The sequence below is a fragment of the Cohnella sp. GbtcB17 genome, assembly GCF_019091135.1.
In the GTDB taxonomy this organism is placed as follows: domain Bacteria; phylum Bacillota; class Bacilli; order Paenibacillales; family Paenibacillaceae; genus Cohnella.
In genome coordinates, this window is record NZ_JAGXJW010000053.1 from 1 (window position 1) to 56,041 (window position 56,041).

58 protein-coding genes, 1 tRNA gene and 1 pseudogene (1 of these 60 cut by a window edge) are annotated in these 56,041 nt (G+C 57.9%); 44 read left to right on the forward strand and 16 right to left on the reverse strand.

What is annotated here, in order from left to right:
• Positions 1-215 precede the first annotated feature (215 nt).
• Complete coding sequence (locus KVT38_RS25050; RefSeq protein WP_217596485.1) at positions 216-1,028, forward strand: YheC/YheD family protein; 813 nt, start codon at positions 216-218, stop codon at positions 1,026-1,028.
• Positions 1,029-1,086: 58 nt separating this feature from the next.
• Here the strand turns inward: KVT38_RS25050 and gyrB are convergent, their stop codons facing one another.
• The 6 genes from gyrB to dnaA form a co-directional block, all read right to left on the reverse strand.
• Positions 1,087-2,997, reverse strand: a complete 1,911-nt coding sequence (gene gyrB, locus KVT38_RS25055; protein ID WP_217596538.1) for a DNA topoisomerase (ATP-hydrolyzing) subunit B — start codon at positions 2,995-2,997, stop codon at positions 1,087-1,089.
• A 42-nt stretch (positions 2,998-3,039) separates the two neighbouring features.
• Positions 3,040-3,288: an extracellular matrix regulator RemB gene (gene remB / locus KVT38_RS25060; RefSeq protein ID WP_090116868.1), complete on the reverse strand. Its 249-nt coding sequence runs from the start codon at positions 3,286-3,288 to the stop codon at positions 3,040-3,042.
• Between the two features lie 25 nt (positions 3,289-3,313).
• Positions 3,314-4,432: a DNA replication/repair protein RecF gene (gene recF, locus KVT38_RS25065; RefSeq protein WP_217596486.1), complete on the reverse strand. Its 1,119-nt coding sequence runs from the start codon at positions 4,430-4,432 to the stop codon at positions 3,314-3,316.
• Between the two features lie 64 nt (positions 4,433-4,496).
• Positions 4,497-4,715, reverse strand: coding sequence for a S4 domain-containing protein YaaA (gene yaaA, locus KVT38_RS25070; RefSeq protein WP_217596487.1), 219 nt, complete (start codon positions 4,713-4,715; stop codon positions 4,497-4,499).
• Between the two features lie 10 nt (positions 4,716-4,725).
• Positions 4,726-5,868 carry a DNA polymerase III subunit beta gene (gene dnaN / locus KVT38_RS25075; protein WP_217596488.1) on the reverse strand — a complete coding sequence of 381 codons (1,143 nt, stop codon included), beginning with the start codon at positions 5,866-5,868 and terminating at the stop codon, positions 4,726-4,728.
• Between the two features lie 200 nt (positions 5,869-6,068).
• Entirely contained in the window at positions 6,069-7,421 is a 1,353-nt protein-coding gene (dnaA, locus tag KVT38_RS25080) for a chromosomal replication initiator protein DnaA (RefSeq protein WP_217596489.1), read from the reverse strand.
• 477 nt (positions 7,422-7,898) lie between these two features.
• Between dnaA and rpmH the strand changes: the two genes are divergently transcribed.
• The 12 genes from rpmH to KVT38_RS25140 all read left to right on the forward strand — a co-directional run bounded on the left by rpmH (position 7,899) and on the right by KVT38_RS25140 (position 19,087).
• A complete protein-coding gene (gene rpmH / locus KVT38_RS25085; protein ID WP_090116863.1) occupies positions 7,899-8,033 on the forward strand; it encodes a 50S ribosomal protein L34 in 135 nt (44 codons plus the stop codon).
• Between the two features lie 92 nt (positions 8,034-8,125).
• A complete protein-coding gene (gene rnpA / locus KVT38_RS25090; RefSeq protein ID WP_217596490.1) occupies positions 8,126-8,569 on the forward strand; it encodes a ribonuclease P protein component in 444 nt (147 codons plus the stop codon).
• A 232-nt stretch (positions 8,570-8,801) separates the two neighbouring features.
• Complete coding sequence (locus tag KVT38_RS25095) at positions 8,802-9,632, forward strand: YidC/Oxa1 family membrane protein insertase (protein WP_217596539.1); 831 nt, start codon at positions 8,802-8,804, stop codon at positions 9,630-9,632.
• Positions 9,556-10,173, forward strand: coding sequence for an RNA-binding cell elongation regulator Jag/EloR (gene jag, locus KVT38_RS25100; protein ID WP_217596491.1), 618 nt, complete (start codon positions 9,556-9,558; stop codon positions 10,171-10,173). The genes KVT38_RS25095 and jag overlap by 77 nt, the downstream gene beginning before the upstream one ends.
• Positions 10,174-10,279: 106 nt before the next feature.
• A complete protein-coding gene (gene mnmE / locus KVT38_RS25105) occupies positions 10,280-11,656 on the forward strand; it encodes a tRNA uridine-5-carboxymethylaminomethyl(34) synthesis GTPase MnmE (RefSeq protein ID WP_217596492.1) in 1,377 nt (458 codons plus the stop codon).
• 34 nt (positions 11,657-11,690) lie between these two features.
• Positions 11,691-13,589, forward strand: a complete 1,899-nt coding sequence (mnmG, locus tag KVT38_RS25110; protein ID WP_217596493.1) for a tRNA uridine-5-carboxymethylaminomethyl(34) synthesis enzyme MnmG — start codon at positions 11,691-11,693, stop codon at positions 13,587-13,589.
• Positions 13,589-14,317, forward strand: coding sequence for a 16S rRNA (guanine(527)-N(7))-methyltransferase RsmG (gene rsmG, locus KVT38_RS25115; RefSeq protein ID WP_217596494.1), 729 nt, complete (start codon positions 13,589-13,591; stop codon positions 14,315-14,317). Before mnmG ends, rsmG begins: the two co-directional genes overlap by 1 nt.
• A 426-nt stretch (positions 14,318-14,743) precedes the next feature.
• Positions 14,744-15,577 carry a nucleoid occlusion protein gene (gene noc, locus KVT38_RS25120; protein ID WP_217596495.1) on the forward strand — a complete coding sequence of 278 codons (834 nt, stop codon included), beginning with the start codon at positions 14,744-14,746 and terminating at the stop codon, positions 15,575-15,577.
• 53 nt (positions 15,578-15,630) lie between these two features.
• The gene (locus KVT38_RS25125) at positions 15,631-16,404 is read left to right on the forward strand and encodes a ParA family protein (protein WP_090116856.1); all 774 of its coding nucleotides are present in this window, start codon (positions 15,631-15,633) and stop codon (positions 16,402-16,404) included.
• Positions 16,385-17,239: a ParB/RepB/Spo0J family partition protein gene (locus KVT38_RS25130; RefSeq protein ID WP_217596496.1), complete on the forward strand. Its 855-nt coding sequence runs from the start codon at positions 16,385-16,387 to the stop codon at positions 17,237-17,239. Before KVT38_RS25125 ends, KVT38_RS25130 begins: the two co-directional genes overlap by 20 nt.
• A gap of 118 nt (positions 17,240-17,357) precedes the next feature.
• Entirely contained in the window at positions 17,358-18,524 is a 1,167-nt protein-coding gene (locus KVT38_RS25135) for an aminotransferase class V-fold PLP-dependent enzyme (protein WP_217596497.1), read from the forward strand.
• A gap of 80 nt (positions 18,525-18,604) precedes the next feature.
• Positions 18,605-19,087: a DUF4446 family protein gene (locus KVT38_RS25140; protein WP_217596540.1), complete on the forward strand. Its 483-nt coding sequence runs from the start codon at positions 18,605-18,607 to the stop codon at positions 19,085-19,087.
• Here the strand turns inward: KVT38_RS25140 and yyaC are convergent.
• Positions 19,062-19,679: a spore protease YyaC gene (yyaC, locus tag KVT38_RS25145; RefSeq protein WP_217596498.1), complete on the reverse strand. Its 618-nt coding sequence runs from the start codon at positions 19,677-19,679 to the stop codon at positions 19,062-19,064. The two genes, KVT38_RS25140 and yyaC, sit on opposite strands and share 26 nt — an antisense overlap.
• A gap of 109 nt (positions 19,680-19,788) precedes the next feature.
• On the opposite strand from yyaC, the gene KVT38_RS25150 reads away from it, so the two are divergent.
• The 4 genes from KVT38_RS25150 (at position 19,789) to KVT38_RS25165 (ending at position 21,360) form a co-directional block, all read left to right on the forward strand.
• Positions 19,789-20,037, forward strand: coding sequence for a putative Se/S carrier protein (locus KVT38_RS25150; RefSeq protein WP_217596499.1), 249 nt, complete (start codon positions 19,789-19,791; stop codon positions 20,035-20,037).
• 12 nt (positions 20,038-20,049) lie between these two features.
• Positions 20,050-20,967 (forward strand): mechanosensitive ion channel family protein, encoded by a 918-nt coding sequence (locus tag KVT38_RS25155; protein ID WP_217596500.1) that lies wholly within the window; start codon positions 20,050-20,052, stop codon positions 20,965-20,967.
• Between the two features lie 3 nt (positions 20,968-20,970).
• Positions 20,971-21,201, forward strand: a complete 231-nt coding sequence (locus tag KVT38_RS25160) for a DUF951 domain-containing protein (RefSeq protein ID WP_217596501.1) — start codon at positions 20,971-20,973, stop codon at positions 21,199-21,201.
• Between the two features lie 68 nt (positions 21,202-21,269).
• Positions 21,270-21,360: transfer RNA gene (locus KVT38_RS25165), tRNA-Ser, on the forward strand.
• Positions 21,361-21,470: 110 nt separating this feature from the next.
• On the opposite strand, the gene KVT38_RS25170 is transcribed toward KVT38_RS25165, so the two are convergent.
• The 5 genes from KVT38_RS25170 to KVT38_RS25190 form a co-directional block, all read right to left on the reverse strand.
• On the reverse strand, positions 21,471-21,725 hold the full coding sequence (locus KVT38_RS25170) for a hypothetical protein (RefSeq protein ID WP_217596502.1): 255 nt from the start codon (positions 21,723-21,725) through the stop codon (positions 21,471-21,473).
• A 73-nt stretch (positions 21,726-21,798) separates the two neighbouring features.
• The gene (locus tag KVT38_RS25175) at positions 21,799-23,010 is read right to left on the reverse strand and encodes a cation:proton antiporter (RefSeq protein WP_217596503.1); all 1,212 of its coding nucleotides are present in this window, start codon (positions 23,008-23,010) and stop codon (positions 21,799-21,801) included.
• 1 nt (position 23,011) lies between these two features.
• Entirely contained in the window at positions 23,012-23,506 is a 495-nt protein-coding gene (locus tag KVT38_RS25180; RefSeq protein WP_217596504.1) for a cation:proton antiporter regulatory subunit, read from the reverse strand.
• Positions 23,507-23,696: 190 nt separating this feature from the next.
• On the reverse strand, positions 23,697-24,059 hold the full coding sequence (locus tag KVT38_RS25185) for a hypothetical protein (RefSeq protein WP_217596505.1): 363 nt from the start codon (positions 24,057-24,059) through the stop codon (positions 23,697-23,699).
• Between the two features lie 405 nt (positions 24,060-24,464).
• Complete coding sequence (locus KVT38_RS25190; protein WP_217596506.1) at positions 24,465-24,650, reverse strand: YjzC family protein; 186 nt, start codon at positions 24,648-24,650, stop codon at positions 24,465-24,467.
• A 168-nt stretch (positions 24,651-24,818) separates the two neighbouring features.
• Between KVT38_RS25190 and rpsF the strand changes: the two genes are divergently transcribed.
• The 3 genes from rpsF to rpsR all read left to right on the forward strand — a co-directional run bounded on the left by rpsF (position 24,819) and on the right by rpsR (position 26,089).
• On the forward strand, positions 24,819-25,103 hold the full coding sequence (gene rpsF / locus KVT38_RS25195; RefSeq protein WP_217596507.1) for a 30S ribosomal protein S6: 285 nt from the start codon (positions 24,819-24,821) through the stop codon (positions 25,101-25,103).
• 81 nt (positions 25,104-25,184) lie between these two features.
• A complete protein-coding gene (gene ssb, locus KVT38_RS25200; RefSeq protein ID WP_217596508.1) occupies positions 25,185-25,733 on the forward strand; it encodes a single-stranded DNA-binding protein in 549 nt (182 codons plus the stop codon).
• A gap of 23 nt (positions 25,734-25,756) precedes the next feature.
• Positions 25,757-26,089: a 30S ribosomal protein S18 gene (gene rpsR, locus KVT38_RS25205; RefSeq protein WP_217596509.1), complete on the forward strand. Its 333-nt coding sequence runs from the start codon at positions 25,757-25,759 to the stop codon at positions 26,087-26,089.
• Between the two features lie 332 nt (positions 26,090-26,421).
• On the opposite strand, the gene KVT38_RS25210 is transcribed toward rpsR, so the two are convergent.
• Positions 26,422-27,342 carry a tyrosine-type recombinase/integrase gene (locus KVT38_RS25210; protein WP_217596541.1) on the reverse strand — a complete coding sequence of 307 codons (921 nt, stop codon included), beginning with the start codon at positions 27,340-27,342 and terminating at the stop codon, positions 26,422-26,424.
• Between the two features lie 197 nt (positions 27,343-27,539).
• Here KVT38_RS25210 and KVT38_RS25215 point away from each other — a divergent pair, with 197 nt between their 5' ends.
• From KVT38_RS25215 to KVT38_RS25305, 19 genes are all read left to right on the forward strand, one after another.
• Positions 27,540-28,217 carry an HD-GYP domain-containing protein gene (locus KVT38_RS25215; RefSeq protein WP_217596510.1) on the forward strand — a complete coding sequence of 226 codons (678 nt, stop codon included), beginning with the start codon at positions 27,540-27,542 and terminating at the stop codon, positions 28,215-28,217.
• Between the two features lie 119 nt (positions 28,218-28,336).
• Entirely contained in the window at positions 28,337-28,777 is a 441-nt protein-coding gene (locus tag KVT38_RS25220; protein ID WP_217596511.1) for a CBS domain-containing protein, read from the forward strand.
• A gap of 63 nt (positions 28,778-28,840) precedes the next feature.
• Positions 28,841-30,877, forward strand: a complete 2,037-nt coding sequence (locus KVT38_RS25225; RefSeq protein WP_254639536.1) for an amidohydrolase family protein — start codon at positions 28,841-28,843, stop codon at positions 30,875-30,877.
• Between the two features lie 289 nt (positions 30,878-31,166).
• A complete protein-coding gene (locus tag KVT38_RS25230) occupies positions 31,167-31,478 on the forward strand; it encodes a MazG-like family protein (protein WP_217596513.1) in 312 nt (103 codons plus the stop codon).
• 7 nt (positions 31,479-31,485) lie between these two features.
• The gene (locus KVT38_RS25235; protein ID WP_217596514.1) at positions 31,486-32,391 is read left to right on the forward strand and encodes a DUF2232 domain-containing protein; all 906 of its coding nucleotides are present in this window, start codon (positions 31,486-31,488) and stop codon (positions 32,389-32,391) included.
• Between the two features lie 15 nt (positions 32,392-32,406).
• Positions 32,407-34,377 carry a DHH family phosphoesterase gene (locus KVT38_RS25240; RefSeq protein ID WP_217596515.1) on the forward strand — a complete coding sequence of 657 codons (1,971 nt, stop codon included), beginning with the start codon at positions 32,407-32,409 and terminating at the stop codon, positions 34,375-34,377.
• The gene (gene rplI, locus KVT38_RS25245) at positions 34,374-34,817 is read left to right on the forward strand and encodes a 50S ribosomal protein L9 (RefSeq protein WP_217596516.1); all 444 of its coding nucleotides are present in this window, start codon (positions 34,374-34,376) and stop codon (positions 34,815-34,817) included. Before KVT38_RS25240 ends, rplI begins: the two co-directional genes overlap by 4 nt.
• Before the next feature lie 4 nt (positions 34,818-34,821).
• On the forward strand, positions 34,822-36,198 hold the full coding sequence (gene dnaB / locus KVT38_RS25250; RefSeq protein WP_090116839.1) for a replicative DNA helicase: 1,377 nt from the start codon (positions 34,822-34,824) through the stop codon (positions 36,196-36,198).
• Between the two features lie 262 nt (positions 36,199-36,460).
• The gene (locus KVT38_RS25255; protein ID WP_217596517.1) at positions 36,461-37,747 is read left to right on the forward strand and encodes an adenylosuccinate synthase; all 1,287 of its coding nucleotides are present in this window, start codon (positions 36,461-36,463) and stop codon (positions 37,745-37,747) included.
• 173 nt (positions 37,748-37,920) lie between these two features.
• Positions 37,921-38,340, forward strand: coding sequence for a GntR family transcriptional regulator (locus KVT38_RS25260; RefSeq protein WP_217596518.1), 420 nt, complete (start codon positions 37,921-37,923; stop codon positions 38,338-38,340).
• The gene (locus KVT38_RS25265; RefSeq protein WP_217596519.1) at positions 38,306-39,190 is read left to right on the forward strand and encodes an ABC transporter ATP-binding protein; all 885 of its coding nucleotides are present in this window, start codon (positions 38,306-38,308) and stop codon (positions 39,188-39,190) included. The genes KVT38_RS25260 and KVT38_RS25265 overlap by 35 nt, the downstream gene beginning before the upstream one ends.
• Positions 39,180-40,241 carry an ABC transporter permease subunit gene (locus KVT38_RS25270; protein ID WP_217596520.1) on the forward strand — a complete coding sequence of 354 codons (1,062 nt, stop codon included), beginning with the start codon at positions 39,180-39,182 and terminating at the stop codon, positions 40,239-40,241. The genes KVT38_RS25265 and KVT38_RS25270 overlap by 11 nt, the downstream gene beginning before the upstream one ends.
• A 413-nt stretch (positions 40,242-40,654) precedes the next feature.
• A complete protein-coding gene (locus KVT38_RS25275; RefSeq protein WP_217596521.1) occupies positions 40,655-41,413 on the forward strand; it encodes a hypothetical protein in 759 nt (252 codons plus the stop codon).
• A gap of 126 nt (positions 41,414-41,539) precedes the next feature.
• Positions 41,540-43,051, forward strand: coding sequence for a M23 family metallopeptidase (locus tag KVT38_RS25280; protein WP_217596522.1), 1,512 nt, complete (start codon positions 41,540-41,542; stop codon positions 43,049-43,051).
• Positions 43,052-43,201: 150 nt separating this feature from the next.
• Positions 43,202-43,942, forward strand: a complete 741-nt coding sequence (gene yycF / locus KVT38_RS25285) for a response regulator YycF (RefSeq protein WP_217596523.1) — start codon at positions 43,202-43,204, stop codon at positions 43,940-43,942.
• Positions 43,939-45,771 (forward strand): ATP-binding protein, encoded by a 1,833-nt coding sequence (locus KVT38_RS25290; RefSeq protein ID WP_217596524.1) that lies wholly within the window; start codon positions 43,939-43,941, stop codon positions 45,769-45,771. Before yycF ends, KVT38_RS25290 begins: the two co-directional genes overlap by 4 nt.
• Complete coding sequence (locus tag KVT38_RS25295; RefSeq protein ID WP_217596525.1) at positions 45,768-47,063, forward strand: YycH family regulatory protein; 1,296 nt, start codon at positions 45,768-45,770, stop codon at positions 47,061-47,063. Before KVT38_RS25290 ends, KVT38_RS25295 begins: the two co-directional genes overlap by 4 nt.
• Positions 47,064-47,105: 42 nt before the next feature.
• Complete coding sequence (gene yycI / locus KVT38_RS25300) at positions 47,106-47,876, forward strand: two-component system regulatory protein YycI (protein WP_217596526.1); 771 nt, start codon at positions 47,106-47,108, stop codon at positions 47,874-47,876.
• A 146-nt stretch (positions 47,877-48,022) separates the two neighbouring features.
• Positions 48,023-48,829, forward strand: a complete 807-nt coding sequence (locus KVT38_RS25305) for an MBL fold metallo-hydrolase (RefSeq protein WP_217596527.1) — start codon at positions 48,023-48,025, stop codon at positions 48,827-48,829.
• 5 nt (positions 48,830-48,834) lie between these two features.
• On the opposite strand, the gene KVT38_RS25310 is transcribed toward KVT38_RS25305, so the two are convergent.
• Positions 48,835-49,032 carry a hypothetical protein gene (locus KVT38_RS25310; protein ID WP_217596528.1) on the reverse strand — a complete coding sequence of 66 codons (198 nt, stop codon included), beginning with the start codon at positions 49,030-49,032 and terminating at the stop codon, positions 48,835-48,837.
• Between the two features lie 142 nt (positions 49,033-49,174).
• Here KVT38_RS25310 and KVT38_RS25315 point away from each other — a divergent pair, with 142 nt between their 5' ends.
• The 4 genes and pseudogenes from KVT38_RS25315 (at position 49,175) to KVT38_RS25325 (ending at position 52,069) form a co-directional block, all read left to right on the forward strand.
• Positions 49,175-50,485 (forward strand): S1C family serine protease, encoded by a 1,311-nt coding sequence (locus KVT38_RS25315; protein ID WP_217596529.1) that lies wholly within the window; start codon positions 49,175-49,177, stop codon positions 50,483-50,485.
• 41 nt (positions 50,486-50,526) lie between these two features.
• Positions 50,527-50,694: a CxxH/CxxC protein gene (locus KVT38_RS25320; RefSeq protein WP_217596530.1), complete on the forward strand. Its 168-nt coding sequence runs from the start codon at positions 50,527-50,529 to the stop codon at positions 50,692-50,694.
• Between the two features lie 472 nt (positions 50,695-51,166).
• Positions 51,167-51,307: pseudogene (locus tag KVT38_RS35630) on the forward strand (transposase); the annotation flags it as partial.
• Between the two features lie 87 nt (positions 51,308-51,394).
• Positions 51,395-52,069: a hypothetical protein gene (locus KVT38_RS25325; RefSeq protein ID WP_254639537.1), complete on the forward strand. Its 675-nt coding sequence runs from the start codon at positions 51,395-51,397 to the stop codon at positions 52,067-52,069.
• 267 nt (positions 52,070-52,336) lie between these two features.
• On the opposite strand, the gene KVT38_RS25330 is transcribed toward KVT38_RS25325, so the two are convergent.
• Together KVT38_RS25330 and KVT38_RS25335 are read right to left on the reverse strand one after the other, a co-directional pair.
• Complete coding sequence (locus KVT38_RS25330; protein WP_217596532.1) at positions 52,337-53,806, reverse strand: magnesium transporter CorA family protein; 1,470 nt, start codon at positions 53,804-53,806, stop codon at positions 52,337-52,339.
• Positions 53,803-54,510 carry a TrkA C-terminal domain-containing protein gene (locus tag KVT38_RS25335; RefSeq protein ID WP_217596533.1) on the reverse strand — a complete coding sequence of 236 codons (708 nt, stop codon included), beginning with the start codon at positions 54,508-54,510 and terminating at the stop codon, positions 53,803-53,805. The genes KVT38_RS25330 and KVT38_RS25335 overlap by 4 nt, the downstream gene beginning before the upstream one ends.
• A 463-nt stretch (positions 54,511-54,973) precedes the next feature.
• Between KVT38_RS25335 and KVT38_RS25340 the strand changes: the two genes are divergently transcribed.
• Positions 54,974-56,041 carry the 5' portion of an ABC transporter ATP-binding protein gene (locus KVT38_RS25340; protein WP_217596534.1) on the forward strand. It continues 678 nt past the right edge of the window, so only the first 1,068 of its 1,746 coding nucleotides appear in the window; it begins with the start codon at positions 54,974-54,976; its stop codon lies off the right edge, out of view.

A 56,041-nucleotide genomic window follows, 5' to 3' on the forward strand; every position in this document is an offset into this window, starting at 1 on the left:
CATTGCGTAATCCATGAACGATTCCCGCAACTCCACCCCGATATCCCGGTCGCGAAGAGGGGAACGCTGTTCCTCGGCCATGCTGATCCTCCTTCAATATCCCTGCACTATTGTCAAATCGCCATGGTCACCCACGGCAGAAGCGTCATACTCTAAAAAAGGATGAATGAAAACATTATACCATATTGATGGCGCGAAAGGTGGCGTGAACGCCGATGCCGATCAGGCGGATCAGCAGTAAATGGGCGAAAACCGAAGCGCTGCTGGCATCTTCGGAGCTGCGCGGGCTCGTGCCCGACACCCGGCCGTTCGATCAGGATACCGTCCGCAGCATGCTCGAACAATATGGCATGATCTACGTGAAGCCGGTGAACGGCACCTTCGGCAAAGGCGTCATTCGCCTTGGCCAATCGACGGGATCCGATGACGGCTACACGCTCCAAGCTGGCGAAAAGCAAATGTCCTTTTCAACCTTCGACGGGATGTTCGACGCGCTGCTGAAGATCAAGCGGCCGCGGCCCTATTTGTCCCAACAGGGGATCGAGCTGCTGAAGCACGAAAACCGCCGGTTCGATTTTCGCGTCATGGTCCAGATGAATCCGGACGGACAGTGGGAGACGACCGGCATCATCGGGAGGCTCGCCCACCCGCGCAAAATCGTCACCAACTACCACGCCGGCGGCACGCCCCTGCCGATGGAGACGCTGATGAAGACGCATTTGGAAAAGGCGGAGCGCACGAGCCGCAGCTACCGACGGGAGCTCTCGAAGCTTGGCGTTGACGTCGCTTCGGCGCTTGGCAAGCGATTCCCGGGACTGAAGGAGATCGGCATCGACGTCGCGGTCGACACCGCGCTTAAGCCCTGGATTCTGGAGGTCAACACGTTGCCCGATCCTTATATCTTCCTGAGGCTGCCCGACCGAAGCGTATACCGCCGCATCCGCAAGTACGCGATAGCCTATGGACGCTTCCGCCGCAGCGCACGCGCTTCCGCGAAGTCCAGACGCCGCGGCGCCGGCAAAAAATAAATGCGCTATATAAAAGCACCCGCTGAACGCATCGCTGCGCCCGGCGGGTGCCGAAGCCTCACACGTCCAGATTCTTGACGTACCTGGCGTACTGGTGGATAAAATCCCGTCGCGGCTCGACGCTGTCTCCCATCAGCGTATCGAAGATCAAGTCGGCCCGGATCGCATCCTCGATCCGCACTTGAAGCATCGTACGGCTGTCCGGATCCATCGTCGTATCCCACAGCTGGTCGGCGTTCATCTCGCCGAGACCCTTGTACCGCTGCACGTTGACCTTGGCGCCTTCGCCGAACTCGGCGATGATCTCGTTGCGCTCGGCCTCGGACTGCGCGTAGCGGACGACCTTGTTGCGCTCGATCTTGAAGAGCGGCGGCTGCGCGATGTAGACGTAGCCCTCTTCAATCAGATTGCGCATGTAGCGATAGAAGAAGGTGAGCAGCAGCGTACGAATGTGCGCGCCGTCGACGTCGGCGTCGGTCATGATGATGATCTTGTGATAACGCGCCTTGGCGATATCGAAGTCGTCGCCGATGCCCGTGCCGAGCGCCGTGATGATCGCTCGAATCTCCGCGTTGGACAGAATCTTGTCCAGCCGCGCCTTCTCGACATTCAGAATCTTGCCCCGCAGCGGCAGGATCGCCTGGAAGTGACGATCGCGGCCCTGCTTGGCCGATCCGCCTGCGGAGTCGCCTTCGACGATGTACAGCTCGCTGATCGAGGCGTCCTTGGACGAGCAATCCGCCAGCTTGCCCGGCAGCGAGCTCACCTCGAGCGCGCCCTTGCGGCGGGTCAGCTCGCGCGCCTTGCGTGCGGCTTCGCGTGCCCGGGACGCCTGAAGGGACTTGTCCACGACCTTGCGCGCGACGGCCGGATTTTCGCCCATGAACTCGAGCAGCTTGTCGGCGAACAACGATTCGACAATGCCTCGCGCCTCGCTGTTGCCGAGCTTGGTCTTCGTCTGGCCTTCGAACTGCGGCTCCGGAATCTTGACCGAGATGATCGCGGTCAGTCCTTCGCGGCAGTCGTCGCCGGTGAGGTTCGACTCGCTCTCCTTGACGAATCCCATCTTGCGCGCATAGTCGTTGATGATCCGGGTGAGCGCGCTCTTGAAGCCCGATTCGTGCGTGCCGCCCTCGTGGGTATTGATATTGTTGGCGAACGAATAGATGTTCTCCGTATAGCCGTCGTTGTACTGCATGGCGATCTCGACCGCGATGGCGTCCTTGGTGCCCTCGACGTAGATCGGCTGCTCGTGCAGCGCCTCCCGCGTACGGTTCAGGTACTGGACGAACTCTTTGATGCCGCCGTCGTATTTGAACGAGTCATGCATGCCCGACCGCTCGTCGGTGAGCGTCAGGTGGATGCCTTTGTTCAGAAACGCAAGCTCTCGAATCCGTCCGACCAGCACATCGTACTCGAATACGGTCGTCTCGGTGAAAATCTCCGGATCCGGCTTGAAGCGCGTCTGCGTGCCGGTATCCTCGGTCTCGCCGATCACCTTGAGATCGTATTGCGGCGCGCCGCGGCGATACTCCTGCTGATGGATCTTGCCGTCGCGCTTGACGGTGACGCTGACCCACTCGGACAAGGCGTTCACGACTGAGATGCCGACGCCGTGCAGACCGCCGGACACCTTGTAGCCTTCGCCGCCGAACTTGCCGCCGGCGTGAAGGACGGTCATAACGACCTCGAGGGTCGACTTCTTCAGCTTGACGTTCTCGCCGTCCGGGATGCCCCGGCCGTTGACGATGACGGTCACGCTGTTGTCTTCATGTATAATGACGTCGACGCGGGTACAATAGCCTGCGAGCGCTTCGTCGATACTGTTGTCGACGACCTCCCAGACAAGGTGATGGAGACCCTTGCCGCTGGTCGACCCGATGTACATGCCGGGACGCTTGCGGACGGCCTCCAACCCTTCGAGCACCTGTATCTGACTCTCATCGTATGTGTTCTGCTGCGAATTCACGGACAACTCTTCCACCGCCTTCTTAACGTTGACGCGCTGCTCCTACAAATCGACCAGATGATGCGCCCGCTTCTTGAGGGTAGAAGACGATATGGGCGAATAATACACTCTCTCCTCGGTGACGACGATAGACTTGGGATCCTCCTCGCCGATCGTCTCCACGATACGGTTTTTCCGGGCCTGCGCCACGAACTGCCGCGACAGCTTCGAGGACTGCTCGATCGAGATATCGAAGATCGCGACGAGCTGCGAAGTCCGGACGATTTTCTCCCCGCCCAGATGAATGTACATATTGAGCCCCTCCACATTCCCTGCCTTAGGGCAGCACGGTACCGCCGCGTACATGATAGATAGCGGCATCCTTGAGCCGGCTCATATTGACGCTCTCCAGTCCCGTCGTCGTGATAAACGTCTGCACGCGGTTCTGAAACGTCTCGATGAGCTGGGTCTGCCGCTCCTGATCAAGTTCGGACAAGACGTCGTCGAGGAGAAGCAGCGGATACTCCCCGATCTCTTCGCGCATGAGCTCCAGCTCCGCCAGCTTGAGCGACAGCGCCGCCGTCCGCTGCTGGCCCTGCGAGCCGAAGGTCTGCACGTCCCTGCCGTTAATGGCAAACGCCAAATCGTCCCGATGCGGACCGATGAGCGTCGTGCCGCGGCGGAATTCCTGTTCCTTGCCTTGTGTTAACTTTAACATAAATTGTTGCAATAAAGAAGATTGATCTTGGGGCGAGGTCCCTTCCTCCGCGGCAAGAGAGGGCTTGTAGACGACGGTCAGCGATTCCTTGCCGCCCGTGATGCCGGCGTGGATCTTCTCCGCCCAGCCTTGCAGCTTATGAATAAAGTTTTGCCTTCTCTGCATCATTTTAACACCTGAGGCAGCTAATTGTTCGTTCCACACATCGAGCATCTCGGCGGAAGCCCTGGAGGCATCCGTGGACTTGAGGTAATTGTTGCGCTGCTGGAGAATTCGCTGATATTGCAGGGAATCGTGCAAGTAGGCCGGATGCACCTGGCCGATCTCCATATCCATGAAGCGGCGCCTGATGCCGGGAGCGCCCTTCACAATGTCGAGGTCCTCGGGGGCGAACAGCACGACGTTGACCGTGCCGACGAAGGCGCTGAGCTTGCGCTGCTCGAGGCCGTTGATCTTCGCTTTCTTGCCCTGCGCGGAGAGCTGAAGCTCCAGCGTGACCTTGCCGAGCTTGCGCTCGATCTCGGCTTCGATGCGCGCGGACGTCGCGTTCCAGCCGATCAGCTCGCGATCCTTGGACGTGCGGTGCGACTTGGTCAATGCGAGCACGTGGATGGTCTCCAGCAGGTTGGTCTTGCCCTGCGCGTTGGGCCCGATGATGATGTTGACGCCTGCGGCCGTCGCCAGCGACAGTTCGCCGTAGTTGCGGTAGCCATGCAGTGCGATCTTGTTCAGCTGCATGCGGGACTTCCTCTCTGGTCTGTCCGGCGGCGGCGCGTGCGAACGACGGCCGTCCCCGCGCAGACTACGGCTTGGCGCGGACGGCGAAGCTGCCGCAGCCGGCCACTTCGATGACGTCGCCCGGACGCAGCTTGCGTCCGCGGCGGTTTTCTTTTTCTCCGTTCACAATCACTTCGTTCTCTTGCAGGAAATGCTTCACTTCGCCGCCGGAGCCGATGCAATCGCCCAGCTTGAGCAGCTGCTGAAGCTGGATATATTCGGTCGAGATCTCGATTTCCTTCATGAGGCGCTCCTCAATTCGTCGTCCGGTAAGGGAGAATGAGATGCAAGCTGTTGTCGTGATCGCGCGGTTTGAAGATGATCGGGCTCATCGCGCCGTTAAAACCGATGTAAAGCTGCTCGCTCTCGATCACCTTCAGCACGTCAAGCATATATTTGGAGTTGAAGGCGATGCGCAGGGGCTCGCCGGTCAGATCCGTCACGTCCAGGTGCTCCTGTACGCGTCCAAGCTCGGAGGAGCTTGAATTGATCTCGATATTGCCGTCTTCCGTCGTCAGCAGGCGAACGATGTTCGTCTTTTCTTCGCGCGAGAGCAGGTAGGCGCGGTCGATCGCGTCGCTGAGCGATTTTGTGTTCAGGACGAGTTCTGTTTTGAACTGGCTCGGAATAATCTTGGAAGTGTCGGGATAAGCGCCGTCGAGCATCCGGGAAAAGAACAGCACTTCGCCGAGCTTGAACAGCACCTGATTGTCCGCTACGACGATGTCGACGAGGGTGTTCTGGTCGGGAATGATCTTCGACAGCTCGTTCAGCGTCTTGCCCGAGATGACCACGCCGCTGAACTTCAGCGCGGGATCGGTGTCGATGTTCGTCTTGCAGGTGGCCAGCCGGTGACGGTCGGTCGCGACGAACTTGAACACGCCCTCTTGGAGACTCCAGAGCACGCCGGTCAGAATCGGGGTCGATTCGTTGGTCGTCACGGCAAATACCGTCTGGCGAATCATGGACCGCAGCAAATCTCCGGGAATCGAAAATACACGGTCTTCTTCCAATATCGGCAGAACGGGGAACTCCTCCGGATCGAGCCCGACGAGCTGAATCTCGGTTGCGCCGGAATGAATGAGCGTCTGGAAGCGTTCGCCGACTTCAAGATTGACTTCTTCATGCGGCAGCTTCTTGACGATCTCGACGAAAAACTTGGCCGGAAGCACGACGCTCCCTGGACGTTCAACCTTTACGACTGTCTTGCTGGCGGATTCAAGCGGAATGAAGTGTTGAATGGAAATGTCGGTGTCGCTGGCGGTCAACGTGACGCCGCGGTCGCTCACATCTATTTTAATGCCGCTCAGAATCGGTATCGTACTCCGTGCGGATACCGCCTTGGATACGTTTTGAACCGCCTCGTTTAACTCCGTGCGCAATATCGTCAATTTCAACGGGATCACCTCGTCTATTCGCCTTAATGTTATGGTCTTAAAAAGATAGTCGTAGTAGTAGGGGCCCTGAATATGTGGATAAGCCCAAAATAGCCGAAAGCGACAACCTATCCACATGTGTATGAGTTGTGCATAGGTTTTTTTGTTATTCACGTTTTAAATGCCGCGTTTTTGTCCACAGGTGGATATCGAGGTTGCGTTTACGTCAGGTTTTTGATCTTCTCCGTCAGGTTGCCGACGATCTTGTACAGCTCGGCGTCGACCTTCAACTGCTGCGAGATCTTCTCGTGGGCATGGATGACCGTCGTGTGGTCTCTGCCGCCGAAGTTGTCCCCGATCTTGGGGAGCGAATAATCTGTCAGCTCGCGGGACAAATACATGGCGATCTGCCTCGGGAAGGCGACGGCCTTCGTACGCTTGCGCGCCTTGAAGTCCTCGAGCTTGAGTCCGTAGAATTCGCCTACGCGCTGCTGGATATCCTGTATGGTGATGAGCCGGTTGCGTCCGTTCGGCAAAATATCCTTGAGCGCCTCGGCGGCAAGGTGTGTGGACACGTCCTGGTTCGTGAGCGACGAATAAGCGACGATGCGAATAAGGGCGCCCTCGAGCTCCCGGATGTTCGAATCGATCATATTCGCGATGTAGACCATCGCTTCGTTCGGAATATCCAGGTTCTCCGCCTTCGCCTTCTTGCGGAGGATCGCGATGCGCGTCTCGAGGTCCGGCGGCTGGATGTCCGTGATCAGTCCCCACTCGAAGCGCGAGCGCAGGCGCTCCTCGAGCGTCGGGATCTCCTTGGGCGTGCGGTCGCTGGAGATGATGATCTGCTTGCTCTCTTCGTGCAGCGCGTTAAATGTGTGGAAAAACTCCTCTTGCGTCCCGTCCTTGCCGGCGAGGAACTGGATATCGTCGATCAGCAGCACGTCGATGTTGCGATACTTGTTGCGGAAGCTCTCGCCGCGGTTGTCCCGGATCGCATTGATGAATTCGTTCGTGAACTTCTCCGACGATATGTAGAGTACCTTCGAAGACGGGTTGTGCTCCAAAATATAATGGCCGATCGCGTGCATCAAGTGGGTCTTGCCCAATCCTACGCCTCCATAAAGGAAGAGCGGATTGTACGCCTTGGCCGGCGCTTCTGCGACCGCGAGGGAAGCGGCATGGGCGAACCGGTTGCCGGCGCCGATGACGAACGTATCGAAGGTGTACTTCGGGTTGAGCATATGTCCAACCGGTTCCTCGGGTCCCGCGTTTTTGACGACGGGTATGGCCGGGAAGGGCGCGGGCGGCTCCGGCGACCGGAATTCCTCGATTGCGAACCGAACCTCCACCGGGTGGTCCAGATAATCAGCCAACGTCGAAGAGACGAGCTTCTTGTACCTGTTCTCCAGCCATTCCGCCGCAAAGGTGGTGGGAGCGGTTACAACCACTGTCTCGTCATTAAGGAAATTCGCTTTGGTGGCTTTGAACCACGTATCGTAACTCGGCTTGCTTAATTTTGTCTGGATGACCGACAAGACCTGCTGCCAGATCTCGTTCGTACGGCTGTCCACATGGAGTCACTCCTTTAACCCGTCAGGCGGACAAGAGGGAGGGCGGCGATGTCGAAGGATGTCCTTTGCAACAAGTTATCCACACAATTCCTCTTTATTCTTTAGCGAGATGTCCATAAGAAGGGATTTTGTTCACAGATTTATGCACAGGGTGTTAATAAAAAGAGGTTTAACAGCCGTTATCCACGTCGAATGGGTGAACTTATCATAGCAGATGAGCCCGCTTAATTCAACGGAATTTGCCCTGTTATCCACAATTTCAATAACTTGTGGATGAATTCTGTGCACAACACAAGATATTGTTGATATTCTGTGCGAAGATTCGACAAAATGAGCGAAGAGTCTTTTTTCTCTCTCTTTTTATGCACATGTGAATATCTTCCGAAACCGCCCGCTGTTGAATTCATTGACTTCTGGGCGTCGTTATGGTTAAATAAATGGACATATGAGTTCTTTTTGTAAGGGAGGTATCAAGAAGTGGGACCGACATTTAAGCCGAACGTGAACAAGCGGAAGAAGGTACACGGATTCCGCAGCCGGATGAGCTCGAAGAACGGACGCAAGGTTCTCGCCGCTCGTCGTCAGAAGGGCCGCAAAGTATTGTCCGCTTAAGGATAAAGACCACGTGAGGTGGTCTTTTTTCATGTATATGGGAATAATTGATGAACGGACTACAGTCCATAATCCGGCGATGAGGGATAAGGATGGAAAGAAAACTGCGGCTGCGAAGCAAGGAAGACTTCAGCCGTATCTATAGAAGCGGAAAATCGTTCGCGAATTCGCAGTTCGTCGTCTACTGGCGCCGCAAGCCGGATCCGGGGCTGTACCGGCTGGGCATCTCGGTGAGCAGCAAGCTGGGAGGCGCCGTCGTCCGCAACCGCATGCGGCGGATGATTAAAGAGATCGTCCGGCTTAACGGCTCGCGCATCGTCGAAGGCACCGACCTGGTCCTGATCGTGCGCAAGCCTGCGATCTCTCTTCCTTATATAGAGATGGAGCGCAGCGTGCTTCACGTGCTCCGCAAAGCGGGTCTCATCAAGGGCTCCACGCCGGCTCCCGCGCAGGACAGAAGGCCCTACCGTTCGGGCCCCGGCGGAGGCAAGCCGAAGACGCCAGGAGGCGCCCCGCGAACTTTCCATTGCCAATAATCTTATGGTATAGTTGACTTGTGTTTTGGGCTTTGAAAGAGACGGATCTGCCCCTCGGTTCCGGGACGGCGAATTCGTACGGATGCATGAACGGCGATTCTTTTTTCTGTCGTTTCGCCTATTCCGGGATCCCCGCAAAGTCCCGATTCGGCTTCGAAGTCACGGCTCCGCCATGGCGGGGTATTTTAGAGGGGAGTTTTGAGGTTTGTTGTTGCGCAATCGCAAATTCTGGATGGTCTCCGGTCTCCTGGTTTCCTTGATGGTCTTCCTGTCCGGATGTACGCCGCCGACGACGCGGAAGACGACCGAAGATCTGGCCAATAGCCACGGCTGGTGGGACAGCAACGTCGTGTACTGGTTCTCGCTCATGCTGGACAAGTTCGCCGATTGGTTCGGCGGCGAGTACGGCCTCGCGATCCTTCTGCTCGTGATCATCGTGCGGACGATTATTCTGCCGCTTATGATCAAGCAGTACAAGAGCACGAAGGCGATGCAGAAGCTGCAGCCGCAGATGAAGGAGATCCGCGAGAAGTACAAGGACGACACCCGCAAGCAGCAGGAAGAGATGATGAAGCTCTATCAGGAGCATCAGGTCAACCCGCTCGCAGGCTGCTTCCCGCTGATCATTCAGATGCCGATCTTTATCGCGCTGTACCGTGCCATTACCGTCAATGCCAACGTTTATGAGCATACATTCCTGTGGCTCCAGCTCGGCAAGCCGGACAAGTTTTACATTCTCCCGATCATCGCTGCGCTGACCACGTTTGTTCAATCGAAGATGATGCAGTCCCAGCAGCCTCAACAGATGGCCGCGATGAAGGGCCTGATGCTGATCTTCCCGGTGTTGATCTTCGTCATGGCGCTCTCGTTCCCGGCCGCGCTTCCGCTTTACTGGATCTACAGTAATATCTACACCATCACGCAGAACTATTTCATGTATGGACGCAAAGCCGAGCCGCAAGGCAACGGCAAGGAGGCCATCGCAGATGAAAAAGGTCGAAGCAACAGGAAAGTCGGTGGAGGAAGCGGTAAGAAAAAGCCTCGTCACTCTCGGGGTAAGTGAGGACCGCGTTAAAGTAACCGTGCTCGAGCAGCCCAGCAAAGGGCTGTTCGGCCTGATCGGCGCCAAGGAAGCCCGCGTGCAGCTGGAACTGCTGCCGGACGGCATCGATCACGCGGTTGCTTTTCTTCAGGAAGTAACCGGCGCCATGCATTCGGCCGTGACGATCGAACGGGACGACGGCAGAGACGAAGTCTTGCTCAACTTGTCCGGCGCCAACCTGGGCATGCTGATCGGACGCAGAGGGCAAACGCTCGATGCGCTTCAGTATCTGACCAACATCGTCGCGAATCGTCATTCGGATCGTCATCTGCGCATCGTTCTCGATGCGGAACAGTTCCGCAAGAGACGGAGGGAGACGCTCGAAGCCTTATCCGATCGAATGGCGCTGCGCGCCGTGAAGACGAGGAAGGACATCATGCTCGAGCCGATGAGTTCCTCCGAACGGAAGGTCATCCATGCGAGACTCCAAGGCCATCCGCAAGTGCGCACCTACAGTCAAGGCGATGAACCGAACCGCTGCGTCGTCATTGCTATCAAGTGAATGAATGTCCAACGCAATGGCTTGCAGACGCAAGCGGACCATTGCGTTTTTTGTTTATGGCAGGGGTTGGGGATTTTATGAGCTTAACGCTAAATGAGGGAACGATATGAATGAAGATACGATAGCGGCGGTAGCGACGGCGCTCGGAGAAGGCAGCATTGCGGTAGTTCGGGTCAGCGGCGCGGAGGCGATCGGCAAGGTCGCGCCGCTGTTCAAGTCGCGAGAAGACCTGCGCGACGTGCCGACGCATACCGTGCATTATGGATGGATTCGCGATCCTGCGAGCGGGGACGTGCTTGATGAGGTGCTAGTTACCGTCATGAGGGGGCCGCGCTCGTTCACGGCGGAGGATATCGTCGAGATCAGCACCCATGGGGGCGTCGTCGCGGTCCAGTCGGTGTTGGAGCTGCTGTTGCGCAGCGGCATACGCATGGCCGAGCCTGGCGAGTTTACGAAGCGCGCCTTTCTGAACGGCCGGATCGATCTCGCTCAGGCGGAGGCGGTCATCGATCTGATCCGCTCGAAGTCCTCGAAGGCATTCCAAGTGGCGCGCAAGCAGGCAGAGGGGGCGCTGTCGAAGCGCCTTGCACCGCTTAAGGAGCAGTTGATCGAGCTGCTCGCGCATGTCGAGGTCAATATCGACTACCCCGAGCATGATGTCGCGGAGGTAACGGCCGGTGTCATCCGGGATCGCTGCGGCATCGTGCTTCAACAGGTGGAGACGCTGCTGAAGACGGCCGCGGAGGGGAAGATCTTGCGCGAGGGCATCGTGACGGCGATCGTGGGGCGTCCGAATGCGGGTAAGTCGTCGCTGCTGAACGCGCTCGTGAAGGAGAATCGGGCGATCGTCACCGACATTCCCGGCACGACGCGCGACATCGTCGAGGAATCGGTCACGCTGTCGGGCATTCCGCTGCGGCTGCTCGATACAGCCGGCATACGGGAGACGGAGGATGTCGTCGAACGGATCGGCGTGGAGCGCTCGCGCGGCGCACTGGGCGATGCGGATCTGATTCTGCTCGTGTTAAGCAGAAGCGATAAGCTTCACGAGGAAGAACGGCGGCTGCTGGAGGAGTTGAAGGACAGGCCGACGATCGTTATTCTGAACAAGTCGGACCTGGCGCCTCGTCTCGATGAGGGAGAGATACGCTCGCTCTATCCGGCGGAGCGGGTCGTCTCCCTGTCCGCCAAGGAAGGCATGGGCATGGACGATCTCGAACGGGCCGTCTCCAAGCTGTTTATGAGCGGCGGCATCGAGTCGGGGGATGCTACGTATGTTAGCAATGTACGGCACATCTCGTTATTGCATGCTGCGTCGCGCTCGCTGCAGGATGCGATCGACGGCGCGGAGCAGGGGCTGCCCGTCGATCTGATTCAGATCGACCTCGCAGCGGCTTGGGAGTCGCTCGGGGAGATCGTCGGCGACACAGCTTCGGAATCGCTGCTCGATCAAATATTTTCAAAATTTTGTTTGGGAAAATAAATATTTACAACTTATATAAAGGAGTGTATCCACAGTGGGATATCTAGCAGGCGAGTACGACGTCATCGTCGTCGGCGCCGGGCATGCAGGTGTGGAAGCAGCGCTGGCGGCTGCACGAATGGGCTGCGAGACGCTGCTGCTGACGATCAACTTGGACATGATCGCATTTATGCCTTGCAACCCTTCCGTTGGGGGACCGGCGAAGGGACACGTCGTTCGCGAGATCGATGCGCTTGGCGGCGAGATGGGACGCAACATCGACAAGACGTTTATTCAGATGCGGATGCTGAATACGGGTAAAGGGCCGGCCGTGCATGCGCTTCGCGCGCAAGCCGACAAGTTCTTGTACCAGCATGCGATGAAGGAGACGATCGAGCGGGAGGAGAAGCTGACGCTTCGTCAAGGGATGGCCGAAGAGCTGATCGTCGAAGACGGCGTATGCCGGGGCGTCGTCACGAAGACAGGTGCGGAATATCGCTCCAAGACTGTCGTCATCACGACTGGCACCTATTTGCGCGGCAAAGTCATTATGGGCGAGCTGATGTATGAGAGCGGCCCGAACAATCAACAGCCTTCGGTGAAGCTGTCCGAGTCGCTGCGTGAGAACGGGCTGAAGCTCGTACGCTTCAAGACGGGCACGCCGCCGCGCGTTCACAAGGATACGATCGACTTTTCGAAGACGGAGATTCAGCCGGGCGACGACAAGCCGAAGTATTTCTCCTATGAAACGGAATACTCGGAGCGTGCAGGTGAGCAGCTTCCTTGCTGGCTCACGTATACGTCCGAAGAGACGCACAAGATCATTAACGACAATCTCCACCGGGCACCGATGTTCTCCGGCGCGATCGAGGGGACGGGCCCGCGCTACTGTCCGTCGATCGAAGACAAGATCGTTCGTTTTGCCGACAAGCCGAAGCATCAGATCTTTCTGGAGCCTGAAGGGGCGAACACGAAGGAATATTATGTGCAAGGTCTGTCGACGAGCATGCCGGAGGACGTTCAGCTGCAAATTCTTCGGTCGATTCCCGGACTGGAGCAGGTGGAGATGATGCGTACCGGCTATGCGATCGAATATGATGCGGTCGTGCCGACGCAGCTGTGGCCCTCTCTAGAGACAAAGGTCATCTCCAACTTGTTCACCGCAGGTCAGATTAACGGCACGTCCGGCTATGAAGAAGCTGCGGGACAAGGCATTATGGCCGGCATTAACGCTGCGCGCAAAGCGCAGGATAAGGAACCGGTCATCATCGACCGTTCACAAGGATATATCGGCGTTATGATCGACGATCTCGTCACCAAAGGAACGAACGAGCCGTATCGTCTGCTCACGTCCCGCGCGGAATATCGTCTGCTTCTCCGTCACGACAACGCGGATCTGCGACTCACTCCGCTGGGCAAGGAGATCGGTCTCATTTCGGACGCACGGTTTGCTTTGTTCGAGGAAAAGAAGCAGAAGGTGGAGGCGGAGCTTGCGCGACTGAAGGAAGTCCGGATTCGGCCGGACGAAGCTACGCAAGCGCTATTGGCTTCGATCGATTCAGCAATGCTTCAAAATACGGTCGACGGCATCACGCTGCTTCGCCGCCCTGAAGTGACGTATGCGCATATCGAGAGCTTCTCGCCCTCTCCTGTAGCTTTGTCCGAAGATATGAAAGAACAGGTTGAGATTCAGGTCAAATACACGGGCTACATTGAAAAGCAGCTCGCGCAAGTAGAGAAGCTTGCGAAGATGGAGAAGAAGCGCATTCCCGACGACATCGACTACGGCGCGGTGCACGGCTTGGCGACCGAGGCCAAGCAAAAGCTGCATCAGATTCGTCCGCTTAATATCGGGCAGGCTTCGCGGATCTCCGGCGTGACACCGGCCGACTTGTCTATATTGCTCGTGCACCTGGAGCATTATAATCGCGTGACGGCGGCTAGGAGCAGCTAATGACGGACGAACTACAGCGTTGGTTTGCTGAGCGGGTCCAAGCCGACCTAGGCATTGAGCTGAGCGACGCTCAGCTCAATCAATATGAGACGTACTACCGCCTGCTTGTCGAGTGGAACGAAAAAATGAATCTCACGGGCATTACGGAGCGCGGCGCCGTTTATGAGAAACATTTTTACGACTCATTGACTTTGGGCGTTCTGCCCGAAGCGGTATCGGCACGCAGCATGGCGGACATCGGGGCGGGAGCCGGCTTCCCGTCCATTCCTTTTAAGATCGCATTTCCCCAACTGGAAGTAACGATCGTCGACTCATTGGCCAAGCGCATTCGATTTTTGCAAACGGTGGTCGATGAATTGAAACTGAACAGCGCTGTGCTCGTGCATGGAAGAGCGGAGGACATCGGTCGATTAGGGGATCATCGAGACCGGTACGACCTTGTGACTGCCCGTGCCGTCGCTCGGCTGGCAGGACTGAATGAGCTCTGCCTGCCTTTCGTCAAATCCGAAGGACACTTCGTTGCCATGAAGGGCACAGATCATGCAGTCGAGCTTGAAGAGAGCGCCAGAAGCATACGACTGCTGAATGCGAAGCTTAGATATACCCGGTCGCTTCAGCTGCCGCTAGAGCAATCCGAGCGTCAGCTTATCGTGATCGGGAAGCTTGGAAAGACGCCAAAAGAATATCCTCGCAAAGCGGGAATCCCACTTAAGCAGCCTCTGATTTAGATTCATGTTCCACGTGAAACAAATTCGCCATATTTTCGTGTTTCACGTGGAACAAATCAACCTCCAAAGCGAGGAAACTCTTTTCAAGAGAAGGATTCAGGCGTACAATAGAGAATATAAATAGTATTGCAAAATCGTCGTGCCGCATATGCGCCTCGGAGGCGTGAAATGGCGGCGCTTTTTTCGTCACTCAGAACCTCCGGCATGGTTCAATCCTTGCCTTTTCTCCATGCACAGAACACTTAGGATAGTCCGTTTCTGCATGCGAAAATCCTGTCTTCTAAGGTTCCTGTCGAATAGGGTGTAGATACGAGTCGTTTTATAGGCTGAACCAGACTCTATTCGTCTGTTGTTAGCGTGCTAGATGTGGAGCGAATTAGCGTTTACCGGAACCTCATTACAGATGAACGTGGTGGGATGGAAGACATGAGAGAACCGTTATCTCGTTTGTTCGGATTGTCCGAACGGAGCGGCCAGGAAGAAGTTCGGCAGATTGCCGTCGTGGATATCGTCCCGAGCCCCTATCAACCCAGGTCTGTCTTTGATGACGACCGGATCGACGAGCTATGTCAGACGATCAAGACACTTGGCATCATACAGCCGATCGTAGTCCGTGTCCGGGAAGGCAAATACGAGCTCATAGCGGGAGAACGCCGCTGGCGGGCGGTCACCAAGCTGGGGATGGAACAGATCCCGGCTATTGTAAGAGAAATTAATGATTCTCAAGCTGCCTCGATGGCGCTGATTGAAAATCTTCAACGCGAAGGCCTGACCTCAATTGAGGAAGCCGTCGCGTATCAGAAGCTAATCGATCTGCACCAGTTGACGCAAGAAAGTTTGGCTCAGCGATTAGGGAAAAGTCAGTCCACGATTGCCAACAAGATTCGGCTTCTTCAGCTGGGCGATAACGTTAAGCTTGCGCTGATGGAACGCAAAATTACGGAGCGTCATGCGCGCGCCATGCTGGCGCTGCCGACCGAAGAAGCGCAGGACAAGCTTTTGCAAGAGATCATCGATAAAGAGCTCAACGTGAAACAGACGGAAACGCGCGTCGCTTTTCTCCTTGAGGCGAGTAAACCTGCCAAATCCCGGCGCGTGTCCTTCTCCAAGGACATTCGGCTCGCTATCAATACAATACGGCAATCGGTCGATATGGTGACCGGATCGGGCATCCCGATCAAGTCGAGCGAGCGCGAACTGGACGATCATATCGAGATCGTCATTCAGATACCGAAGAAAAACAACAGCAATCCAAGCTAGTTGGGAGCTATGAGAATCCAGCAAGTTAGGCGGCTGACGATGAGGTGAACGGGTTGTCCAAAATTATTGCCATTGCCAATCAAAAGGGCGGTGTCGGCAAAACGACAACGGCTGTCAACCTTGGCGCATGTCTGTCCACGTTGGGGCGTAAAGTGCTCATCGTGGACATCGACGCTCAGGGAAATACGACAAGCGGTGTCGGTATCAATAAAGCCGATGTGGAATATTGCATCTATGATATCTTAATCAACGAGATCCACCCCAAACAGGCGATTGTCGATACGGCTCTGCCGAATCTAAAGCTCATTCCTGCGACGATTCAGCTCGCAGGCGCCGAGATCGAGCTGGTGCCGACCATCTCCCGTGAGGTTCGCCTCAAAAAGGCGCTGGCTATGGTACGCAATGAATTCGATTATATTTTGATCGATTGTCCGCCGTCTTTAGGCATTCTGACGATCAATTCGCTGACGGCATCCGATTCGGTCATCATTCCAATTCAGTGCGAGTACTACGCGCTCGAAGGATTGAGCCAGCTGCTCAATACGATTCGGCTCGTCCAAAAGCATCTGAACACTTCGCTTCAAATCGAAGGCGTTCTGCTGACGATGTTCGATGCCCGCACGAATCTCGGCATTCAAGTCATCGAAGAAGTGAAAAAGTACTTCCAACAAAAAGTCTATCAGACGGTTATCCCGCGCAACGTGCGTCTCAGCGAGGCGCCATCGCACGGACAATCGATCATCACATACGATCCCAGATCCAAAGGGGCCGAGGTTTATCTCGAGCTGGCGAAGGAAGTGATTACGTATGAGCAAGCGGCTAGGTAAAGGTCTGGATGCGCTGATCACGTCGCTCTCTATCAAGGAAGACGATAAGATCGTAGAGATTCCGTTGGCGCAGCTCCGCGCGAATCCCTATCAACCGCGCAAGACATTCGAAGAAGAAGCGATCAAGGAACTGGCGGAATCGATTCGCGAGCATGGCGTCATTCAGCCGATCATCGTTCGCACGGCACTCCGCGGCTTCGAGATCATTGCGGGTGAACGACGCTTCAGAGCATCGCAGCTCTTGGGCAATCCGACGATACCTGCAGTTGTTCGTGCTTATAGCGATCAACAGGTTATGGAGATCGCGTTGATCGAGAACGTACAGCGCGAGGACCTGAACGCGATTGAAGTGGCTATCGCCTATCAATCGATCATGAATCAGTTCGCTCTGACGCAAGAAGAGCTGTCGCTAAAGGTGGGCAAGTCCCGTTCTCACATTGCCAACTTCCTGCGATTGCTTGCACTGCCGGACGAGATTAAAGAACATGTTTCACGTGGAACATTGTCGATGGGTCACGCAAGAGCGTTGGCAGGGATTAAAGAAGACGCCAAACGTAAAGACCTGGCCAAGCAAACGTTGGCTAACAATTGGAGCGTCCGCGAGCTCGAGAATGCCGTACAGCAAATGGATGCAGTCGTTAAGGGCAAAACGGTAAAAGCGAAGGCTAAGAAGCGCGATCCTTATATCGAGGAAATCGAGGAGACGCTCCGAGAAAGGTTCCAGACGACGGTGCGAATCAAGCCAAACAAGGACAAGGGACGCATCGAGCTGGCTTACTTCAGCAAAGGGGACCTGGAGCGACTGCTGGAGATTCTGCAAGCGATCAAAGCATAAGATCTGCCATCCACGATCGAAGGCTCGTGGCGGAAGCGGAGAATAAAACGGCTTCGCGCTTGGAATGCCAAGAGCGGAGCCGTTTTCATTATCGATAGGCGAATGGAGGGAGCTGAAAATGACGGAAAGACCGTTGATCTATTTGGACAATGCGGCGACCTCCTGGCCGAAGCCTCCCGGCGTGATGGAAGCCATGGAGAAAGTGATGCGGGAGGCTGCGGCCAATCCGGGCCGAGGCAGTCACGAGATGGCCGTCAAGGCGAGCAGGGTGCTCTTCGAAGGTCGCAAGATGCTGGCGCGCTTGTTCAAGATTGCGAATCCGAACGATATCGCCTACATGCTTAATACGACCCATGCGTTGAACCAAGCGATTCAAGGGCTGCTGGCACCTGGCGATCACGTCATCACGACGGCAATGGAGCATAATTCCGTCAGGCGTCCCCTTGAGGCGCTAAAGCGTAAGCTGGGTATTCGAGTGACTTACTTGCCGGTTGGCAGGGACGGCATCCTGGATCCGTCCGATGTTCGGCAAGCGATCACGCCGGACACGAAGCTCGTAGCCGTCACGCATAGCTCCAATCTGCTTGGAACGATCGCGCCGATCGGGGATATCGGCGCCGTCACGCGAGCGGCCGGCGTGCCGCTGCTTGTCGATGCGGCGCAAAGCGCGGGCGTACTGGAGATCGACGTTGAAGCGATGAATATCGATCTGCTGGCTTTTCCGGGCCATAAGGGATTGATGGGTCCGCAAGGCACCGGAGGCTTGTACATCAATCCGGATCTCGAGCTCGAGCCGCTCATGCACGGAGGCACCGGAAGCCGCTCAGAATCGCCTGAGCAGCCTTCAACAAGACCGGACCGATATGAGGCAGGGACGCCCAATACGATCGGCATAGCCGGGCTTACGGAGGGCGTGCGGTTCGTCCTCAGCGAGACGGTGCAGCGCATCCATGCGAAGGAGCTGAGCCTGACCCGGGAGCTGATGGCGGGACTCTCCGAGATACCGGGCGTCCGCCTATTAGGTCCCGGTCCGGCGATCGAGCGTACGGCGATCGTCGCCTTCACGCTCGATGGCGTCGATCCGTCGGAGACGGCGTTTCTACTGGACCGCCAGTTCGGCATCGCCGTACGGTCCGGCTTCCATTGCACGCCGCTCGGACACGAGAGCGCAGGGACGACCGAGACGGGGGCAGTAAGAGCCAGCCCAGGATATTTTACACAGCAATCGGATATTGTATCGTTGGTACGGGCCGTCAAGGAAATCGGAGAAACGCTGCGGGCATAAGGTCCGCACAATGACGGACGGCGGCCCGTGATGCGGGCCGTCCGATCCGGAGAGCGGGGGAGCAATCGAACGTGAACGGAATGGGCGAGGATGCAAGCTTGGCGGCGCTCGGAGGCGCCGGCATACTGATTTTCATATTGTTCGTCTGGGTCATCATTTTAAGCGTCAAACTATCCAGGCTCGCAAGGGCTCACAAGCGCATGATCGGCGAGACCGGCGTGCCCAAGCTCGAGGATGTCCTGATGAAGGTTCACGACCGGATGGAGGACGTGCAAGCCAAGCAGGCGGTACAGGAAGCGACGATGGCCCATCAAGAAAAACGCCTAGCGGCACTCAAAGGGCGCGTAGGCGTTCATCGGTTCAACGCTTTTTCGGATCAAGGCGGCGAGATCAGCTTCGCTGTCGCGATCGTCAACGAACAAGAGGACGGCGTCGTCCTGACGGGCATCCACAGCCGAGAGCAGACCTTCCTGTATGCGAAGCCGCTCTCCAAAGGCGAATCGAGCTACCCGTTGACGCCTGAGGAGAAGGCTGCGATCAGTCAGGCAGGGCATAAGGCATAGAGACGCCTCGAATATTGCGAATGGAGGTGGAGATGCAGCCGGCGATGATGTCGGCCATCTTCACGACCAGATTGAGTCTCGTATTTTGAAGAACGAAATATTCCATAAAGCCGCCGACGTTCACGATGCCCGTCATATGAATATCGCCGACCGGCGGCAAGTCCTTGTTCACGCCGGCACCCGGACGAACGGGACCCGATGCGAGATGAATGCAGCCGACGCTGGCGACTTGTCCGAGGCAAGCGTCGATGGCGATGACGTAGGGCTGCTTGGAGTTTCTCATGATGGTGTAGAGCGTCTCGCTCAAATTCATCGCATGTACGGGTTCGTCCAACGTTCCGTAAAGGTCGAACATGCCCTGCGCATGCCTGGCCAGCGTCGTCCCTACGAGCGGACCCAGCGCGTCGCCGGTGGACCTGTCGGTGCCTACGCAGACGACGACGATCTGCCGGTCGGAGGGAAGATGAAGCAGCTCGCGCGTGAGCCGCTCGGACAGCCGTTGCATGACGGCAGGTTCGTTATAGGGTATTTTCAAAGAGAGCGCGGTGGCATCCGCCGCATAGCCGGCCCTTTTATCCCAAGCGCCATTCATTCGTCCGCTTCGCCTCCTCCATGGAATAGTAGTAGTATATGGACGAGAGGGCCAATTTATACTTGTTCGGATTGCTTGCTAGCAATCGAAGCAAGAAGAGGGAGAAGCCATGGATCCTATATTGATCGCGTTCGACTCGACGCAGCAGGCGCTGAGGGCCGAGATGCTGCTTGAATATGCCGAGGTAGAGATCGATATCCGGCCAACGCCGAAGGAGATCACCGCGGGCTGCGCGCTTTCGATTGAATTTCCGCAAGACGATTTGGTTGAGGTCAAACGGATTATCGCCGAAGAGAAGGTGGAAATTCGCGGCTTATTCAAGCCGGCGAATCCCGGCTACGTAAGAATCGACGAGTGAGGTGAATCGAGAATGTCCGGATATCCACAGCCTTATTTGCTGGTAGAGGCGGAGGAGGTCATTGAAAAAAATCTGACGCTATGGCAGCAATTTTTAGACGATATTTGGGATTCGTTAAGCGATACCCACATGTGGATGGGCGTGCTAAAGGTCGTGCTGCGGATTCTGGTTATCCTCATCGTCAGCCGGATCGTCCGCATCGTGATCAATCGCGTTGTGGACAACTTCATGAATCCCAGAGCGTCTAAAAGGCTTAAGCTCAGAACGAGAAGAGTTCAGACGGTAGGCAAGCTGCTTAAAAATACGGCGACCTATATCATTAACTTCATCGTGCTGCTGCTCGTGCTGAACGAGTTCAACATCAATCTCGCGCCGCTGCTTGCGGGAGCTGGCGTGATCGGGCTGGCGATCGGCTACGGCGCCCAGAGCCTGGTGAAGGACGTTATCACCGGATTTTTCGTTATCCTCGAGGATCACTTCTCCGTCGGCGATGTCATCGAAGTCGGAGGCAAGTTCAAAGGAACGGTCGAGATGATCGGGCTTCGCGCGACGCGAATTCGCAGCTGGACCGGCGAGGTATACATACTGCCGAACGGCAATATCTCCGATGTGACCAACTATTCGGTCAACAACGCGCTGGCCGTCGTGGACGTATCCGTAGCGGCGACTGAAAATCTCGATCATATGGCGGAAATCGTGAGGAGCGCGGCCGCGAAGTTCGAAGATACGAATATCGTGGGCAGGGCGGAGTTTCTCGGCATTCAGTCGATCACCGCGAGCGATGTCATCCTGCGGCTGACGGTGCTGTGCCGTCCTAACACGCAAGGGGCCGTATCCAGACATTTGAATGCGGAGGTTAAAAAGGCGTTCGAAGCTGCGGGCAATCCGCGCTATTATTCGATCGAGGCTATGGAGAGGGCGGGGAGCTAACGGATGGAGAGGAAGGAGTTCGGACTCGGGGACATCGTGCAGATGAAGAAGCCGCACCCTTGCGGCGCCAACGAGATGGAGATCATCCGGATGGGAATGGACATCCGGATCAAGTGCGTCAAGTGCAAGCACAGCATCCTGCTGCCGCGGGCGAAGTTCGAGAAAAGCATGAAAAAAATGCTGCAGGCCGCGCCGCGCGAGGAAGCCGAATTAGCCGAAAAAGAAACGGAATAACGCGCGCAAATTGATCGTAAAACAGGCTTGCAAGTTGTCCGGAACTGTGATACGATATTCCTTGCTGCGGAGAGGTACCCAAGTGGTCCAAGGGGGTTGACTCGAAATCATCTAGGCGTCGCAAGGCGTGCGTGGGTTCGAATCCCACCCTCTCCGCCATACATAAGCTATCAAGCGGTTCCCATCCGGGAGCCGCTTTTTTGCGACTTGTGACTAAAGAAGAGACCCGAATCCGCCATTCGGGTCTCTTCTTCACAATATAACGACCTTCAACGCCGTCTGAGCGGAATGACCTCAATCGAGCAGGCCGGGTCGATGTCGCGGGCGATCCGGGAGAGGGCGACGGCTTCGATACGGAACACGGGGTAGCCGAGCGTATCGCCGTGCGCCCACACGCGCTTTAGCTTGAGCTGCGCCGATACGGCCTCATGAATGTCGGCGGCCCGCCGGCTGGTCACGCATGCGATGCGGTTAAGGGATAAGCCGAGCGACGGGAAGCGAGAAGCCTGTTTGGAGATATCCATAGCTGTCCTCCTGATTCGGTGAGATGGAGATGCTCAATAATCGGGATGCGTTGGGATAAGACCGCTTCACTTGCTACGCAGCTTGATTGTCCGCCGAACGGTTCCATTTGAACACCTTTCCGAGCAGCTTGTGAATATGCTTGGATTCCTTGGTCAGCAACGGACCCAGAATCGCCAGAATAAGCACGTACAAGGCGGCGAAGGGCTGGAGGACGACGAGGAGCCCCCCGGCTTTGGCCATATTGGCCATAATGATGGAAAACTCCCCGCGCGCCACGATCGTCAAACCGACGTTGGAGGATGCTTTGCTCGACAGGCCGGCGCTGCGGCCCGCCAGAAGGCCGGCGGCATAGTTGCCGATCAAAGTGACGACGACGGCGCCCAAGGACAGCCACAGCGCATCTGCGAGCGTCAGCGGGTCGATCGTCAGGCCGAAGCTGAAGAAGAAGATCGCGCCGAAAAAATCGCGGAAAGGCAAAATGAAATGTTCGATCCGCTTGATATGATCGGTCTCCGCCAGCACCAGGCCGAACAGGAGGGCGCCGATCGCTTCGGCGACGTGGATCGTCTCGGAGAAGCCTGCCACGAGGAACAGGCCGCCGAAGACGATGAGGCCGAACAGTTCGTTCGAACGGACGCTGAGCGCTTTGTTCAGGAGCGGCACGCACTTGCGGCCGACGACCAGCATGAAGAGCATGAAGGCGAAGGCGATGCCGGCGGAGCCGAGGACGCCCCAGACCGAAGAGGAATCGCTCAGGACGAGGCCGGACAGGATCGAGATGTAGACGGCAAGGAAGACATCTTCGAACATAATGATGCCCAAGATGAGCTCTGTCTCCGCATTTGCCGTGCGTTTGAGATCGACGAGAACTTTAGCCACGATAGCGCTGGAGGAAATCGTCGTGATCCCCGCCATGACCAGCGTCTCCGCCAGCGGGAAGCCTGTCAAAAAGCCGTACGCAAGGCCCAGCGTGAAGTTGATCGCGATATAGATCGTGCCGCCGAACGCGATCGACTTGCCTGATCGAAGCAGCCGGCCGACGGAAAACTCCAGCCCGAGGTAGAACAGGAGAAACAGCACGCCGATTCTTCCCATGAACGAGATCAGCGAGGCGCTCTCGATGAAGCGAAAGTCGAGATGCCACAGTTTAAAAGAATGAGGCCCTACGGCCATGCCGATCAGGATATAAAACGGAATGACCGAAAAACGGAGCTTGGCGGAAATGAGTCCCGCAAGGGCGATCAATGCCACGGCCAAGCCGACTTCCAGCACGAGATGGTCCATATTAAGCCTCCCCGCCGGTCAGGATGCTTTTGAGCGCCTTCAGGTTTTCCCGTTCGCCCGCTGCGATCAGCATGGAATCCGCAGTCAGCACGAAGTCGGGGCCGGGCGTAATATGCTTGGCATGGTCTCTCTCGACGATCGCGAGCACCGTGGCGCCGGTGCGCCGGCGAATCTCAAGGTCGCCGATCGAGACGCCGACGCATGGACTGCGGGACTCCAGCTTGAACCACTCGATCACGAGGTCGCTTAGCGCGATCTCGATCGATTCGAGCATGCGCGGCTTAAAGGTCATGCCCCCGACGATGGCTGCGATCGAACGCGCCTCGTCGTCGTCGAGCGTGATCATGGAGATGCTGTCTTCAGGGTCGTCGTATTCGAAATGATAAAGCTCGCGACGGCCGTCGTCGTGTATGACGACGACGAGCCGGTCGCCGCTGCGCGTGAGGATTCGGTACTTCCGCCCGACGCCGGGCAGATCCGTCTCTCTGATATCCATGGACAACATCCTTTCTGCTTGCATAAGTTCCGACTCACAAAAGAGCCGCGGGAGAAGAAGCCACCGCTGTTTGCGGCAGACGAAGGGTACTGGATAAATGGCAAGTAGAACATCTAACGCGGGGGACGGACAGATCGAAATACACGCTGCCTCTGATCGAAGGCGCGAGCGATGCTGCCGGGTGGACGGATTAGGAGACGTACGTGGAGGAGAACTGAAGCGGCCGCAGCAGCAGTCTGCGCAGCAGAACGTGCACCGAGGCGATATGCGCGCGGTGATGGGTCGGAAGACGGTAAGGGAGCCTGGATAGGCGTAAAATTAAAGCATATAAGAGGAACAGCAGGGGAGTGCGCGGTCTTGGCTTGGGCGCCGCAGAATCGGGCGTGCGGGATTGAACGTGCGTATGGAACTCAGTGCCGCGAAGGCTTGCGGCCGCGGATTCGCCGACTGTAGATTCCAACGTAGGCGTGGGCGTCGAGAAGATCATGAATACGGCTAGCAGCAGCCAGGCGATCAGATCGCCGGCAGAGCGCGTCGGATTCATTTTAATCATCGGCAGCCCCCCTTTAGTTATAACTTAACCATAGTGTAGCACAGTTTAACCGTCGGTATCAAAAAGGAATCCGACTCGGTTGTCCGATGACCGACGGCAATCCGGGGGTAAAATGCAAATGACGAAAGACCCCTCGCGGGGTCTTCCGGGCGACGTTAATCGAAGCTGGACTTCCTGTCGTGCGTGACGTTGCCGGTTCATCCCGGCGCTTCGGCTCGTTGAAGGTTCGCTAACGCGATAACGTGTATTGCAAGACCATGTCTGCGACACAACCCCTCGCTTCCTACTCCGTCTTCGACGTTCCTCTTGCGGGTTGTTGCCTGCAAAGGTTCAACGGAACCAACACCTCTCTGTTCGTCGCCGGTAATTAGAATGTCCGGCATCGGGCAGCGTTATACGCGGTCTTTAAAATTGTTTGACTCTTTTCCATTTGCGATTGTGGTTGGTCGTCTCGGGGAAACGCTCGCCCTTCTCCAGCGTCACATGCTTGGGATCCTCGATGTTCATGTGAAAAGCGTCCTCGCCGACTTCCATGTAATGACCGCCGTTCGGCGCGCGGTCGCCCGGTTCGAACTGTGTCTGTTCGCCCATGATGATCACCTCCAGGCCTTAGTGTTGCGGGAAAAACCTTGCGGTATGCGGGCGAATGTGATAAATTATTCAGGTATGCGGTAAAAAGGCATACTCCTTGCTCCTCGGCCGCGGACAGGTTCTGCGGTATCGAATCGGGGGGCCAAAGACCAAAAGGAGGTAACGAAGATGCGCAACTACGAGTTGTTGTACATCATTCGTCCGGACGTGGACCAAGAGTCCGTTCAAGCTGTCACGGAGAAATTCCAGGGCACCATCGCGAACGGCGGCGAGCTCACGAAGCATGAGGTGCAGGGCAAGAAGCGCCTCGCTTACGAGATCAACAAGCACCGCGACGGGACGTATGTGCTGGTTCACTTCACGGCCGAGCCGGCTGTGGTCACCGAACTGGAACGCGTACTCAAGATCACCGACGAAGTCATTCGTCACATCGTCGTACGCGATGTCGCTTAAGGCAGTCGCTTAAGTCAGCACAATGCGCAATACCCGGCGGTTAACGCCGTTCAAGTCGTCACTCGCAGGAGGGGACCGAAGATGTTGAACCGTGTTATTCTGATCGGACGCTTAACCAAAGATCCCGAGCTTCGCTATACGCCTGCAGGCGTGGCCGTAGCCCAATTTACGCTGGCTGTAGACCGCCCGTTCTCCCGCGATTCCGGCGGGGGCGAACGCGAACGCGAGGCGGACTTCATTCCTGTCGTCACTTGGCGCCAACTGGCGGAGACGTGCGCGAACTACCTTCGGAAAGGCCGTCTGGCCGCCGTCGAGGGGCGCATTCAAGTGCGCAACTACGAGAATAACGAAGGTCGCCGCGTCTATGTCACCGAAGTCATCGCAGACAACGTACGCTTCCTCGAATCGCCGAACCGCGAAGGCGGATCGCAAGGACGGGACGAGTACGGCGGAGGCGGTAACGGTGGCGGCGGCAATAGCGGCGGAGGATACGGCGGTGGCGGCAATTACGGCGGAGGCAACTCCGGCGGCGGCCGCAGCTCCGGCTCCAGAGGCGGCAACAATCAATCGGATCCATTCGCGGACGACGGCAAGCCGATCGACATATCGGACGATGATTTGCCATTCTAAGACAGGGAAGGACGGTACTATAAATGAGCGAACAACAAGCACCAGCCGCTCGTGAAGAGCGCACGTATACGCCCCGCGAGAACCGCGGTCCGGGCGGAGGCGGCGACCGCGAACAACGCGAGCCCCGCAAGTTCCGTCGCGGACGCAACAAGCGCCGCAAAGTTTGCTACTTCACGGTGAACAAGATCACGCACGTCGACTACAAGGACCTGGACCTGCTTCGCAAGTTCATCTCCGAGCGCGGCAAGATTCTGCCTCGCCGTGTGACGGGCACGAAGGCCAAGTACCAACGCATGCTGACGGTCGCGATCAAGCGCTCCCGCCAAATGGCGCTGCTGCCTTACACCACCGACTGAGTCGGGTGACCGTACAGGCTGCGCTTGACGACAGCCAGGGCTATGTCCTCTACGAGGGCATAGCCTTTTAATTTGTTTGCTATAGATTACGATAAAAATCCCCGACCTCCGCAGATGCGGCAGAATCGGGGATTTGTTTGTTTTTGAATGTAAAATCCGCTGTATGGGTAAGGGAGTATTGACGTATACTGCATATGTAAATCGATGGTCGGACAATTATAGTTGTACGACATAGGGCCTAAATTTATGCCAAAAACAACAAAATCCTACAATACATTATAGGACAATAGACATAATCCGACAATAAGAATTAAAACAAACCTCTAAAAAGGCTAATTTTCTCCGCTTGCCACTCCCGCGATGCTCTCTTCCACAAAGTCGGTCGCTGACTTTTTCATTTGCTCGACCGTATGGAGATAGCGCTGGGTCGTATTAATATGCGTATGACCCAGCGTCTCTTGAACTTGCTGAAGAGAGGCGCCGCCAAGCAAGGCGAGTGTCGCGCTCGTATGCCTGAGCCAGTGCGGCGTAGGCGTTTTGCCGTGCAGCACCTTCGAGGCTTCCTTGATAATACGTTCAATATGCCGCGGGGAGACATCGAAAAGCCGCGAAGAAATCCCATCCGTCCGCATCCCTTTCGGCCCGGCTCTCATATAATCGGACAGATGCTTCCACAATTGGCTCGGCACCTTGATTTCTCTGTTCTTGCCGCCCTTTCCCGCGATAATGTTAAGCCAGACCGTCGTCTCGGACGGATTGAAGTGAAAGTGAGAATGGCGAATGGCCGCCAGCTCGGAAACCCGCAGCCCAAGCGTAGCCAGGCAGAGACCGATCAAGTAATTGCGGATACTCTGGGCACGGAGCGCATGCAGCAGCATTTGAAGCTCTTCAAGCGTTAGAAAATGACGGGCGCTCGTTACCTTAACGGACGGAAGCTTCACAGACGAGGTCGGATTTTTTAGAAACACGCCGATATTGGGATCGCTGCCCCACTTGTAGAGTGACTTTAAGGGCGCGATCAACGCGGCGACGCTGGCCGCCGATAACGGTTTTTTCGTTCGATTCAACGTTCCCCGGGTCAGGCCCAGTTTAAACATTTCAATTTCCCTCCAAGTAACCTTGGACAACGAAGTTTCGCCTAAAAATTCCCGGAATTGTTGAATCGCTCTGCGATAATTCCGCTGCGTGTGGACCGATTTTTCGAATAGAGACAAGAAAATATCGACAACAGTGTCGTCATCCATCGTGTTCATGCCCGCCGATTCTTCTTCGATCAAGGTCGCTGAAGGGTATTCCACTGAACTTAGCCTGCCTTTCCTGGGTCGTACAACTATAATTGTCCGACATTTGTATCGTTCGAATAAACAAAACGGAAGGAGAATCGCGGTAACGATTATTCTTTTTTATTTCAACGGCATATTTGCCCAAAAAATTTAAATTTGGAGGCCACATGCGCAATAGCATCCCTATGCTGAACAAGCTGGTGCCAGAGCCCGGCATGACGATGAATTGGCTGGAAACGTTGCGGGACAAGCACATCGATACGTATAGACACAGTCTAAGGGTGGCATGGCTGGCGGAAAAATTAACTTTGAAGCTGCCTATCAATGAGGCGGAAAGGCAGGAAATCGTGAGCGGATGCCTGCTGCACGATATCGGCAAATTGGTCATTCCCAACGAAATTCTGGATTCTATCAAGCCGCTCACGAACAAGGAGTGGGGGCTGATCAAGGAGCATCCTCAGTTGGGAGCATACCTGCTGCGGAATGAGAATATCGGTCTGACCACGATGAACGTCATCCGTCATCACCACGAGAGAGGGGACGGGACAGGCTATCCATCGATGTTAAAAGGAGATGATATCCCCTACGGCGCGAGGGTGTGCAGCGTGCTGGATGCGTTCGACAGCATGGTCGTCGACCGTCCCTATCGCAAAGGGAAGCCGATCGAGGAGGCCATCGCCGAGCTGTTCGCCCATACAGGGGCCCAGTTCAGCTTGCCGATCGTCGAATGCTTCGCATCGATGGCCGATCAAATTCGCATTTTCTATGCGAGGCCTGTGCGAAGCGAAGCCGGCGACCAGGGGATCGTTAATCCATCATGCAAAGCGAGCGGGAGCAGTTCGTAGAATATCCGATGCCGGCGGATCGATCCGGCGCCGCTGGCGGCTGCGTCCTTGGAGACACTTCTAAAGGCATGGTATAATGGGGTGGATTCGAATCGCAACGCGCTAGAGGAGAGGAACAAATGAATATCGCGTTTTTCCTCCTGCCGAAGCAGGAGGTCGTATGCCTGCCTTCGAACGCCACGCTGCGTCAGACGCTCGAGCGGATGGAGCGCCATCGGTATACGGCCGTACCCGTGCTCGGCGAGGACGGGAAGTACGTCGGGACCGTTACGGAAGGCGATTTGTTGTGGTATCTCAAAAATCGCGAAGGGCTATCATTCGAGCAAACAGCTCGCATTCCATTATCTGAAGTGCCTCTGCGTACGACGAACAAGCCGGTCCGGATCGATGCCAATATGGAGGATCTCATCTCGCTTGCCAAAGGCCAGAACTTCGTACCGGTCGTGGACGACACCAGCGCGTTCATTGGCATCGTTCGTCGCAGCGATATCATCGACTATTGCGCCGGTTCGTTGATCGGACACGGCACGGATGATAAGAAGGTAAAACGGGAAGCTTAAAGATGGTAAAGGATGGCACCGCCGGGGCGAGCGCCGTTCGAAGCTATCTTGGAGGCATCCCGCATGAATAAAAAGAAACGATGGAAAGCGATCGGCTATCCGATCGCGGTCCTCGCGGCAGCCGCGATCGCTGCCGTGGCTGTGAGAGGAAGCGGCAGTCCGTTCGGGTATCCGGCACGGGACGCCGCTTCTTTGAGTCGTCCGGAAAAAGCAGCGCCGGCGGCAGGGAGCGCAGGGACGACTTTGGCCGCCAGGGCGATGCCCGCATCGGCGTTAGACGAGCCATCCGAGGCGGAGCTGGCTCGCGTCTATGACATCGTCATCGCGGGCGGCCGGGTGATCAACCCGGAGACGGGCCTTGATCGCAAGGGCGTCAACGTCGCCGTCCAAGACGGCCGCATCGCGCTTGTGACGGCGCGTCCGGTCAAAGGGCGGCGCACGATCGACGCGAGCGGGCTCGTCGTCGCGCCGGGCTTTATCGACAATCTGTCCTATGACCCGAACCCGCTCGGCGTCTGGAACAAGATCGCCGACGGCGTCACGGCCAACATCGCCATGCACGGCGGCACGGACGCGCCTCGCAAGTGGTACCCGTATTACGAGCGCGCGGAGACGCCGCTCCACTACGGCGCCTCCTTCTTCTATACGAAGGCGCGCAACAAGCAGGGCATCGGCCTCTACACGCCGGCGACCGCCGCGCAGACCCGGCGCCTTGCGGCCGAGGCGGAGCAGGCGCTGCAGGACGGCGTACTCGGCATCTCGTTCAGCCTCGAGTACGTGCCGGGCATCGGCGCCGACGAAGTGCTGCCGCTTATGCGGCTCGCTTACAAGTACAACGTGCCGGTCTATTTTCACGCCAGATACTCCGACATGACCGAGCCGGGTACCAACATCGACGCGATGAACGAGATCATCGGCTATGCGCGGGAGACAGGCGCCTCCGTCCACGTCGACCATATCAACAGCACGGGCGGTACCTTCTCCATGAAGCAATCGCTGGACATGCTCGCGAAGGCGCGCGCGGAGGGGCTCGACATCACCGCTTGCACGTATCCCTACGACTATTGGGGAACGTATCTCAATTCGGCGCGGTTCGACAAGGGCTGGCAGGAACGCTTCAGAATTACCTACAAGGACCTGCAGATCGCGGGCACATCGGAGCGGCTGACGGAGACGACGTTCGGCACGTTCAAAAAGGAAGGAAAGCTCGCGGTCGCCTACGCCATCCCCGAGCAGGATATCGAGGACTCGCTGGCCGCGCCCTTCGTCATGATCGGCAGCGATGCCATCCTGGAGCCGGGCAACAACAATCATCCCCGCGCGTCGGGCACATTCGCCCGCACCGTCGGCTTGTACGTGCGCGAGCATCGCGCGCTCTCGCTCATGGACGCCGTGGCGAAAATGTCGCTGATGCCCGCCAAGCGCCTGGAGCGGCAAGCGCCGGCGCTGCGGAAAAAGGGGCGCATCGCGCGCGGCATGGATGCGGACATCGTCATTTTCGACTACGCGAAGATCGGGGACCGGTCCACGGTCGAGCGGCCGGAGCTGCCCTCGGCGGGCATCCGCTACGTGCTGATCGGCGGCCGGATCGCGCTGGACGGCCAAGGGCTGCACAAGAACGTGCGCGCCGGCGAGCCGATCCGCAGCGCGTTCGTCCGCGTGCCGGCAAGGGGAGCGGGCGTGCTCGAGCTGGCAGCGTCGTCGACACGTACCTCCTCGGTGCCGGCGCTATCCTATCGCGGCGAAGCGTACGCGGACGTGCGCGCACTGGAGGCGCTGGGCTACGCGCTGAGCTGGGACGCGCGATCGCATACGTTCGTGGCGCAGGCGGTCGCGGGGCACGGGCTTGGCGAAGGGCCTGCCGTGGCGGACCTGGCCGCGAGCTCGCGCGGCGCAGAACCGGAGGGAGCGACCGGCGAGGCGCCGGGACCGGGCGAATTGATGCTGGAGCGCGGGCACCGGCTCGCATGGCCGGGCGGAGAGGCCGAGCTGCTGTCGATCGGCCGGCGGGATTTCGTGCCGCTGGCGGTGCTGAAGCGGCTCGGCATGGATGTTCGCGCGAGCGGGCCGGATGTGTGGACCGCGGTCAGCGCTGGATAGCGGGGCGCTTCGCAGGCACGCCCTGATTTGCTTCGGGCAACCGCAATCTATAAAGCTGCATCGGAGATCGAACCGGTGCGGCTTTTCGATTTTCGCAAAGGTGTAGGGTGAGGGCAACGAAGGGATTAACTGGGGTCGGGAGCCGCCGGCGCGAAGCGATGGACTAGCAAATGCCATTGTTGGAGCGGCGAGTTTATGTGCTATAATGATGGATACAGCTTTAGCGCAATAGCGATATTCCGCATGCGGCAGCCGTCAGACAGGGATTTTTTCGGAGGAGGGACATGATTTGTCTTCTGTCGATCAGAATCTGGATGTCGCCGGGCGAGCCCGGTCTATCGAGTGGCTTAAGAGCGAGGTACTGGACCAGGTGTCCCGCCTGTTCAAGGCCATGTGGGAAGGCAGCACTGCGCGTATCACCGACAGCCTGTCCGGGCTCATCGCGAGCGCTTACATCCTTGGCCGCCGACTGGGCGTCTCCTACCGCGATCTCGACAAGGCGGTCGAAGACAAGCTTAGCCGCCTGAAGCAGGAGGGACATCAGCTGGAGGATCAGTACCGCGACCTCTCGGCGCTGGAAGAACACATTCGCAAGAGGTGAAAACTCGTTGAACACGGCCTTGAAGTCGCTGGCCTGGAGTGCCGTGGCGCTGCTGATGCTGCTTAGCGTCGCTACCCCGTTGAGCGGTATTACGATATTTCTGTTGATGACGCCGATGGTCGTGCTCTACACGATGCTGCGGCCCGTTTCGTTTGCCGTCCATATCGCTTGCATCGCCGTGCTGGCCTTCCTTATCATGGGCAGTTCGGGGGCGCTGGCGCTTACGTTCGGATTTTTCTTTCTCGTGCCTTCGATCGTCATGGGGCATTTATACAAAAAGCGGGTGGCTGCCAAGACTGTCGTCACGGTTGGCTTCATCATCCTGCTCGCGCAGCTGGTGACGGAGCTGACGCTGTTCTCGATCCAGTACGACATCGACTTCACCGCGCAGCTCGCGTCCTTCCTGGATGAGCGCATCCAGGAGCTCCAGGCCAGCGACATGCTGACGGGGGACTGGACGGGCACCGCGCAGGCATTCGGCGAGGCCGTCGTGCGCCTGCTGCCGATGCTGCTCATGCTCTGCTCGTTTTTGCTGGCGATCATTACGCACGGCATCTCCCGCAAGGTGCTTGCCTGGTCCGGCATCGTCGTACCGGCGCTGACGCCGATGCGCGGCTGGATGCTGCCCAAGAGCACGGTGCTGCTGTACGTGATCGTCTGGATTATTCAGTTCTCCATGCCCGCGAACAGTGCCAACTTCTGGGCGGTGGCGTCGGACAATGCGGTGCCCGTGCTGGACTTTCTGTTCCGCATTCAGGCGCTGGCGTTTTTCTTTTACCTGGCGCATCAGAAGAAGTGGTCGAACGTCGTTCCCGTTCTGATCGCAATTCCGTTGTTTCTCATTCAACCGTTGTATTTGATCGGTCTGCTGGATACGGCGTTTCCGCTGCGCCGATATTTCGACAAGAAGTAGGGGAGCGAAGCCACAATGCCCAAATTTCTCGTTCAGCGGTGGCACGGCATGCACAATGTCTGGGCGCTCGCTCTCATCTTCTTGCTCACGGCAGCGCTGACCTGGTTCTACTGGCCGCTCGGGATCGTTGCGCTGGTGGCGGGGGGCGCCGTCGGCGTCTTCTCGCTGGTTGCGGAGCGGGCCTTTCGCAAGGAATGGAACGACTACGTGCTGACGCTGTCCTCCCGCATCCGGGGCGTCGGCACGGAGGTCGTCGGCGGGCTGCCCTTCGGCATCATTCTTTATAACGAAGACCGCGAGGTCGAATGGCACAACGGCTTCATATCCGGCATCGTGGAGCGGACGTCCGCCGTCGGCGCGCCGCTGTCCGAGCTGTTCCCCGGCATCCAGCAAGCCAAGGAGAAGGACAAGACGCTGGGCCGGTGGGAGACGACGCTGAACGGCCGCGTGTATGAGCTGCTGTTCCGCCCGACGGAGCGCATGCTGTTCGTCACGGACGTGACCGATCACTGGACGCTGTCGAAGCGATACGAGGACGAGAAGCTCGCCATCGGCATCGTGATGATGGACAATCTCGAAGAAGTCGCGCAGGGGATGGACGAACAGCAGCGGGCGCTCATGCTGTCCAAGGTGACGGGCGAGATCAACGAATGGGCGCAGAAGTACGGCTTGTTCCTGCGGCGGCTGTCGTCAGACAAGTATATGGTCATCGCGAATCAGGCGGCGCTCAAGCAGCTGGAGCAATCGAGGTTCGAGCTCCTCGACGAGGTGCGCGAGATCACGATGAACTTGAAGCTGCCGATGACGCTGTCGATCGGCTTCGCTTCGGGCGCGGACAATATCGCGGAGCTCGGCCAGCTGGCGCAGGGCAGCCTTGATATTGCGCTCGGCCGCGGCGGCGACCAGGCGGTGGTCAAGTTCGGCCAGCGGCAGAGCTTCTACGGCGGCAAGAGCAACGCCGTGGAGAAGCGCACCCGCGTGCGCGCGCGCGTCATCTCGCACGCGTTGCGCGATCTGATGAAGGAGAGCGACCATATCATCATCATGGGCCACCGGATGCCCGATATGGACTCGATCGGCGCGGCCATCGGGGTGCTCAAGGCGGCGCAGCACGTCGGTAAGGAAGCCTTCATCGTGCTTGAAGGCGTGAACCCCGCGATCCAGCGGATGATGCATATGCTCAAGGAAGACGAAAAGCTGATCCGCCGCTTCATCACGCCCGAGCAAGCGTCGCAGCTCACCGGCAAGCGCTCGCTGGCGGTCGTCGTCGACACCCACCGGGCGTCGATGGTCGCCGAGCCCAAGCTGCTCCAGCAGACGGACCGGATCGTCATCGTCGACCACCACCGGCGCAGCGAGGAGTTCATCGAGGATGCCGTGCTCGTCTACATGGAGCCGTACGCCTCCTCGACCTGCGAGCTGGTCACCGAGCTGCTCCAATACATTCACGAGCGGGTCGTGCTCGACGTGCGCGAAGCGACGGCGCTGCTCGCCGGCATCACGGTCGATACCAAGAGCTTCGCGATGCGCACCGGCTCCCGGACGTTCGAGGCGGCATCGTTCCTCCGGCGCAACGGCGCCGACCCTGCACTCATACAGAAGATGCTCAAGGAAGACTTGGAGGAGTACATCAAAAAAGCGGAGATCATCCGCAACGCCGAGACGTACTTCGACTATATCGCGATCGCGGTCGCCGATCCCGCAAAGCCCGTGCCGCAGCTGCTCATTGCACAGTCGGCGGATACGCTGCTCAATATGACGGGCATCAAGGCGTCGTTCGTCATCGCGCAGCGTCCGGACGGCACGGTCGGCGTCAGCGCCCGGTCGCTTGGCCAGATGAACGTGCAGGTCGTCATGGAGCGTCTCGGCGGCGGCGGCCACCTGACGAACGCGGCTTGCCAGGCGCAAGGCACCGTCCAGGAAGTCGCGGCGAAGCTTATGAAAGTGCTCAACGATATTAACGGGGAAGAGGGTCTTTTCGAATGAAAGTAATTTTCCTGCAGGACGTCAAGGGTCAAGGCAAGAAGGGCCAGGTGAAGGAAGTATCGGAAGGCTACGCGCGCAACTTCCTGCTGCCCAAGGGTTATGTGCAAATCGCGACTGACGGCGCCAAGAAGACGCTCGATCAGATCCAAGCGTCCGTCGACAAGAAAAAGGCACAGGAGAAAGAAGACGCCAAGGCGCTTGCGGCCAAGCTCGGCGAGATGACCGTCGTCATCAAGGCGAAGGCCGGCGAAGGCGGCCGCCTGTTCGGCGCCATCACGAGCAAGCAGATCGCCGAAGCGCTCGAGAAGCAGAAGATCACGGTCGACAAGCGCAAGATCGAGCTCGACGAACCGATCCGCACGCTCGGCGTCACCCAGGTGCCGCTCAAGCTGTACCCGGACGTCAAGGGTACGCTGAACGTGCAGGTCACGGAGGAGTGACGGCATGAGCGAACGCGGCGATCAATTGACGTTCGATCGCGTACCGCCTCAGAACCTCGAAGCGGAGCAGGCGGTACTCGGCGCGATCCTGCTCGAATCCGAAGCGCTCATCACGGCGATGGAGCGGCTGAACACCGAAGACTTCTACAGCGTCGCCCATCAACGCATCTTCGAGGCGATGGTCGACCTGAACGAAGACAATCAGCCGATGGACCTCATCACCATTACGGCGACGCTGCGCGACCGCGGCCAGCTGGAAGAAGTCGGCAGCGTCTCGTACCTCGCCAAGCTGGCGAGCGCCGTGCCGACGGCCGCGAACGTCGACTACTACGCGCAGATCGTCGAAGAGAAGGCGATGCTGCGCCGGCTCATCCGCACGGCGACGCAGATCGTCTCCAGCGGCTATGCCTCCGAGGACGACGTCGGCGCGCTGCTTAACGACGCCGAGGCGCGTATCATGGAGCTGTCCAACCGCCGCGCGGCGCACGGCTTCATCAGCATCCGCGACGTGCTCATGGACGTGTTCGAGCGGGTCGAGTTCCTCTTCAATCACAAGGGCGGCACGACCGGCATCCCGAGCGGCTTCATCGACCTGGACAAGATGACGTCGGGCTTCCAGCGCAACGACCTGATCATCGTGGCCGCCCGTCCTTCGGTCGGGAAGACCGCCTTCGCGCTCAATATCGCCCAGAACGTGGCGGTGCGTGCGCAGGAGACGGTCGCGATCTTCAGTCTCGAGATGTCGGCCGCGCAGCTCGTCCAGCGGATGATCTGCGCGGAGTCCAATGTGGACGCGGGCCGTATGCGGACCGGCTTCCTTGAAGGCGACGACTGGGAAAAGCTCTCGATGGCGATCGGCTCGCTGTCCGAGGCGCAAGTGTATATCGATGATACGCCGGGCATTACCGTAGCAGAGCTGCGGGCGAAGTGCCGCCGTCTCAAGAAGGAGAAGGGGCTCGGCATGATCCTGATCGACTACCTTCAGCTGATCCAGGGCCGCGGCAAAGCCGGGGAGAACCGGCAGCAGGAGGTCTCCGAGATCTCGCGTACGCTTAAGCAGATCGCGCGTGAGCTCGAGGTGCCGGTCATCGCGCTGTCGCAGCTGTCGCGGGGCGTCGAGCAGCGGCAGGACAAGCGGCCGATGATGTCCGACCTTCGGGAGTCCGGCTCGATCGAGCAGGACGCCGACATCGTCGCATTCCTGTACCGGGACGATTATTACAACCACGATACCGAGAAAAAGAACATCATCGAGATCATCATCGCCAAGCAGCGTAACGGACCCGTCGGCACCGTAGAGCTCGTCTTCCTGAAGAACTTCAACAAGTTCGTCAGTCTGGACCGGGCGCACGGGGAAGCGATGGTCGGCAGCGCTTCCTAATGACGATTAACCGAACATTTCCGAACGATCGAGAATCCCTTTTCCCGATCGTTCGGTTTTTTTATTTGACTTGAACGCTTTAGCTTGCTAAACTAGACAATGCCGCGATAGCGGCCATTTGCCGTCCATCGGGGGAGAGGTCTCTTCCCGGTGCGTTGTCGCGTGCGCTTAAACTTAGCGCCCCCGGCATCCTCGCATCCGTGCGGGCGGCACTTATCATGCCGGCTGGCCAAGCGCCGATACGCCGGATGGAGGGATTGCATTGTCTACAGTAGTTGTTGTAGGGACGCAGTGGGGAGACGAAGGCAAAGGCAAGATCACGGACTTCCTGGCGGAAAAGGCAGACGTCGTCGCCCGCTATCAGGGAGGCAACAATGCCGGACATACGATCCTCATTCAGAACAAAAAGTATAAGCTGACCATGATTCCTTCGGGCATTTTCAACGAGAACAAGGTATGCGTCATCGGCAACGGCATGGTCATCAACCCGGCCGCGCTGGTGGAGGAGCTCCAATATATCCGCGACAACGGCTTCAGCACGGACAACCTGCGCATCAGCGACCGCGCGCACGTCATCATGCCGTACCATCTCGTCCTAGACGGCCTCGAAGAAGACCGCAAGGCGGACAACAAGATCGGCACGACGCGCAAGGGCATCGGTCCGTGCTACATGGACAAGGCTGCGCGCAACGGCATTCGCATCGCCGACCTGATGGATGCCGAAGAGTTCACGCTCAAGACGCGTCGTCTCGTCGAGGAGAAGAACCAGGTCATCGAGCAAATGTACGGCGGCGACAAGCTCGACGCCGAGCAGATCATCGCCGATTATCTCAAGCTCGCCGAAGAGCTCCGTCCGCTCGTGACCGACACGTCCGTCGTCCTGAACGATGCCATCGATGCCGGTCAGAAGGTGCTGTTCGAAGGTGCGCAAGGTGTCATGCTCGACATCGACCAAGGCACGTATCCGTTCGTGACGAGCTCTAATCCGTCCGCGGGCGGCGTCTGCATCGGCTCCGGCGTCGGCCCGTCCAAGATCCAGCAGGTCATCGGCGTCGCCAAGGCGTACACGACCCGCGTCGGAGACGGTCCGTTCCCGACCGAGCTGCATAACGATCTCGGCCAGTGGATCCGCGACAAGGGCCACGAATACGGCACCGTCACCGGTCGCCCGCGCCGCGTCGGCTGGTTCGACAGCGTCGTCGTCCGTCACGCCCGCCGCGTGAGCGGCATCACCGGCCTGTCGCTGAACTCGCTCGACGTGCTGAGCGGCCTGGAGACGGTGAAGATCTGCACCGCCTACAACTACCGCGGCCAGCTCATCGAGCACTATCCGGCCAACCTCAAGATGCTCGCCGAGTGCGAAGCCGTCTACGAGGAGCTCCCGGGCTGGAGCGAAGATATCACCGGCGCCAAGACGCTCGAGGATCTGCCTGAGAATACCCGCCGCTACGTGCAGCGCGTCTCCGAGCTGACCGGCATCCCGATCGCGATCTTCTCCGTCGGCCGCAACCGCGAGCAGACGAACCAGGTCGCCGAGATTTACGTTTAATCGTCAGCCCCAATCTTCATAACTCGTCTCCTATCAGAGCTCTCTCGCCGACCCTTGCGGAACGGCGGGAGAGCTTTTTGATTGGCGGAAAAAAGGTGTGCATGTAAATTCCTGTAACTGTATAATGTGTACTAGTTAAAGTGGTACACCTGAAGGAGTTGACCGCTTGGCCTATGATACGCATCGATGAGAGAAGTCCGACGCCGATCTACGAACAGATCGTGGAGCGCATCAAAGCGCTGGTCGCAAAAGGCGCCCTGGCGGAAGGCGATCGTATCCCTTCGGTACGGGAGCTGTCGGCGACGCTGCTCGTCAATCACAACACGGTGGCCAAGTCGTATCAAGAGCTCGAACGCCAAGGCGTTATTGTGTCGCTGCGGGGCAAGGGCGCATTCGTGGCCAAGGCTGCGGAGGAGCCGGGCATGGAGCGGGAGCGCTTGCTGCGTCTAAGGAATGAACTGCGCCGAATCGCGGTCGAGGCGCATCACTTGGGCATCGGAAGCGAGAGGCTGCAGGCCTGGCTGCAGGAAGCAATCAGGGAATACGGGAGGGATCGGGATGCTGGAAGCATGCCATCTGCGCAAGAAGATTGACGACAGGCCGGTGCTATCGAACGTCAGCTTTGAGCTCGGGGGAGGCCGGGTAGCCGGCTTGATCGGTCGGAACGGGGCGGGCAAAACGACGCTTCTCAAGGTGATGTCGGGCATCCTTGATCCCGACGGCGGAGAGGTGCTGTTCGAAGGGCGATCCGTCCATCAGGAACCGGAGGTCAAGCGAGAACTGGTGTTCATTCCGGATACGCCGGAGGCTTGGTTCGGGTACACGGGATGGGGGGCCGCATACATGTTCGGTCAGATTTATCCCCGCTTCGACCCCTTGTACTTCAAAGAGACGATGATAAGGTTCGGCCTGCCGCTCGATCGCAACATTCGTCATTTCTCCAAAGGCATGCGGATGATGTTCAGCACCGCGCTGGGCTTGTCTACGCGTGCGAAGCTCGTGCTGCTGGACGAGCCGACCAACGGCATCGATCCGATTGCAAAAAAACAGGTGCTCACCCTGCTCATGGAGGCGTCGGCGGACGGTATGTCGCTTATTGTCTCGTCACATCTGCTGGAGGAGCTGGAGCGGATGACCGATACGATTCTGCTTATGAGATCGGGCAGCGTGGAGACGCATGCCTCGGAGGGCGTCGCCGACGGCATCGTGTCGAAGCTGCAGGTTGTCTTCCAGGGCGAGGCGCCCGAAGCGTGGCTGCGATCGCCCGACGTGCGGGTGCTCGACCATATCGGACGCGTCTATACGCTGCTGTTGAACGGCGCTCCCGGCAGTGTCGCGGTCGCCGAGTTGGAGGCGATGAATCCGCTGCTGGTTGAGCCACTGGCCGTGCGGCTCGAAGATTTGTACGTGTGGAAGCTTGGAGGCGAACCGAATGAGGATTAAAGCGAATGCCTGGCTTCATAGCATGCGGCCGCTCTTCGGCAGAGAATATGCGCAAGCGTGGCTATTCATCTTTGCGGTGCCGATCGTACACTTTCTGACGCTGGGATTGCAGCGCATGAACCGCTGGTCATGGAGCGTGGATACGCCCCGAATGGTGAAGGTCTCGGTGCAGAATGGTCACAGTGTATACAGCTATATTTACAACTATGGCATTCACGAAGTGGCAGGACGATTTTGGCTGTTGCTGGCCGCCTTCGTGCTAGCGCTCGTACAGCTCGGCGTGGAGCGTCGCAACGGATCGCAGGAGCTGCTGTTCTCTCTCCCGTACGCGCGCGGCCGCATCTTTTTAGCCAAGTGGCTCCTCGGCGCTGCATTGTTCGGAGGCTCGCTTCTGCTCAATACGCTGATTGACGCCATCGTCGTGGCTGCCTCGCCCGCTTCGCACTACTGGCGTCTCGAATACTTTTCCGTTCAGTTCGGCTATTCGTTGCTTGTCGTGTTGGCCGGCTACTCGTTTGCGCTCCTCATCGGAGCGTTTACGGGAAGTGTCGCATCACAGACGATTTTAACCTGGGCGTTGGTCGCGTTTCCGAGCATATTCATCGAACTGTTCGACTTTTCGTTGCAGGCGCACGGAATCTTTATGTCTCGACAAGGCGGGTCCGAAACCTATTCGCCGCTCATGTGGGGGGATCTTCTGCGGGCATGGTTTAACTTTTTTAGTTATACGTCCGTGCGGTACGAGGCGATCATATGGTCTCAAGCACAGTCGTTGCTGGTCATCATCATCGCGAGCTTTGCCGGGGGCCTCTTTGCTTACAAGCGCAATCCGACGGAGAATAACGGCAAGCTGATGTTGTTTAAAAGGGGTGAGTCGGTATTGCGGTGGGGCTTCATCCTCTACGTTTCCATGTTGGCGGGCACGCTCGGTATGACATGGGTCGGCCTTAGCGCGGGCGACCGGGTCGGCTATGACATCGGCTTCGTCGTCGGCTGCGTGTTGAGCATATGGATCATTCGCGCGCTGCTGCGAATGCGATTCAAATACTAGGCAGATGCGCGGAGGACGCTATATCACCGAATACTCGATTTTACGCTTTTGAACGATATCCCCTTCGGTCAGGATACGGGTTTCCGTAGCTGGGCGCAGGGGATTTTTTGAATGACGGGCGATCGGCGTAGGTACGTTCGGTGGTACAGACGGTGGGTCCCTGGTTGAAGGGGATACTGTTAAAAGGTGCGAGAAACCCTGTTCCTGATCGAGGGGGATACCGTTCAAACGCTGCAAAGGGGCTGTTCCTGACCGAAGGGGATACCGTTCAAACGCTGCAAGGGGGCAGTTCCTGACCGAAGGGGATACGGTTTAAACGCGTTGCCTCGCTATTATTTGTCCCCGACGGAATGCCTGTCCCGCGTGTTGCCCATACTGATGCTATGAAACTTCATAGAGTAGGAGGGCGCATCATGTGGAAGTGGTTCGGCTGGGCGGGACAATTGATCGGGGCGGCGCTGCTCGTCAGTTTCCTGAGCATATGGACGACGGGCTATATCGTGACGAGCTATGTGCAAACAGCGTTAAAGGATTATGGCATTACGCTGGATGAGCAGCCGTTCGCGATGAGCGGCGTGTGGGGCAAACTGTGGGGAGCGGACGGCGATAAGAGTGCGGCGCAGGGGGAAACGGAGGCGCAAGCCGGCGGAGAGACCGACGCGCAGGCGGTCGTTACGTCGCCGGCGCCGACAGAGACGCCCGAAGCCAGTGAGGAAACGGCACGGCGCGACGAGGACGCGACAGCCTCGCCCGTTACGGGAGCGGCTGTCGGGGGCGATGCGGCTACGCCAACGCCTGGCGACAACACGGAGAGCGTGCCGTCGCCGGAGCCGGGACCGGAGCCCAGCGGCTCGGTGACGAACGGGCAAGCGGCGGGAGCGACGGACGGTACGGGTGATGGCGGCTCGCAAGGCGACGGTGCGTTGCCTGTATGGAATGGCGACGAAGGCGCCTCGGCCGTCTCCGGACTGACGGATGAGGAGAAGCAGCAGATTTACTCCGTCGTCGTCAGCAAGCTGAGCAGCGATCAGCTGTCCCAATTGACGGATTTGATCCGCAATGGCTTGACCGACGAGGAAATGCCCCGGCTGGAGGCGCTGCTGAAACCCATATTAAGCGACGAAGAGTATGCGACGATGATGGAAGCGTTGAAGGTGCCGCAGGCGCAGTAGCCTTTTAGATGAGAGAATTCTAAGCCCCGTTTCATTGATAGCCCGATAGACGCTATGCTACAGTGTTGAAGATGTCGCTTTTTGTAAAGCGGCAATCTATCTTACATAGCGATCAAGGAGTTATCTATGAATAACGGCAGCAGAAGCAAGCGGATCGCGGGAGCCGTCAAAGGAGCGGCCGCCTGGATCAGGCGCCGGGCGGGACGCAAGACCGCGATCGCCGTTTGCGCGGCGGTCGTCGCGGCAGGCGGAGGCACGGTGCTCGTCAAGCAGCATATCGAGGCCCATACGTTGTCTTATACGGAAGTATGGATCGGCGGCGAGCATATTGGGGACGTCGGCGACCGAAATGTCATCGAACGCAGCATCGCCGTAAAGGCAAAAGAGCTGGCACAGGCCGGCGGCGATATTTTGTATGAAATTGATCATGGGCAGGTCGCTTACAAGGAAGCCGAAGCCTACGGTAAGCAGCTGGACGACGCGGCGGTCGCAGCCGAGGTTGGGGGCAAGCTGAAGACGCATCCGACCGGCGTCAAGCTGATCGTCGACGGCAAGTCGATCGCGGTCGTCCGGGACAAGGCGACGGCCGAGCGTGTGCTGGAGCAGATCAAGGCGCATTATGCGCCGGCACCTCCGGCAGCAGACACCAACGCTGCCAACAATGCGAAGAAGCCGGCCGCCAAGGAGGTCCGGTCGCTGTCCTTCAGCGCACAAGCATCGGCTGCCGAAGCGCCAGCGGCCGACGCCAGCGCGACCTTTGAGGAGACGGTCGCTATCGCGGAGCCGACCGAGATCGATGCCAGCCAAGTCGAAGACGATGAGGCGCTCGTCAAGCGGCTGATCGCGGGACATACCGTGCAGCGCGTCTACACGGTCAAGGCCGGCGATTGCATTGGCTGCATCGCGGACGAGCAGCAGGTGTCCGAAGATCTCATTTACCAGAATAATCCCTGGATCGAGAACGACAAGATCAAGATCGGCGACCAGCTGAACCTAACCGTTCAGGAGCCGCTCCTTAACGTCCGATCGGAAGAGACCGTGACGCAGACGGAGACGATCGAAGCGACGCTCGAGATTCGCAAGACGGATGAACTTAAAGCGGGCATATCGAAGATCGTCAGACCCGGGTCCGACGGCAAGCGGATCGTCACCTACAAGCTGCTTCGGCGCAACGGGCTCGTCATCGAAGAAGAGCAGGTATCGACCAAGGTCGTGACGCCCGCCCTCTCGACCGTCATGCTGAAGGGCACGAAGGTGACGCCGAGCGAAGGCTCGGGCAAGTTCATCTGGCCGGTATCGGGCCATAGGATCACGAGCTACTACGGCAAGCGTTGGGGAAGGCTGCACAAAGGCTTCGACATGGTCGGCTCCAGCAGCGTGAAGGCCGCCGACAACGGCGTCGTCGAGCTCGCGGACGACAGCATGAGCGGTTACGGCAACGCCATCATTATCAATCATAACAATGGCTACAAAACGCTGTACGGCCACCTGAGCAAGATTAACGTCAAGGCCGGTCAAGTGGTCGAGCAAGGCGAAGCCATCGGCGTGATGGGCAACACAGGCCATTCCTTCGGCACACATTTGCACTTCGAAGTCTACTTAAACGGCAAGCTGAAAAATCCCGCGGATTATTTGTAAACATTTACCCATGCCAACGCCCTCTGAAACGCGCTTTCAGAGGGCGTTCTCTGTTGGGCAGAAACCTGGGGTATGTTAAAATAAGGCTAATCATAGCCGCCGGACGATTGAGATCCGAGGAAGCGGCACAGAGATACGGGAGGCCAACGCATGCCGGGCAAAATTCTGGTCGTGGACGACGAGCGGCCAATCGCCGATATATTGAAGTTCAACCTGGAAAAAGAGGGCTACGAGGTCATCTGCGCCTTTGACGGCGGGGAAGCCGTGCAGCTCGCGTTCGAGCACGATCCGGACTTGATTCTCCTCGACCTGATGCTGCCGGTCAAGGATGGCATGGACGTCTGCCGCGAGGTGCGCAGCCGGCTGTCGACGCCGATCATCATGCTGACGGCCAAGGATACCGAGCTGGACAAGGTGCTCGGTCTCGAACTCGGCGCGGACGACTACGTGACCAAGCCGTTCGGCACGCGGGAGCTGCTCGCTCGCGTTAAGGCGCATTTGCGCCGCCAGCGCAAGCTGGACGAGCCCCGCGGAAGCGCGGAGCAAGAGGCCGAGCCGGAGCGGAATGGCCTCAAGCTGTTCAATCTTTTTATCGATACGGATATGTACGTCGTGTACAAGAACGGCCAGCCGTTGGATCTGACGCATCGCGAGTTCGAGCTCGTGCATTATTTGGCGCGCAACAGCGGCAAGGTCATGACGCGCGAGCACCTGCTGCAGGCCGTGTGGGGCTTCGAGTACTTCGGCGACGTGCGGACGGTGGACGTGACGATCCGGCGGCTCAGAGAGAAGCTCGAGGACGATCCGAGCAAGCCTGAGCTGATCATGACCCGTAGAGGCCTAGGCTACCTGATGCGCAGTCCGAAGATGGCGGGCGGGTACGGGGGATGAAGCTGTTCGCGCCGCTGCGCACGATTCAGGCGAAGCTGATCATGATGGTGCTCCTGCTCATCCTTATCGCGGTGCAGCTGATCGGCGTTTACTTTATCAGCACGTTGAAGAAGTCTCTCAGCGACAGCTTCACTTCAGATATCAATAGGCAGGCGCAGCTGCTCGCCGTGATGCTCGGTTCGGGCGAATTCGCCAAGCAGGACAGCGAGGGCAACCGATCGGACGAAGCCATCGAGTCGCTCAATCAGCTGGTGGGCAGTCTCTTTAGCCAGAATGGCATGGAGACGCAGGTGCTCGACGCCAGCGGGCGCGTGCTCTCCACCTCGCTAGAGTCCCATCAGAGTTACATCGGACGCAAGAATACGTCGCTCCTCGTCAGCCGCTCGCTGCAGGGCATCAGCGACAACACCGGGGAGCTCATCGACGAGGATCATATCCGCAAAAAGGTCATCGCCAAGCCGATTCTTAGCGGCGATAGGGTGATCGGCGCCGTCTACGTCGTGGCCTCCATGTCTGATCTGTACAACACAGTGGAGCGAATCAACCGCATCTTCGTCTCGGGTATGCTGCTCGCGCTCGGATTGACGGCGGTTCTCGGCATTTTGCTGTCGGGCACGATTACTTCCCCGATCAAGGCGCTCACGCTGCAGGTAACCGCCGTAGCCGAAGGCCGCTTCGACGAGCGGGTACCGATTCTGGGCAACGACGAGATCGGGCAGCTCAGCGCAGCGTTTAACGAGATGACCGAGCGGCTGAGCGAGGCTTTGTCCGTCAATGAAGAGGAGAACGAGAAGCTCTCGTCGATCCTCTCGAACATGAACGACGGCGTGCTCGCCACGGACGAGATCGGGCGGGTCATCGTCGCTAATCGCCGAGCCCGGGCGATGCTCGGGCAGGAGACGATCGAAGGATTAACGCTGTCCGAGTGCCTCGCCATCGACAAAGCAGCCATCGCCGGCACGCTCGAAGGCAAGGAGTCGACGCGCCTCATTTCCCGCACGCAGGCCATCAGCGAGGAAGAGCTCGTTCTCCGCGCCTCGCTCACGCCGATCCGGCGCAGGGACAAAGGCGTGGTCGGCGTCATCGCCGTCCTGCACGACGTCACCGAGGCGGAGAAGCTCGACAACTCGCGGCGCGAGTTCGTCGCGAACGTCTCGCACGAGCTGCGCACGCCGCTCACGACGATCAAGAGTTATACTGAAGCGCTCGACGACGGTGCGCTTGCCGAGCCGCCGCTCGCTGAACGCTTCGTCGGCGTCATTCGCAGCGAGACGGAGCGTATGATCCGGCTCGTGGGCGACCTGCTCCATCTGTCGCGCTTCGACTCCAAGCAGGCGCAGCTTCGGCGCCAGATGACCGACGTCGGCGAGATGATGGAGGATGTCGTCGACCGCTTTTCGCTGCAGCTAAGGCAGAAGGCAATCACCGTCAAGGTCGATGTCGACCCGAATCTGGCCAAAGTATGGATCGATCGCGACGGCATCGACCAGGTGCTCGACAACATCGTGTCCAACGCGATCAAATATACGCTAGACGGCGGATCGGTGCGCTTAACCGCGGGCCCGACCGAGTCGGGTCAGCTCTCGATCGTCGTGCGCGATACGGGCATCGGGATTCCGAAGAAGGATCTGGCGCATATATTCGACCGCTTCTACCGCGTGGACAAGGCGCGCTCGCGCAATATGGGCGGTACCGGTCTCGGCCTGTCGATTGCCCGGGAAATCGTCCGCGCGAACGGCGGCAACATCCTCCTCGATTCCGAGCAAGGGATCGGCACGATCGTGACGATCACGCTTCCGATGGTGCAGGAAGGAAGTGAGTACGCTTGATCGATAAAGTCAAATCCGTCGCGCTCGCGCTGCTCGTTGCCCTCAGTCTGGTGCAGAGCTACTTTCTGGCCTATAGCATGCCGAACCTGGAGACGCAGGTGAAGACCGAGCAGGATTATGTCAAGACCGAAGAGCTCGGACCCAAGGAAAAGGTAGAGAACCTGTTATTCCCGGAGTCGCTCGTCATTCATATGGGACAAGACAAGCACACCGTTTTTTATCCGCACGACACCTTTTACGGGATGGTGCTGGACAAGCTGTCGAGCCGGGAGTTTAAAAGCTTTCAGCGGGCCGAGGGGAGCGCCATCGACTGGGAGCAGGTGCGCCGGCAGGACGAAGGCATCGAGATCCGTTTCGGGCGCGATATCCCTTTTCCGATGCTGCAGCGCGCGTTTAAAGGCATCGACGGCGAGGCGCTCCTCTCCGCGGGCGCGGTCGACCGGATCTGGATCTTCGCGCGTCCGGACAGCGGGGAGGTGCGCAGCTTCTTTCTGAACGCCGATGGCACCGAGGTGTACGAGGCGGCACAGGTGGACCTCACCGCGCAGGACGTCGAGCAGAGCGTCGGCTTCGGCCAATATTGGAAACCGTTCAGTTATTGGGCCAACGGGGTCTACGTGCCGGATCAGTCGCTCGCGCTGAGTCGAGTAGAGGTGAGCTTCACCAAGTATACGGCCGATCAGATGCAGCGCAATCTGTTCATCGATCCGACGACGACGAAGATGATGGAGGACAGCCAGGACGGCGCGCAGATCTATACGGACAATATACGCGGGCTCAAGGTCGAGCAGGGCGGCGGCTGGCTGTCCTACAAGGATCCCGTCGCGCGTACCGAGGGGCGGGACGATCCTGCCGAGAACATCACGTCGGCCGTCCAGTTCGTCAATCAGCACGGCGGCTGGAACGGCAAGTTTCGCCTGACGCAGGTGCCGGGCTCGACCGGGACCGGCGACGCGGACCCGTCGATCCGGTTCCAGCAATATTACGGAGACGTGCCGCTCCTCTCCAAAGGCGAGTTTAGGTTCGGCTATATGCAGCTCGCCGTGCGGCAGGGCGTTGTCAGCTCTTATGAACGGTCCCTGTTCGTACTCGGGGACAAAGTCGGGACGGCGCAGCCGAACAACCTGATTTCAGGCGATCAGCTGCTGGTCAAGATCCGGGAAGCGGCAGGCGGGCAGCAGGTCGAGTCGCTGTTCCCGGCCTACCGCACGACTTTGGCGCAGGACAAGCTGGTGCTGGAGCCGGTGTGGGCGATCCGCATGTCGAGCGGCGAAGTTCGGTTTGCCGACTGATCTTCGCCGCTACGAAAATTTCCTGGGAAGGGGGGAGCGAAGGTGGACTGGGGAAGAGCAAAGACGGTGCTCATCGTCGCTTTTTTTGCGCTGAACATCGTACTCGGATATCAGTTGTGGCTCGAGTGGCGGGAGCGGATCGACACCACGGTCGACTGGACCTCCCTGCCGGCCGAGGCGAGACAGATCATGCAGGAAAAAAATATACGCATCGAGGCCAAGATTCCGACGGAAACGCCGAGCCTCCGAGATATAACGTACAAGCAGCAGGTGCCGACCGGAGCGGTGAAAGACAAGCAAATCGCGATCGAGCCGCCGAGAGAAACGCGTATCGTATTCAGCAACAAGGAGCTGCGGCAGGCGCTGGGGGACGTCATTCCGGAACTTTCGAGATACCAGTTTGATTACTACGGCAGCACGGTGGAAGGGGAATACGCATTCAACCGTACGGTAGAGGGTTTGCCGCTCTTCGACGCCAAGCTGATCCTCTATTACAGCGAGCAAAAAATTCAGGGATACAGCCAGGACCTGATCGAGACGCTGCCTACCGAGGGCGGGCCCGACCAGAAGGTGCTGCCGGCGACCCAGGCGCTCACGAGCCTGATGCTCAAAAAATATTTGCCGGCAGGCGCCGCGGTCAAGGAAGTGCAGCTCGGCTATCACGGGCAAGGCATTTTTAACTCGGATACGCAGGTGGCCGCGCCGACTTGGCGCATCCTGCTTGAAGACGGAGGCATATTTTACGTTAACGCGGCCAGCGGCGAGGTCTCAACGGACAAGGAGACCTCCCTCGAGCCGTTGTCGGAGCCTTAAGGTTCGCGAACGCGCCATGAAGTAGCCATGAAGTAATTAACGCTCGGGGGCTTTAATCTGATAGAATAAATAGAGTGCGCGACTATAAAGATCCTTAGAGAATCATATAGCCTTGCCGGAGAGAAGAGAGAAGGGAAACAAAGCTTATGGGACTTCGCTTCACGGTGCTGTCCAGCGGATCGACGGGCAACGCGACCGTTGTATCCTCAAGCGCGGCGACGGTACTCATCGATGCCGGTCTGAGCGGCAAAAAAATCGAATCGCTTATGCAGGAGCGCGAGGTGTCGGGCAGCGAGCTGGACGCCATCTTCGTGACGCACGAGCATTCTGACCATATTAAAGGTTTGGGCGCTTTCGCCCGCAAATACGGCCTCCCCGTTTACGCGAACGAGAAGACATGGGGAGCCATGAACAAGCATGTCGGCGAGCTGCCGGATGAACAGCGCAAAGTGCTGCCGACCGGCGGCGTGATGGAGCTGTTCGATCTGCGGATCGAATCGTACGCGATCTCTCATGACGCGGAGGAGCCAGTCGGCTATTGCTTCCGCTCGGACGGCGCGAAGCTGACGCTGGCTACCGACCTGGGCTATGTGAGCGACAAGGTCATGAGCCAACTGCTCGAGTCGGACGTGCTTGTGCTGGAGGCCAACCACGATATCAATATGCTCCGAATGGGGCGTTATCCTTGGAACATCAAGCGGCGTATCCTTGGCGACATGGGCCACCTGTCGAACGAAGCGGCCGGCGATACGCTGTGCCGGCTCGTATCCGAAGGCCGCACCAAGCGCGTGTACCTCGCTCATTTGAGCCAGGAGCACAATTTGATGGATTTAGCGAAGCTTACGGTGAATACCGTATTAGAAGATAACGGCGTTTTCTATCAGAAGCACGAGTTTGCGCTGTGCGATACGTATGCGGACCGGCCGACGCCTTGGGACCTGGTGAAGGCGTAGGCTCGTCAGAGCAGATGGCGATCAAGCTCTTCCTCCATCTCTTCCGACTTGAGACGCAGTTCCTCCGCCGTGATAATACCTTTGTCGACCAGCACCTCGATCAGCGTGGTAAGCGCCAGCAGCTGGCGATAACGGTCGTCCTTCAAGTCGGCGAGCTGCGCCGCGAAATCTACGAACGACCAATGGGGAGAAGTAGGTTTCAAACGGTTGTCCTCCTTGCGTGACCAATTGGATTATCGATCGCTCGCTTGCTATGGTTCTGTAAATCTATTACTATTTTAGTCAAATCGCGTGCCGTACATTCCATCTTTTTTGCTTTTATTCGGCCAGCGAGGGAGGCGTCTCATGGGCTTTTTCAAGGACGATTTTTATTCGACAAAAGTGAAGCGGAGCAGCCGGGAGCCGTCGGGCTCCTGGAACCGGCCCAGCCGTTGGGGCCGTCAGAACTCCGCTTTGAAAATAGCGCTCGTCTCTTCGCTGGCCAGCTCCGTGCTGGTTGCATCCCTTTTTTATGTGATCGTCGACCGTCCGAAAAGCAGATCCGTGGCACCGGCTCTATCTTCTAGCGTCTCGGCCGGGTACGATACGAACGAGGCGATCATCTCCGCCGCCGCCAAGGTCGGCCCCGTCGTCGTGAGCGTCATCAATCAGACGCAGGGCGGTTCCGCTAACAACGAAGCGGCGTTTCAAGAAGGCACCAGCCTGGGCTCCGGCGTCATCTTCCTGAAGCAAAAAGGAAAAGCCTATATGATCACGAACGCCCACGTTATCGCGGATAGCGTCAAGCTTCAGGTGGTCCTGTCGAACGGCACCAAAAAAGCTGCGACTGTCGTGGGCAAGGATACGATCACCGACCTGGCCGTCCTGGAGACGGACGACAAGGGGATCAATCAAGTCGCGGATATCGGGGACTCGGGCAAGCTGCGCAAGGGAGAGACCGTCATCGCGGTGGGCAATCCGCTAGGCTTCAGCGACTCGCTCTCCAACGGCATCGTCTCCAACTTGAAGACGACCGTCCCGATCTCGCTTAACCAGGACGGCGTATACGATTGGGAGGAAGAGGTCATCCAGATCTCGGCGCCGATCAATCCGGGCAATAGCGGCGGCGCGCTGGTCAACTTGAACGGCCAAGTCGTCGGCATCAATAGCATGAAGGTCGCAGATACGAGCGTAGAGGGCATCGGGTTCTCCATTCCGATCGACGACGCGATGCCGATCGTCGATCAATTGATGGAGCACGGCAAAATAAAGCGTCCATACCTGGGCGTCTATTCGATGGACCTGTCCATCTATCTGGACAACCAGGCGGGTTCAGAGGACGAGGCGCCATCCGACGATGGCGACGACGAAGCTGCGCCGGATTCGAACGGCGACGACGACGACGTACCAATGGGCGAAGCGCTTGTCGTACCGAACGGCGTGACGGACGGCGTAGTCGTCCTCGAAGCCGTAGGCCCGGCCAAGGCGGCGGGTCTCGCTTTTAACGACATTATCGTAGCGCTCGACGGCCAGCCGATCAGCAGCACCCTCGATTTGCGCAAGTACTTGTATACAAAGACCAAGATCGGGGACACGCTAGATATTACCTATTACCGTGACGGGAAGAAGGGCGAGCTGGGCGTGAAGCTCGTCGAGAAGACCGAGAACGACGGCTAACCATATGAGCCGATCTTGGGCAAGAGGAAGGACATCTCATCATGTATTGCGTATGTAAAGAACACGTGGAGCTCGCCATCGACACCTTCGTCGACGAATACGAGGATGCGCCTGATCTCGTCAATTTGAAGGAGACCAAGTTCTCCGCTTGGGATCCGCCGCAGCACTGCGAATTTTGCAAGGAGCCGGTACACTTCCTCGTCGTCTGAATACGACGCGGAGCGGAGCCCCGGCAATTCAGAGAACGCAAGACGCCCCGGAAGGGGCGCTTCGGCGTTCTCTTTTTTTGTTCCGCGAACCACTGCTCCCCATCGTGTGGCCGTCGACTTCTCGCGCGTGCGGACCAGCTCTCTAACGCGTTTTAACGGTATCCCCTTGAGTCAGGGAGGTTACTTGCGGCACCTTTTAATCGTATCCCCCTCAGTCAGGAGCCCAGTGGGCGTATTGAGTACGTTTTAACGATATCCCCTTCGGTCAGGAAACCCCGGTGGGCGTATTGAGTACGTTTTAACGATATCCCCTTCGGTCAGGTGAAGCTTGTGAGTGGTTCGCGAATTGAAACAAAAAATGTGAGAAATAACAGTAGCCAAGCCAGCCACTTTTTGTTAAAATAAGAACAAATGTTCCCTTAAAATGAGGTGGATTGCTATGAGCGGAAGCCCGTATTCGATTGGAGAAGGAATGCCGATTTATAGCGAGGAAGACTGCGAGGGCGCTCTCTTCATGGCGAAGTGGCCGAACGGGTACAGATGTCCTCGTTGCCTGTATCCGCGTCATTATAGCATTACCTCAAGGGGACGCAAGCTGTTCGAATGCATTTCCTGCGGGCACCAAACTTCGCTGACGGCGGGAACGGTACTCGAAGGCACGCGCACGCCGCTGTGCAAGTGGTTTCAGGCGATGTATCTCATGCAGATCGGCATCAGCGCCAAGCTGTTGTCCGAGCTCATTCAAGTCACCTACAAGACGGCGTGGTTGATGAACCACAAGCTTCGTTATGCGATAGAGCAATGGGATCGGGAGCTTCCGCTGCAAGGTCAGTTGCAACTGCTCGGGGAATTTTACGGGTACGAATACAGCCGTCATTTTAGCAGTATAGCTGCGGATGCTGAGCAAAGGGCGCAGCCCGTCATCGTCGGTGCGTCTGTGGTTGAGTCGTCCGGTACGATGACACATTTGAAGATCAAGCGTTTGGAGCGCGCAGGCAGCCGTCCGGAGGATTCGGGCGAATTGGAACGTTTCTTGCGGAACCATGCTGTTGAGACGGTGGACGATTCTAGCAAGGTAAAGGTTCTCGATCGCCGCAACCGCAGGGAACTTTCGGCGCTGCACGCGATTTGGACCGACGCCGTCAGGTGGCTGGCTCGGACGTTTGGTGGGATCGGCCCGAAGCATTTGCAGGCGTATCTTGACGAGTTTTGTTTCCGCCGCATGTTGCGCAACGAGGCGATGGCGGAATTGATCGATTTGTGCGGCAGAACGGATACGATTATATACCGGGACCTGGTTGGAAAAAGAGTCGGCGTTCAACCGATCACATGGGGCCGCAAGCATGCAAATTCACGTCGAAAAGTCGCGTCATAGTCTTATCGAATGCTGGGCTTAAAGTAGGACACCGTACAAGTCACGTAGGACACCGTACAATTCACGAAAACGATGCTGTACCTAAACGTTTCTCGCTGGAGCGACGGCCGCTCCTGGGTTCCGCTTCCTGAGCGAAGGGGATACGGTTAAAACGCGGGAGAACGAGCCAAGAGGGGCAGCGCCTTCCTTGATCGCCGCAGCGCTGCCCTGACGCGGCGTAAACGCACGTGAGCGCCTGTCAGAGGCAAGGCAGCAGCCGTTTGGCGATCAGCTTCTGAACCGCTTAAGCAGCTCCCGGCCCCATTTCCACAGGATATTGCCGGACAACAGGAAGGCGACGAGCAGGCCGCTGCAGGTGACGGCGAGCGCGATCCACTCGAATGCGGAGTAGCCGGACATTTTGCTCCACTTGATCGGACTCTTCAGATCCTCGATAACCTGGTTCATGCCATAAATCCCGCTGATGACGGTATAGATGGTCAGGACGTTCAGCAAGTAGCTGGAGCGGCGCGAGTTGGCGTTTTCCTGATATTTGAACAGGTCGGTGAGGGTCTGCTTGACGTCCTCGAACAGCTCGTCGTTGCCGTACATTTTGCGTAGCTGAAGAAAAATTTCCCGCCCCTGGGACTGCGAGACGACCTCAAGGAAGTTGTACTTGGCGGAAAATGTCGTGATGTCGCGGATGAGCAGCTCCGTTTTCTCCGAATCTCGTTCCATTTGCACGCGGGAATATGAATTCGACAGCTTGAGCAGGACGATCCGGTGAAACAGATTCAGCAGCAGGCCATAGTAGTATTCGCCGTACATTTTGTTGACGATGGCGTCCGCTTTGCGTTCGGGCAGGCTGTTCAGGCAGCAGAAGCAGCTCTCGTCGGTCTGGTAGTAGGCGTACGGCGCCCATCGCTCAAGTCCGGTGCCTCGGCAATATTCCTCGATATAAGGTACATAGTAGGCGCTGATATACGGATCGCCATTATCGTCGAGACCGTCGAGCCTTGACGCGCGGTAGCGATCGAGTAGAGAGATTTCCGCGTTTTCCGGAAAAGCGTAGCTCGCCATGACGTACATGCGCTCGTCGATCAGGTAGGGCAGCTCCTCAAAGTACGCGCCGTCCATCGGCGTGCGATCGAGGTGCTCGACCATATGAGGCACGATGGCTTGAAAAATGAAGTCTTGAACTTCCTTGTAGGTCTTGCCTTCGTACTCGATGCTCGCAGCGCGATCTTCGCTGTGCGCGTCCTGGAGCGCGCGGAGCCGATCGGCGAATTCGATCGCTTCGGTCAAGGTCGGGTTGTCCTTGAGCAGCTGGACGCGAAGCGTGATGAAGCCGGTGTCGAACGGACAGAGCACCACGTCGACGGCATGCAGCAAGAATGGCGCATCGAAATAGCGCATGCGCAGCACGGCTGTCGAGCCAATCGCTTTGCTCATGCGCTGGAAGCTCTCCTCGTTGTCTTCCGAAGGGAAGAGGACATGGTTCGTAAACGGCAAGTAGTACCGCTCCATGTCCCGATGCGACACGCGATGCTTCGGGCCGTAGAACGCGTTTTCCAGCTCCAGCGCGCTCAGACGGAAGGCGGTGAAGCCTTCCCGCTCCAAGGTGTCTTTAACGTCTTTGTGGCAATCGGTCGTCAGGGAGAAGGGGAACAAAAATTGAAAATTTGCCTCCCGGAGCGGCTGATCCTCCGCATCTCCGCGCTGAAACGGATGTACCGCGTCCATGCGCTCGTTTTTCATAAGGGCGAGACCGCCTGCCTTTCGTCGCGTTCCATGGCTTTCTTCGCCTCAAGCTCGGCGCCGAAGGAACGCTTGATCTGTCTCATGCTCCCGTATACGTAGAGCACGTCGCCCGCCTCCAGCGGCGTCTCCATGCGGCGATCGCGGATGGCGATCGTACCGCGTTTGATCAGGAGAATGTTTACGTCCGGAAGCCGATCGCACAGCTCCTTGACTGTATGTCCGATAGCCTTCGACGACTCGCCGATCGGAATGTCGATGAAGGCGTCCTCCTTTTCCAAGTATAGCACCTCTTGAATCGCGAGCTCGTGAATCGAGAAGGATTGGCGGAAGTCGCCGCGCATACGCTTCTCCAGGAGCTTGCCGACTGCAGGTATGCGCAGCGCGACATAAATCACAAACAGCGCGGCCGATGCAATCGACAGCGGGAACAGATGAAAGTCGGGGGCCAGGATCGCGCTGACGCAGGAGATCATGACGGCGAGCGAGAAGGCGCCGAACAGGATCAGAAAGATGCCGATTCGCCTGCGAACCGGGTGTCCGAGGATCAGCTCGGACTCTTTGGTCGTGAAGCCTGTGCCGGTCAGAAGCGAGATGACCTGAAAGCGTGCGATGGGGTGTTCCAGACCGGTCGACCGCATGAGAATGGCGGAGATCTCGACGACGAGAAACACGATCAGTATGTAGACGATAATAAACCCCATAAGGGCGCCGCCTTTCCCTCAAATCCGCGGTAAGGCCCGCGGTCGCTATACTTCTGTTATACCCTTTGCGCCTGGCGCTTCAAGCGTGGGAACCTATGAATTCGAACCATATTTTTCCGAATACCCCATTGACAGCTTCAGCAGGCCGATGTTAAAGTGGCAAAGTGTCATATACATTTCACATTTTGGAAGGGAGGATTGCGTTCGATGCGTACATTCATGATTGTTCCAGCCGCTGTCGCTCATGCCTTTGGAAGCGAACGTAATCCGTTAAAGCCCGATTAATCCAACGATGGATATCAGGGCGCGCGATTACGTCTCCGTAATCGCGCGCCTTTCTTATTCGCCCGAACGAACGAATGTTCGAAAACCGGGGGCGAATGCATAGAATAGGCGTATCGCTTACGGGCGGTGCGCCTTTTTGCATGCTTGGATGCGATCGGCACAGAAGAGAGGGAAAAAAATGCTTAGCGTACTTATCAAGTTAAAGTGGTTTTTCAGGGAGCATTGGAAGAGGTACACGATCGCGATCGTCCTGCTGGCTATCGCGGGCATCGTGGAGATCATCCCTCCCAAGCTGCTCGGCAATACGATCGACGGCATCCAGCAGGGGACGATGACGCAAGGCGACTTCTATCAAGTCGTCTGGCTGTGGCTCGGGCTGACGGTCGTCAGCTATGGCATCAACTACGTGTGGATGTATCAACTGTTCGGAGGCTCGATGATGCTGGAGCGGCTGCTAAGGACGAAGCTGATCCATCACCTGCTGCGCATGACGCCGACGTTCTACGAGCGCAACCGGACGGGCGACCTGATGGCGCGCGCGACGAACGATCTGTGGGCCATCTCGAACACGGCCGGCTTCGGCATCCTGACGCTGATCGACTCGTCGATCTTCATGGTCACGATCCTGATCATGATGGCGGGCGTGATCAGCTGGAAGCTGACGCTCGCGGCCATGCTGCCGCTGCCGCTCATCGCGCTGGCGATGAAGCATTTCGGCGGCAAGATTCACGATCGCTTCATGAAGGCGCAGGACTCGTTCGGCGAGCTGAACGACCAGGTGCTCGAATCGGTGACCGGCGTTCGCGTCATTCGCGCCTACGTCCAGGAGAAGGCGGACGAAGCGCGGTTTCACGCGAAGACGAACGAGGTGCTGGATCGCAATATCGCGGTCGCCCGCATCGACGCGCTGTTCGAGCCTACGAATAAGGTGCTGATCGGGCTGAGTTATATTATCGGCGTCTGCTACGGCGGTTACCTGGTCTTCCGGAGCGAGATCACGCTCGGGGAGCTCGTATCCTTCAACATCTTCCTCGGGATGCTCATCTGGCCGATGTTCGCCATCGGCGAACTGATCAACATCATGCAGCGCGGCAACGCTTCGCTCGACCGGGTCAACGAGACGCTGGGCTATGTGCCGGACGTCCAGGACCCGCCGCTGCTCGCCGACGTGCCGGCGCCGGATACGCTGGCCTTCAAGGCGGTAACCTTCCGCTATCCGTCATCGGCGGTAGACAATCTGATCGAC

Excerpts from the sequence above, each read along its gene's own strand:
- KVT38_RS25050 (WP_217596485.1), top strand. The coding sequence starts at position 216 with ATGCCGATCAGGCGGATCAGCAGTAAATGGGCGAAAACCGAAGCGCTG.
- remB (WP_090116868.1), bottom strand. The coding sequence starts at position 3,288 with ATGTACATTCATCTGGGCGGGGAGAAAATCGTCCGGACTTCGCAGCTC.
- recF (WP_217596486.1), bottom strand. The coding sequence starts at position 4,432 with ATGCAGCTGAACAAGATCGCACTGCATGGCTACCGCAACTACGGCGAA.
- yaaA (WP_217596487.1), bottom strand. The coding sequence starts at position 4,715 with ATGAAGGAAATCGAGATCTCGACCGAATATATCCAGCTTCAGCAGCTG.
- rnpA (WP_217596490.1), top strand. The coding sequence starts at position 8,126 with ATGGAAAGAAAACTGCGGCTGCGAAGCAAGGAAGACTTCAGCCGTATC.
- KVT38_RS25095 (WP_217596539.1), top strand. The coding sequence starts at position 8,802 with ATGGTCTCCGGTCTCCTGGTTTCCTTGATGGTCTTCCTGTCCGGATGT.
- jag (WP_217596491.1), top strand. The coding sequence starts at position 9,556 with ATGAAAAAGGTCGAAGCAACAGGAAAGTCGGTGGAGGAAGCGGTAAGA.
- mnmE (WP_217596492.1), top strand. The coding sequence starts at position 10,280 with ATGAATGAAGATACGATAGCGGCGGTAGCGACGGCGCTCGGAGAAGGC.
- rsmG (WP_217596494.1), top strand. The coding sequence starts at position 13,589 with ATGACGGACGAACTACAGCGTTGGTTTGCTGAGCGGGTCCAAGCCGAC.
- noc (WP_217596495.1), top strand. The coding sequence starts at position 14,744 with ATGAGAGAACCGTTATCTCGTTTGTTCGGATTGTCCGAACGGAGCGGC.
- KVT38_RS25130 (WP_217596496.1), top strand. The coding sequence starts at position 16,385 with ATGAGCAAGCGGCTAGGTAAAGGTCTGGATGCGCTGATCACGTCGCTC.
- KVT38_RS25135 (WP_217596497.1), top strand. The coding sequence starts at position 17,358 with ATGACGGAAAGACCGTTGATCTATTTGGACAATGCGGCGACCTCCTGG.
- KVT38_RS25140 (WP_217596540.1), top strand. The coding sequence starts at position 18,605 with ATGGGCGAGGATGCAAGCTTGGCGGCGCTCGGAGGCGCCGGCATACTG.
- yyaC (WP_217596498.1), bottom strand. The coding sequence starts at position 19,679 with ATGAATGGCGCTTGGGATAAAAGGGCCGGCTATGCGGCGGATGCCACC.
- KVT38_RS25150 (WP_217596499.1), top strand. The coding sequence starts at position 19,789 with ATGGATCCTATATTGATCGCGTTCGACTCGACGCAGCAGGCGCTGAGG.
- KVT38_RS25155 (WP_217596500.1), top strand. The coding sequence starts at position 20,050 with ATGTCCGGATATCCACAGCCTTATTTGCTGGTAGAGGCGGAGGAGGTC.
- KVT38_RS25160 (WP_217596501.1), top strand. The coding sequence starts at position 20,971 with ATGGAGAGGAAGGAGTTCGGACTCGGGGACATCGTGCAGATGAAGAAG.
- KVT38_RS25170 (WP_217596502.1), bottom strand. The coding sequence starts at position 21,725 with ATGGATATCTCCAAACAGGCTTCTCGCTTCCCGTCGCTCGGCTTATCC.
- KVT38_RS25175 (WP_217596503.1), bottom strand. The coding sequence starts at position 23,010 with ATGGACCATCTCGTGCTGGAAGTCGGCTTGGCCGTGGCATTGATCGCC.
- KVT38_RS25180 (WP_217596504.1), bottom strand. The coding sequence starts at position 23,506 with ATGGATATCAGAGAGACGGATCTGCCCGGCGTCGGGCGGAAGTACCGA.
- KVT38_RS25185 (WP_217596505.1), bottom strand. The coding sequence starts at position 24,059 with ATGATTAAAATGAATCCGACGCGCTCTGCCGGCGATCTGATCGCCTGG.
- KVT38_RS25190 (WP_217596506.1), bottom strand. The coding sequence starts at position 24,650 with ATGGGCGAACAGACACAGTTCGAACCGGGCGACCGCGCGCCGAACGGC.
- rpsF (WP_217596507.1), top strand. The coding sequence starts at position 24,819 with ATGCGCAACTACGAGTTGTTGTACATCATTCGTCCGGACGTGGACCAA.
- ssb (WP_217596508.1), top strand. The coding sequence starts at position 25,185 with ATGTTGAACCGTGTTATTCTGATCGGACGCTTAACCAAAGATCCCGAG.
- rpsR (WP_217596509.1), top strand. The coding sequence starts at position 25,757 with ATGAGCGAACAACAAGCACCAGCCGCTCGTGAAGAGCGCACGTATACG.
- KVT38_RS25210 (WP_217596541.1), bottom strand. The coding sequence starts at position 27,342 with ATGAACACGATGGATGACGACACTGTTGTCGATATTTTCTTGTCTCTA.
- KVT38_RS25215 (WP_217596510.1), top strand. The coding sequence starts at position 27,540 with ATGCGCAATAGCATCCCTATGCTGAACAAGCTGGTGCCAGAGCCCGGC.
- KVT38_RS25220 (WP_217596511.1), top strand. The coding sequence starts at position 28,337 with ATGAATATCGCGTTTTTCCTCCTGCCGAAGCAGGAGGTCGTATGCCTG.
- KVT38_RS25225 (WP_254639536.1), top strand. The coding sequence starts at position 28,841 with ATGAATAAAAAGAAACGATGGAAAGCGATCGGCTATCCGATCGCGGTC.
- KVT38_RS25240 (WP_217596515.1), top strand. The coding sequence starts at position 32,407 with ATGCCCAAATTTCTCGTTCAGCGGTGGCACGGCATGCACAATGTCTGG.
- rplI (WP_217596516.1), top strand. The coding sequence starts at position 34,374 with ATGAAAGTAATTTTCCTGCAGGACGTCAAGGGTCAAGGCAAGAAGGGC.
- dnaB (WP_090116839.1), top strand. The coding sequence starts at position 34,822 with ATGAGCGAACGCGGCGATCAATTGACGTTCGATCGCGTACCGCCTCAG.
- KVT38_RS25260 (WP_217596518.1), top strand. The coding sequence starts at position 37,921 with ATGATACGCATCGATGAGAGAAGTCCGACGCCGATCTACGAACAGATC.
- KVT38_RS25265 (WP_217596519.1), top strand. The coding sequence starts at position 38,306 with ATGCTGGAAGCATGCCATCTGCGCAAGAAGATTGACGACAGGCCGGTG.
- KVT38_RS25270 (WP_217596520.1), top strand. The coding sequence starts at position 39,180 with ATGAGGATTAAAGCGAATGCCTGGCTTCATAGCATGCGGCCGCTCTTC.
- KVT38_RS25275 (WP_217596521.1), top strand. The coding sequence starts at position 40,655 with ATGTGGAAGTGGTTCGGCTGGGCGGGACAATTGATCGGGGCGGCGCTG.
- KVT38_RS25280 (WP_217596522.1), top strand. The coding sequence starts at position 41,540 with ATGAATAACGGCAGCAGAAGCAAGCGGATCGCGGGAGCCGTCAAAGGA.
- yycF (WP_217596523.1), top strand. The coding sequence starts at position 43,202 with ATGCCGGGCAAAATTCTGGTCGTGGACGACGAGCGGCCAATCGCCGAT.
- KVT38_RS25290 (WP_217596524.1), top strand. The coding sequence starts at position 43,939 with ATGAAGCTGTTCGCGCCGCTGCGCACGATTCAGGCGAAGCTGATCATG.
- KVT38_RS25305 (WP_217596527.1), top strand. The coding sequence starts at position 48,023 with ATGGGACTTCGCTTCACGGTGCTGTCCAGCGGATCGACGGGCAACGCG.
- KVT38_RS25315 (WP_217596529.1), top strand. The coding sequence starts at position 49,175 with ATGGGCTTTTTCAAGGACGATTTTTATTCGACAAAAGTGAAGCGGAGC.
- KVT38_RS25320 (WP_217596530.1), top strand. The coding sequence starts at position 50,527 with ATGTATTGCGTATGTAAAGAACACGTGGAGCTCGCCATCGACACCTTC.
- KVT38_RS25325 (WP_254639537.1), top strand. The coding sequence starts at position 51,395 with ATGCAGATCGGCATCAGCGCCAAGCTGTTGTCCGAGCTCATTCAAGTC.
- KVT38_RS25330 (WP_217596532.1), bottom strand. The coding sequence starts at position 53,806 with ATGAAAAACGAGCGCATGGACGCGGTACATCCGTTTCAGCGCGGAGAT.
- KVT38_RS25335 (WP_217596533.1), bottom strand. The coding sequence starts at position 54,510 with ATGGGGTTTATTATCGTCTACATACTGATCGTGTTTCTCGTCGTCGAG.